The organism is Flavobacterium longum, from assembly GCF_965137575.1.
Lineage (GTDB): Bacteria > Bacteroidota > Bacteroidia > Flavobacteriales > Flavobacteriaceae > Flavobacterium > Flavobacterium longum.
In genome coordinates this window covers 115,343-172,373 of sequence record NZ_CBCRZJ010000003.1, presented here as the reverse complement: position 1 = coordinate 172,373, position 57,031 = coordinate 115,343, and the positions used below count along the sequence as shown (strand labels likewise).

Here is a 57,031-nt window from a genome sequence, read left to right as displayed (position 1 = left end):
TGGACAACATCGCCGCGATTTCCTTATGGCCATAGCCTTCAATGACGAACAAGTTGAAAATGGTGCGGCATCCTTCCGGAATGCGGTTAAGTAGGTTGAGCAGGTCTTCTTCGGCCAGCGCATCGATTGGCGCGACCGACGGGATCGATACAGACTTGACATCGTCCAGATACATGTTGAAGTTGACGCTCCTACGAATGGTCAGCAAACATTGGTTCACGACGATTCTTCTGGCCCAGGCCTCAAAAGCCTTGTCTTCTTTTAATTGGTTGATTTTGGTAAAAATGGTGAAGAACGCGTCGGCCAAGGCTTCTTCGATTTCTTCTTCTTTCTTGAGGTAGCGTTTGCACGTCCGATAAAGTCTGGGTGCCATCAACTCATACACCTGGCGCTGGGCAGTTCGGTGCATTTTCCGGCAGTCTGCTATGAGTTGTTCCTGGATCATGGTTTGTCTTTATCGGGAAGAGCAGCCGGTGGCAAAAAAGGTTGGGACAGCGCCTAAAAAATTATTTTTTCCGCAGGACAAGCTTGTACAATCCGGTTTGTTGCGCGCCGGAATCATTGTCTTCGCACAATAGGAATGTCAGTTCTTTGCGCGATTTCTCGATTAATGTCAGGCCTTCAAATTTGTGCGTCGGCGAAATCACCTTTGTGAAGACCAATTCCATTTTTTTAGGGTCGATGCAACCGATCAAACTGCCCATGATTTCACCGTCTTTATAGACCGAATTGCTGTTTTCGGCCGCTGCCGTAAAATAAATTTCATTGCCCACGAGTGTCGCGTCGGTAAACGTGGCAGGAATGCCGTTGCAGGCGGGTAGTGGCATGGCTTTGTAATGGACTGCACCGTCTGTTTCGGCGATGTTGCCCGAAATCGTGAAAATTCCATTGTGGCTGCCCGGGCCATTCCCGCGTTGGAACAGCAGCCATTTGTCGCGGTACCGCAACGCGCCTTCGATGTTGAAATCTTCCTTTGAAATGCCCGAAACTTTTCGCATTTTTTCATAAAGTACGGAAAGGTCGACCACGGATTTGTGCTGAAAGTCTGGAAAATCGCACACCGATAAGGCGTTCCTTTTTTTCTTCGAACCCGAACCAAACAAATAAAGCTTTCCTTCGGCGACGGCCATGGCTTCGTAATCGGGTTTGTCTTTCTTGGCGATGTTTTCGGAAATGCCCGAGGGTTGTAGTGCGATTTTTTCCAGTTTCTCATCGGCCAGGCTACATTGGTACAGGCCGTTGCTGTCGTCGGCAATCATCAGTACGTGACCGTCATGAAAAATCAGTCCGGATGCCGCTCCGATGCCGTGGATGTTGAACAATAAGGTAAGGACGAAATCTTGCATAAAAGGAGGGCTTTTGCTGTGAAAAAATCGCTTAAATATATACATTTATAAAAAATATCCCGATGCAAGATTTCAAATCAGAAGAATTCAAAGTGACGCGGCGCATCAAACTCGCCGACATCGATACCGAATACCGCAAGAACTATGACGACGACGTCAAGGAAGAAAAACTCGTCGACACCAGCCGGAAGCTCGCCAAGATTCAGGAGAAAATGTACGCCAACAATCGTTACGCTGCACTCATTTGCCTGCAGGGCATGGACACTTCGGGCAAAGACAGCCTCATCCGCGAGTTGTTTAAGCAATTTAATCCGCGGGGTGTCGTCATCCACAGTTTTAAGGTGCCGAGCTCAACAGAACTGGAGCACGATTACCTGTGGCGGCATTATGTGGTGTTGCCCGAAAAGGGAAAAGTGGCCGTGTTCAATCGGACACATTATGAAAACGTACTGGTGACGCGCGTCCATCCGGAATATTTACTCGGTGAAAACCTGCCGGGAATTGAGAAAGTGGAAGACGTTACGCCGGAATTTTGGGAAAACCGATTCCGGCAAATCAACAATTTCGAGCAGCACATCGCCCAAAACGGTACGATTGTATTGAAGTTCTATTTGCACATGAGCAAGGAAGAACAACGAAAAAGATTGCTCCGTCGGTTGGAAGAAGAAGACCACAACTGGAAATTTTCGCCGGGCGATTTGAAAGAGCGCGCCTGTTGGGAGCAATACATGGCATGTTATGAAGAAGCCATTAGCGAAACTTCAAAGCCGCATGCGCCGTGGTTTGTAGTGCCGGCCGACGACAAAGAACTCTGCCGTTGTATCATTGCCGACATCTTGCTTGAAGAACTTTCAAAATATGATTTTCCGCTGCCAGACCTTGAAGATAAAGTGGAAGACAACATCGAAATGTATCGAAAACAGCTCGAGAACGAATAAAAAAAACGCCCATTAAGGGCGTTTCTCATCAATATATAGGTCAGTTAGTTACAGCCTGAATCCGTAGGCAAGCCTGAGCGCCACTTGGCCCACGCCTTTGTCGCCATCGGCCGTCGGGAACGCATTGTAATGCTCATAGCGCAAGCTCACGTCTAAGATTTCGTTTGCCCAGCCAATACCAGGACTTACCAGGAAAGACGTGTCCACGGTATCTGAATAATCATTCGTGACCGGAATGGCAGCACCGGCTTCGGCCAGTACGTAAAACTGGTCTTCCCACCAGAATACCTTGAATCCGCCTTTCACCGGAATGAATCCTAGGTCTTTAACGTCATCGCCTATGAACAAGTTGGTGAAACCGGAAGTCAACGTCACCGACACGCGACGGTTGAAATCGTATTGCAACCGGACGTCGCCGCCCAGTGCCCAGTCATAAGCGTCGTCGGTCATGACACCGGCATTCAGTCCGAAACCGAGACGCCAGCCTTGGTCGTAGTTTGCAGCTGCCGGGTTGTCTGGTTTGTCCTGCGCATTGGCGTTAAACGTCAGCGCCGCGAACGCCGCTATCATCAATCCTTTAATCTTTACAGAAGTTTTCATAATACTTTACTTTGGTTACTTATTCGTTTTTGTTCACGAGGTAAAATTAGTTTTGGCATTCCGCAATCGTTTTACAGAATTTTAAGGTCGGGCCCAATGCAAAAGTTCCTATCGAGGTGGTTTTAAGCTGTAACGTACTGGCTCAGTGCGGATTTGGATGTTAGCTGAGGTAAGCTGACGGTGTGGCAAACGAAGTCGATTTGGGAAAATTTTATGATAAGACTTAACATAAAATTTGGGTTTTGGGCCGATTTCGTTCGGTAGCGTCAAACCTGAACGTTACCTTTGCGCAAAAATCGCATGAATTTTTCGCGTTACACCAAGGAGTTTTCATACAACCTGCAACTGGCCTATCCGGTAATCCTGGGCATGCTCGGCCATACCGCCATTGGTGTGGTGGACAATATCATGGTCGGGAAATTGGGCACGACGGAATTGGCGGCCGTGTCTTTGGGCAATACGATGGTGTTCATCGCGATGTCACTCGGAATCGGTTTTTCTACGGCCATTACCCCGATCGTGGGCGAAGCCGACGCCGAAAACGACCAGAAGAAAATACGGTCTGCATTCCATCACGGGCTGATTTTGTGCACGGTACTCGGCGTGGGGCTGTTCATGCTGGTCACGCTGGCCAAGCCAATCCTGGGTATGCTGCACCAACCGAAAGACGTCATTGACTTGGCGTTGCCGTATCTGGATTGGGTGGCGTTCTCGCTCGTGCCGCTCATTATTTATCAAGGCTACAAACAATTCGCAGACGGGTTGTCACACACCAAATATTCCATGTACGCGATTATCGGTTCCAACATCATCCACGTCGGGCTGAACTACGTCCTGATATACGGCATCTGGATTTTCCCTGAAATGGGTATTCAGGGCGCGGCGCTCGGAACGGTGATCTCGCGCATCGCAATGGTCGTGTTCATGCATTTTATTCTACGCCGAAATAACGACCTGCGTCCGCACTTCAACGACTTCAGCTTCAAGAAAATCAGCAAGCAGAAATTGCAGAAAATCATTGATTTGGGCACGCCGTCGGCCTTGCAAATGTTCTTCGAGGTCACGCTTTTCACCACGGCAGTCTGGCTTTGCGGCAACATCGGGAAATCCAGCCAGGCGGCCAACCAGATCGCGTTGTCGCTGGCTACGGTCACTTTTATGTTCGCCATGGGTTTGAGTGTCACGGCCATGATCCGGATCAGCAACCAGAAAGGCATGAATGACTACAAACAGCTCATTGTCGTAGCGCGTTCTATCTTTTTATTGGCCATTATCGTCGAGGTGATTTTTGCGTTTTTGTTTGTGGCGTTGCACCAAGTCTTGCCGGCGATGTTCCTCGATATGGACGATCCGGCAAAATTCCTTACCAATGCCGAAGCGGTTTCTATTGCCGCCGACTTGCTCATTATCGCCGCGATTTTCCAGATTTCGGACGGCATCCAAGTCGTGGTGCTCGGTGCGCTTCGCGGGTTGCAGGACGTGAAAATCCCGATGTACATTACATTCGTGGCGTATTGGGTGATTGGTTTTCCGATTTCCTACGTCCTCGGCGAATACACCTCGCTCAAAGCCGTTGGCGTCTGGATGGGGCTACTCGCCGGGCTAACGGCCGCCGCATTATTTTTGTATCTTCGCTTCGATAAAATCACCAAAAGGCTGGTGCGCGAAAACCCGCAGCCGGCCGAACAAACTTCAATACAATAGCATGGAACTTCCAAAATTCTTACTGGGCGATAACACTGATTTTCCTGACGATATTTTCGTCATCCATTTAGATTATCCGCGTTTTATCATCAACCTGAAAGACGATGAAGTGGAATTTATGGAAGAAGCCGAAGACCTTGATGAAGGCGAACTCAGCCAAATCATGGAAGGTTTGATTATGGAAGCCAATGACTTTTACGACCGTGAGATTGGACGTTACGAGGAGTAAGTCAATTAATAATTAATAATTAATAGGTAATAATTAATAATTACCACGCAGTAGTTACGACTTGAAATATTTTTCCAGCAGTGATTGCGCGGCGGCGAACGGTGACAGTTCGTTTCTACGGACCGCTTCTTTCATTTTTTCCAGTTCGGCGGCGATGATCGGGTTGTGGTAAAACCGGTCTTTGAGTTGTTCGTTGACTGTTTCCAGCATCCAAAATTGGTTTTGTTCCTGACGCTTTCCTTCGAAATAACCATTGGCTTTGGTAGCCGACAGGAATTCTTGAATCGTTTCCCAGATTTCCGCGATCCCGTCGTGGGTGAGTGCGCTGCAAGTCAGTACTTTTGGCATCCAGCCCGATTTTTTGGCCGGGAACAAATGCAGCGCGCGGTTGAATTCTGTCTTGGCGAGCGTTGCCCGTTTGACGTTGTCGCCGTCGGCTTTGTTGATGGCCACGACATCGGCCATTTCCATGATGCCGCGTTTGATGCCTTGGAGTTCGTCGCCCGCGCCCGCAATTTTCAGCAGCAGGAAAAAATCCACCATGGCGTGTACGGCGGTTTCGCTTTGCCCGACACCAACGGTTTCTATGATGATCGTATCAAAACCCGCGGCTTCACAAAGCATAATGGTTTCCCGCGTTTTCCGCGCCACGCCGCCCAAGGTTTCGCCCGAAGCGGATGGCCTGATGTACGCATTGGGATCTTTCACCAATTCTTCCATTCGGGTTTTATCGCCCAAAATACTGCCGTGTGAGAGCGAACTGCTGGGGTCAACGGCCAAAACGGCTACTTTTTTACCTGATGCCGTCAGGAATTTTCCAAAGGCTTCGATGAACGTGCTTTTCCCGACACCGGGCACGCCGGTAATCCCGATGCGTACCGATGGGCGCGCGTGGGCCAGACAGGCTTTGATGATTTGATTGGCTTTTTCAAGATGCGCTGGATTGGCGCTTTCCACAAGCGTAATAGCACGACTCAGAGCGGTAATGTCGCCAGCGAGAATGCCGCTGATGAGCTGTTCTATTGGAACGTCGCGGCTGCGCAAGGCTACGATATTTCCCGCAGATGCCGCGCTTACTGGTTCGGGCTGGTTTACACCCCGGACTTCCTGTAGTGCCGATGCCTTGTTTTTCTTCATCACCCAAAAATACAAAAACAATTGCGCGCGATGCCGTATTTTTCACCGGCAATAAATAGTATTTTTGAAGCATTGAATCCTGACCATGACAACAATGAATATCCCGCCGCACACTGTGGCGCAGCTTGAAGCCATCGTGGGCAACGCCTATGTTTTTGCTGACGATGAAACCCGCAGGAATTACGGCCACGACGAAACCGAAGACTATGTTTTTCCGCCGGCGATCGTGGTCAAACCCGCGACCGCGCAGGAAATTTCGGCCATTATGAAACTCGCCAACGCAGGGCAAATCCCTGTAACGCCCATCGGCGGCCGTACGGGTTTGAGCGGTGGCGCATTGGCCATACACGGCGGCATCGGATTGTCGATGGAACGATTCAACAAGATTGTCGAAATCGATGAAAGGAATCTTCAAGTGGTTGTTGAACCGGCCGTCATCACACAAGTGTTGCGCGAAGCCGTGGCCGAAAAAGGATTGTTCTATCCGCCGGATCCGAGCAGTCAAGGCAGTTGCTTCATCGGCGGCAACGTGGCCGAAAATGCAGGCGGTGCCCGCGCGGTGAAGTACGGCGTCACCAAAGATTACGTGCTCAATCTGGAAGTGGTTTTGCCCAACGGCGAAATCATTTGGACGGGTGCCAATACGCTGAAGAACTCAACCGGTTACAACCTGACGCAACTCATGGTAGGCAGCGAAGGTACGCTGGGCGTCATCACCAAAATCGTCATGAAATTACTTCCGAAGAATGCGCACAACATCCTGATGCTGGTGCCGTTTTTCGAGGCGAAACAAGCGTGCGAAGCCGTAGCCGAGATTTTCCGCGCCGGCATCGTACCGAGTGCACTGGAGTTCATGGAACGCGACGCCATCGATTGGGCGCTCGAGTATGTGGAAGGCATCAGTGTAGACATCAAACCCGACATCCAGGCGCATCTGCTCATCGAAGTCGATGGGAATTTTCCGGATGTATTGTTTTCTGAGGCCGAAAGAATAGCCGACGTGGTGGGCCAGTTCCGTATCGATGACATTTTGTTCGCCGATACCGAAGACCAGAAAAATGCCCTTTGGAAGATGCGCCGCAACGTGGCCGAAGCCGTCAAATCGAATTCCGTCTATAAAGAAGAAGATACAGTCGTGCCGCGGTATGAACTGCCGCGTTTGTTGGCAGGCATAAAGGCCATCGGGAAAAAATATGGTTTCCGTTCGGTTTGTTATGGGCACGCGGGCGATGGGAACCTGCATGTGAACATCGTCAAAGGCAATATGACCGACGACGCTTGGAAAACCGACGTCCCGAAAGGCATCCGCGAAATATTTGAACTGACTGTCGCCTTAAAAGGAACATTGTCTGGCGAGCACGGCATCGGTTACGTCCAGAAAAACTACATGGATATCGCGTTCAATCCGGTGCAATTGGCGTTGATGAAAGGCATCAAAAATACTTTTGACCCGAACGGCATCCTGAATCCGGGGAAAATATTTCCGGATCAATCCTGAGATTGCGCTTCCAGTTGTTGGAGCCGTTGTTCAAATGAATCGAGTCGGGCCTGAAGCAAGTCTTTTTGCCGCTTTTCGTCCGCGATGGTTTGACGCAGCTCGTCAATTTCTGCCTGTTGTTCCTGGATCGCCTTGAGCGCAATGACGACCATATTGGCGTAATCGACCGCATAAATATCACGAAGTTCAGATTTTGGATCGGCGATGTTTCGGTGGCTGACTACTTCGGGAAACAATGGTAACACTTCCTGCGCGATAAATCCCATGGAAGTTTTTTGTTCCGGGTTGTTTTTGATGAAACGATAGTGGCTCGGCCGAAGCTGCATCACTTTGTCGAGTACGCTTTCCATCGGCGCAATGTCGGTTTTCAGGCGTCGGTCAGATACATTATACGTACCGCCAACGCTCGAAATGTAAGCCGACAACAAACCGTTGTAACTAAACCACAAATCGTTGGTGTTGGCATGGGAAATTTCCCAAGTACGGCTCGTGTAGCGCAAGCCCAGGCCTACGCCATACACGCTGCCGTCGTTTTTTTCGTTTATTTCCAACCCGAAACCAGGCGTCGCGGTGTTGATGCCGACGTTGGTTCTGGTGGCTGCCGTACTACCGCCCAAAGACAGGCAGTTGCTGCAATTGACCAGTGCATTTGCCCCTAGGGCTGTGGCATAGGCCAGGTTGTTTGTTCCGGCATCTGCGAAAGCGCCCATAAAAACATTGTTACTGCCCGACTGGTTGGCTGTTCCCGAGGCATGGCCGCCGTAAAGGTTGTAACTGCCCGTGAACGTGCCGGCGCCATAGCCAGCCGATGCACCGATTCCAGTATTGTAATTTCCAGTGGTCTGGTTGGCCAAGGAAAAACTGCCCAAACCCACATTACTGTCGCCAGAAGTCACATTAAACAAGGCGTTTTCGCCCAATGCGGCATTTTTTCCGCCAGTAGTGATTTTGTTGAGCGCTTGGTAGCCAATACCCGTATTGTTTGAGCCGGTAGTCATCCCGAAACTTCCCAAGCCCGCCCAAAATCCCATGAAAGTGTTTTGCGCGCCGGTGCTGTGATAACCGGCATAGTTTCCGACGCCTACATTTCGGTCGGCGGAGGTATTGTTGAATAATGCCGACACCCCGAACGCTGTATTGTCACGGCCCGTGTTATTGCTATTCAGCGCATAGTTTCCAACGGCAACGTTCAGTATGCCGTTGTTGGTTGTGGTAGGTTGGTTGGCGAAGAGCGCATTGTAGCCGATGGCGATATTGGACGATACCCAAGCGGTATTGCCGTTGTTGAAGCTTTGGCTGCTGAGCGCATTGAGTCCGATGGCGATGTTGTGTCCGGCGGTCGTGTTGTTCTGGGCAGCGGTATAGCCAATGGCGATGTTGTTGTTCCCGAGCGTATTGTCCTGAAGGGCGATATTGCCTAACGCACAATTGTTGGTTCCTGTGGTATTGCTGAACAACGCCTGAAAACCGATGCCGGTATTTCTTGTGCCGATCGTGTTGTTGAACAAGGATTGCGCGCCCACGGCGATGTTCTGGATGCCGTTGGTGGTTGTCGTTGGATTGTTGTTGAACAAGGCTTGATAACCGACAGCCGTATTGTTGGCGTTGAACGACGCGCCGCCGTTGGTGAACGTCTGGTTGGCAAGCGCATAGTTCCCGAGCGCGACGTTGTTGGCTGCCGTCCCCGAGTTGATCATCGCACCCCGGCCAACGGCCACATTCCGGTTGGAGATTGTACCGTTTTCTAGCGCGCCTACACCCACCGCCGTGCTTTCCCCGCCGGTGAGATTGTTGCGCAGGGCGCGCCATCCCACGGCAATGTTATACGAACCAGTTACCCCGAACTGCAATGCCTCCAAACCGACGCCTACATTGTAATTGCCCGTGGCATTGTCTGTCATCGCGTAGCTTCCCAAAGCCGCGTTGCCCGCACCGGTGGCGTTGTTGAACAACGACATGAACCCAATGGCGCTGTTGCCCGAACCCGTGGTATTGCTGAACAACGACTGCGAACCGAGCGCCACATTCTGGTTCCCGTTATTCGCCGCCGTAGGGTTGTTGTTGAACATCGATTGGTAGCCGACTGCCGTGTTGTTACTGTAATAAGCTGCGCCGCCATTGGTGAATGACTGGTTGGCAAGCGCGTAATTGCCGATGGCCACATTTTGGCCTGCCGTACCGTAAGTGAACATCGCGCCGCGCCCAACGGCCACATTTCGGTTTGAAATGGTCCCGAATTCCAACGCGCCGACGCCCAGTGCCGTATTTTCAACGCCCGAAAGGTTGTTGCGCAGGGAACGCCATCCCACGGCGGTATTGTACGCGCCGGTCGTATTGAACTCCATGGCTTCCAATCCTAACGCAGTACTGTAGCTGGCCGAAGTGTTCGCGTTGAGTGCCAGCCTGCCTAGCGCGGTATTGCCCATTCCCGTACTGTTGGCGGTGAGCGCGCGGTTGCCTACCGCTGTGTTGAGGTTACCGGTAGTATTTTTGCCCGATTGATAGCCGAAGAACGTATTTTCCAACGCCAAGTCAATACGTCCGGCGGCATCGTTGTTTACTTTAAAATTCAGCGGTTTGTTGTCGGTTGTACCGATGAAATTGACGCCGTCTGTCGTGCCCGAGTTGCCCGCCGTGGACCAGCCGTTTTTACCAGAGACCGGCAGCCAGCCATTGGACGAGTTGTCCCAATAGTAAAACCCCGGCGCGTTGGACCCAGATGGCATGGTCAGATAAATCAGCATGCCGTCTTGTGCAGACGCCGGGTTCGTCGCCGGGAATGTATCGATCTTCGGGATGAGCAATCCGTCGGTTGGGGTAGGCGCGGCCTGATTGCTGGACCGGATGTCAAGCTGCGCGCCGGGCGTCGTGGTGTTGATCCCGACTTGGGCGGTCAACGCCATCGGAATAAGTATCGGCAAGATGCGTAATGTCTTCATGATCAATCGGATGTTGATTTCACAGACAAAATTATTTTCGACCCATATTGTACGATGTAAAAAAAATGTCAGTTTGTGCAAAAAATCCGATGGGCCCGAACGGATGCTGATTTTTTCGCTACTTTCATTCTCTCATTCCGCAACTCACAGACTTTCAGCACCATGAAAAAAGGCTTGATTCTTCTTGTTTTGTTTCCGACCTTATTTTATGCCCAAGAACAATCGCAGCGGTTTCGGGCTTTGGTTGACCAGGCATTCCATTTTACGGTAACCGATGACACGGACGAGCGCTATTTCTCTTTACTCCGCGAAGCCGAGACACTCGTGCAAACCTGCCATTGCGACAGCATCAAGTTTGAATTGTACGTGATGTTGGCCGAAGAAGTCGACTATCGTGGCGGCAATGCATCGACGTATCATAAGAAATTGCTGGACATCGCCAAGAAAAGTAAGAGTAATGGCCTGCAAGCCAGGGCATGGTCGATCCTCGGACATTCTGAAATGGTCAAGCGCAGCAGCAAGGCCTCATCCTACTATTTGAACGGGCTGACCTACGCCAAAGCGACAAAAGACCCGTTCCTGATCACGGTTTTATTGCTTGAGAATGGCATGTTTTACCAATGGTTCAAGCAAAATGAGCGCGCCCGGAATTATTATCTCCAAGCCGTAAAATACAGCCGCGATATCGCACAGTCTGACGCCGAGTTCAATGAATTTACCACGAAGAACGCCCGCGCGTATGCCTATACCTATTTGTCGCAAACGCTGACGGACGACCAGAAAGCGTACGGCTATGTGAAAGAAGCCTACCGGTTGCTGGGCAAGACCGACAATCCGCTTGATGACCAGGCTTTCAAGACGGTGTCGTTGGTGTTGTTCGGGCTGAATTTCAAGTTCAAAAAATACCAGGAAGCATTGGCCAATAACGATTTGCTTTACCAGATTGCCGTGCGCGATGACGATGATTATTATATCCGCGCGGCGCAAGTGAATTACGCATTGGTTTATACGCGGTTGAAAGATTTTCAGAAAGCGCGAACGTATGTGGACATCATCCATCCACAGGTGGATTTGGCCGATGTCAACATCAACGATCCATTGGGCGGGTACAATTTCAACCGGACGTTTGCGGAAGTCTATCAGGAAACCGGGGAAAAACAGAAAGCAATCAATTACCTCAAACGCGAACTCCGCATCATGGATACCTTGTTGGCGAGCAAGCAAGACCGCATCACCGAAGATTTTGCCGCGAAGTATGAAACCCAGCAACGCAAAGCCGAAATTGCCAACCAGAACCTCATAATCGAAAGGCAGAAAGCTACCCGGAATATCATTGTTATTTTATCGGTGTTGGCCATTTCAATTATTATCATCGCTTACCAACGTTACATCGGCAGGCACCGTCGGAAGGAACTGATGCTCGATCTCGGCCTGAAGAAAGAAAAGGAAATCAACCAATTCAGGAAGACCTTCTTCGAGAATGTAGCGCATGAAATCCGTACGCCGCTCACTTTGCTTCGCGGTTATCTCGATTTGGCGATGGAGCACACCACGTCGGCGACCGCAAAGGACTATCTCGGGAAAGCCATCGCCAACAGCACATCGTTGCTTGAGAATACCAATGACATGTTGCTGCTTTTGAAGTCTGACGATGCAGACCGAATCGGAACCGATCAGATTTACATAAATGCGTTCGTGGCCGGCATCATCGCGAACTTCCAGGGTAATTCGTTCTTCACTAGAATTGTTTTTACAACCGATATTTCCGACAATACCTTCGTTAAATCCGACCGGTCAAAACTTGAGAAAATCCTGAACAATCTTATCGGTAACGCATTGAAATACGCAAAGGAAAGCCCGAAAATAGACGTGTCGGTCAGGTACGATGAAGGCCAATTGCGTATTTCGGTAAAAGATGCAGGGCCGGGGATTCCCGAGCACGAAAAAGACAAGGTTTTTGAACGATTTTACCAAGCCGAAAGCAATCGGGACAGTGGCGGATACGGGATTGGCCTTTCCATGTCTAAGGCATTGGCCGTGAAATTGGGCGGAGACATCACACTCGAAACTGCCGAAGGCCAAGGATGTGTTTTCACGATTTCAATTCCGGTCGAGAGGTATCAGGTAAAGAAATCGATAAGTGAAGACCATGACACTTTCGAGGGAAAGGTGGCGCAATCTACAGAAAAGGCAATGCCGTCGCTATTAATTGTTGAGGACAATCCTGAGCTGAGTTTGTTCTACAAAGAAATCCTTTCTAGTCATTTTGAATGTTTTTTCGCTTCAGACGGTTTGCAAGGTTTGAAGTTGGCGAAATCTCGGCAATTTGATTTGGTGGTGTCCGACATCATGATGCCCGGTTTGGACGGTTTCGGTTTTAGGAAAAATTTGCGGGAAATCCCGAGTTATGCCGTAACACCTTTTATTTTAGTGTCGGCCAAATCGCTCACCCGCGACAAGATTGAAGGATTCGGTTTGGGCATAGATGATTTCATTTCAAAACCATTCAATAAAGATGAACTCATCGCGCGGCTAAAAACGCTACTCGAGAATGTGGAGAACCGTCGCCAATGGGCGCTTGAAAATAAAGACCAAGTATTGCCGCCAGATAAGCATTTCGAGGAAACGTTGCTGTCGGGTGTCGACCGTTTCGTGTTGGCGCGATTATCCGATGAAACGCTTTCTACTCAGGATGTGGCGGCGGCCCTGGGTTATCATCCCCGCAAACTCACCTCCGAAGTCAAGCGGCTTACAGGCATGGGATTGGTGCAGTACATTAGCGAAATCAGGTTGCGGGAAGCGTATTTATTGCTCGTGAATAAGTCATTCCCTACGGTAAGTGAAGTGTCGTACGCCGTTGGGATGGAAAGCACTTCCTATTTCAACAAACTTTTCAAGGCACGCTACGGCATCACGCCTGGTGAACTCATGCATTCGTAAATACGACGAATATCGTATTGTGGCGGCTCCGCATAACTTTTAGCTTTGACCAATATCAATCCAGATCTCACTGGGCCGGAACGTTAGGGGTTCCGGAATTGATATTTGTTTTAGTTTTTTTTGGGAAAGAAAAACCCGCCTTTAGCAGCGGGTTTTTTGTTTAATCCCTTTTCGGATTATTCTTCTTCTCGCGTTTCTCCGCCTTTTTTTCCTTGGCGGTTTTTTGCGGTTCTTTCTTCGCGGCCTTGCGGGTATCGAGTCCTTTTGCCATGATTTCTTGGATTAGGTGATTGACAGTTTAAAAGTAACAGAATTTTTGATTCCTTATTGCAGCCCGAACGCTTTTTTGACATTTTCAGTAAGGCAGCCTGCCGAGACCGGAGGCAAGGTCTTGTCCAGGAACGCGAATTTCCAGCCGCTTTCTTGTATGGCCAGCATCTTGGCCGGATACGCCAAAAGAAATGCATTCCTGTCTTTGTTATAAGTAATCTCCGTAGCGCCGAACAACGCTTTCAATTCGGCTTGTTTGGCCGCAACATCAATGGGTTTAAAATACGTCACGCGCACCATATTGCGGAAGTTGATCAAATAATACGTCTTGCCGTCTATGGTTTGCGGCGCGCTGTAATTGTATTTTACATTGGTGAAAACGTAACGGAATTTGTCATTTTCGTTCAGGAAATAGCTGTCCAGTGTGCCGTATATGTCGGCTTCGGTCGTGCAGAGCATTTCGGTGAGTGCGGTGATGTCAATGTCGTGGCAGGCCGTGTAAAGTTTTTTTACTTCACTTTGCAACGCAGCCGGTGCCTGTGCTGAAACGCTGGCGGTGAGCAGCAGCAGCAACAAGAATAGTTTCGTTTTCATGTGTAAGGTTTGGTCAAATATAAAAAAATCCCCAGCTTGAACTGAGGATTTATTTTTATTGCGGATTGAATCAGTCTTGAACAACGACCCATTCGCCGGAGCTAATCATGCTTTCGGCTTTCTTATACTTCATGGTTTCGGTCTTGCCGCTCAACACGTGTTTGATCGTGACGTTGTCATTGCGGTTGATTTTCGGCATTTCGCGCACGATGGTCTCCGTCACCTGACGTTGTTGTGGTTGCGGTGCAGCCTGTTGCTGTTGCGGTTCGTCGATGTCTTCTTTTGAGGTCTGGTATTCTTCCTTCTGACGGACTTCGCGCGCCTGCTGGATGTTGTTCGGGTTCTGTTGCAATTCGCCCTTGAATAGGAACGAAATCACTTCTTTGTTCACCTCGTCGAGCATTTTGCGGAATAGGTTGAACGCTTCGAACTTATAAATCAACAACGGGTCTTTTTGTTCGTGTACGGCCAATTGCACCGACTGTTTGAGTTCGTCCATCTTGCGCAGGTGTTTTTTCCACGCTTCATCGACAATGGCCAAGGTGATGTTCTTCTCGAAATCGCTCACCAATTGGCGGCCTTCGGTTTCGTAGGCTTTCTTCAGGTCCGAAATCACATCGAGCATTTTGATGCCGTCGGTGAAACGGGCAATCATGCGCTCGTATTGGTTGTTCGGATCTTCGTATACTTCCTTGACACGCGGATAGAGTTCACGCGCAGCGCGCTCTGTCTTTTCGGTGTAATAAGCCATGGCGGCTTTATAGACCTTACCGGCCAGTTCCATGTCGCCCAATTTGTCGAAATCACTTTGCGATACCGGAGAAGTGATTGAGAAATAACGGATCAATTCAAACTCGAAATTCTTGAAATCGCCGGTCGCTTTGTTGGTCGTAACGATCAATTCGCAGGTGTCGTACAACATGTTGGCGATGTCCACTTTGAGGCGTTCCCCGTGCAAGGCATGGCGGCGGCGTTTGTACACCACTTCACGTTGGGCGTTCATCACATCGTCATATTCGAGCAAGCGCTTGCGGATGCCGAAGTTGTTCTCTTCCACTTTCTTCTGCGCACGTTCTATGGATTTGGTCATCATTGAATGCTGGATGACTTCGCCTTCCTTCAAGCCCATGCGGTCCATGATTTTGGCCACGCGTTCCGAGCCGAACAAGCGCATCAGGCTGTCTTCGAGCGATACGTAAAACTGTGAACTTCCTGGATCGCCCTGACGACCTGAACGGCCGCGCAACTGGCGGTCTACACGGCGTGAATCGTGGCGCTCGGTACCTACGATGGCCAAACCGCCTGCGGCTTTTACTTCAGGCGTCAGCTTGATATCGGTACCACGGCCGGCCATGTTGGTGGCGATGGTCACCACGCCTGGCTTTCCGGCTTCGGCGACGATGTCTGCTTCTTTTTTATGGAGTTTCGCGTTGAGTACGTTGTGCGGGATGTTGCGAATCTTGAGCATGCGGCTGAGCAATTCCGAGATTTCAACCGACGTCGTGCCGATCAGCACCGGCCTTCCGGCTTTGGACAATTCGGTAACGTCTTCGATGACGGCGTTGTATTTTTCACGCGCGGTCTTGTAGATGAGGTCGTCCTTGTCTTTACGGGCAATCGGCCTGTTGGTCGGGATTTCCACCACGTCGAGTTTGTAGATTTGCCACAGTTCGCCCGCTTCTGTCACCGCAGTACCGGTCATACCGGCCAGTTTGCTGTACATCCTGAAATAATTCTGGAGTGTAATAGTAGCGAACGTCTGCGTCGCGGCTTCGATCTTGACATTTTCCTTGGCCTCGATGGCTTGGTGCAAACCGTCAGAGTAACGGCGTCCGTCCATGATACGGCCGGTTTGTTCGTCAACAATCAGGATTTTATTGTCCATGATGACATATTCCACGTCTTTTTCGAACAACGTATAGGCTTTAAGCAACTGTGTGAGTGTGTGGATGCGCTCGCTTTTCACCGAAAAATCCTGGAAGAGTTTTTCCTTGGCGTCGGCTTCGGCATCTTTATCGAGTTTTTGCTTTTCGATGTTGGCGATTTCGGTCCCGATGTCCGGCAAGACAAAGAAATTATCATCGGTATCCGACGAAAGGAACTTGATGCCGCTGTCGGTCAATTCCACTTGGTTATTTTTTTCTTCGATCACGAAATACAAGGCTTCGTCAACCTTCGGCATTTCGCGGTTGTTGTCTGCCATGTATTGGTTTTCGGTCTTCTGCAGGATTTGACGCACGCCTTCTTCACTGAGGAATTTGATGAGCGCTTTGTTCTTCGGCAAGGCACGGTAGGCGCGGAGCAAATTGAAGCCGCCGTCTTTGGTATTGCCTTCGCGAATGAGTCGTTTGGCTTCAGTCAGAAAACCATTGGCCACTTGACGCTGCAAGGTCACAAGGTTTTCAATCTTCGGTTTCAACGCATCGAACTCATGCTCTTCGCCGCGCGGAACCGGTCCGGAAATGATGAGTGGCGTACGGGCGTCGTCAATCAAGACCGAGTCAACCTCATCCACAATCGCATAGTTGTGTTTGCGCTGCACCAGATCGCCTGGCGTGTGTGCCATGTTGTCACGCAAATAGTCAAAACCGAATTCGTTATTCGTGCCGTACGTAATGTCGGCTTCATAGGCTTTCTTACGGGCTTCGGAATTTGGCTGGTAGTTGTCGATGCAATCCACGGTAATGCCAAGGAATTCAAAGATTGGCGCTTTCCAAGAGCTGTCACGCTTGGCCAAATAGTCGTTCACTGTAACCAAGTGTACGCCGTTTCCGGTGAGTGCGTTGAGATAGAGCGGGAGCGTGGCCACGAGTGTCTTACCTTCACCGGTTTGCATCTCGGAAATCTTGCCTTGGTGCAACACGATACCACCGATGAGCTGTACGTCGTAATGGATCATGTCCCAGGTGATTTCCTTTCCGGCTGCGTTCCAGGAGTTGGCCCAGACGGACGAATCACCTTCGAGGGTAATGTATGGTTTGGTAGCCGATAGCGTACGGTCCAGCGGCGTCGCGGTAACTTTGATTTGTGTATTTTCCTTGAAACGACGCGCGGTTTCCTTCATGACTGCGAAGGCTTCCGGCAAAATATCGTTCAATACTTTTTCGGAGATTTCGTAAGCGTCTTTTTCGAGTGAATCGATTTCGGCATAGATGTCTTCTTTCTTGTCGATGTCGAGTATTTGTTCGGCTTCGGCTTTCAGGGCAGCGATCTGGGCATCTTTCTCGGCGCGCGCCTCCTTGATTTTACTTCTGAAATAGTCGGTCTTCGCGCGGAGCTCGTCGTGAGACAAGCCAGCCAAAGTTGGCTCAAGGGCTTTAATTTTGGCGACTAGCGGCTGAATGGCCTTGATGTCCTTTTCGGATTTGTTGCCAACAAAGACTTTGAGAATGCTGTTAATGAAGCTCATATTCGTGTGTAATTCTATTTTTAAAAGTGTGCAAATTTACGCAAAAAAAAAGCCTCCGAAGAGACTTTACGTAAGGTTTTTATTTTTTAATATTCGTCCTCGTTCCAGAGGTAATCCTCGTCTGTAGGATAGTCGGGCCAGATTTCTTCCATCGATTCGTAGATTTCGCCTTCGTCTTCTATAGACTGCAGGTTTTCAACTACTTCCAGCGGTGCGCCGGCGCGAATCGCATAATCAATCAGTTCATCCTTCGTAGCTGGCCACGGAGCATCGCTTAAGTACGACGCCAATTCTAATGTCCAATACATCTTCTGTCGATTTTTAAAGTTTCTGCAAAAATAAATTTATTACTGAGAAAGTCAAGTAAAATTTGATTTTTTATTGAAAAAGGCAAGAACGTGTTTTTAAACAACAGAAAATCAATTGCTTAAAGTGTTTTTAGGCCGTAAAAATGTTCGCTTAATCCTTCTGTGGAATCCACTTCACCTCGTCGGCTGAAAGGTCCGAAGTCAACTTGCGTGCCAGTACGAAAAGGTAGTCAGAAAGTCGGTTCAGATAGGTCAAAACCAACACGTCGACTGGCTCAATGTCATTCAAATGTACGGCCAAACGCTCGGCACGGCGGCACACGCAACGCGCAATATGACAATATGACACGGTTGTATGCCCGCCCGGCAACACGAAATGTGTCATCGGCGGCAGGCTTTCCTCCATCGTGTCGATTTCTTTTTCCAACAATTGAATATCGGCGCCTGAAATCCGGGGAATATTCAACCGCAATTTGCCGTTTTTCAACACCTCTTTTTCAGGCGGTGTGGCCAAAATCGCGCCTACGGTAAAAAGCCGGTCTTGCACCCGGATCAACACGTCTTTGTAATGCGCGTTCATGTCCTGGTCCCGGATCAGCCCGATGTGCGAATTGAGTTCGTCCACCGTGCCGTAACTCTCAATCCTGATGTGGTGTTTCGGGACGCGATCGCCGCCGAATAATGCTGTTGTTCCTTTATCGCCGGTTTTGGTGTATACTTTCATTTTGGTGAGTTAATAGTTAATAATTAATAATGAATAATGAAGTAACTCGACTAGTATAAACGACCCGCCTTCTCNNATTATTAATTATTAATTATCCATTATTAATTCTTCTTCGTGTCGCTCTCGATCATCCCGTCTTTCAACCGGATGACTCGGTGCGCATAGGCGGCAATGTCTTCTTCGTGCGTCACCAATATCACAGTATTGCCTTGTTTGTGGATGTCGCCGAAGAGGTTCATGATTTCCACCGACGTCTTACTGTCCAAGTTTCCGGTGGGCTCGTCGGCGAGAATGATCGACGGTTTGTTGACCAGCGCACGGGCAATCGCGACACGTTGGCGTTGTCCGCCGGAGAGTTGATTCGGTTGGTGGTCCATGCGGTCGGCGAGGTTCACTTGCGTGAGCACTTCGCGGGCGCGGGCATGCCGTTCAGATTTGGAATGTCCGGCATAAACCATCGGCAGCGCCACATTGTCTAGCGCGGTGGTGCGCGGCATCAGGTTGAACGTCTGGAACACGAACCCGATTTCCTTATTGCGGATGTCGGCCAGTTCGTCGTCGTGCATCGCGCTCACTTGCTTGCCGTTGAGCACGTATTCACCCGATGTAGGCGTGTCCAGACAACCCAGGATGTTCATCAATGTTGATTTTCCGGAACCCGATGGCCCCATCAAGGCTACGTATTCGCCTTTTTCAATGTCGAGATCGATTCCTTTCAGGACATAGACGGTTTCGTTCCCAAGAATGAAGTCGCGTTTGATTTTCCGGATTTTAATGAGCGGGTTGGCCATAGCTAAAATTTGCCCTAAAATTAATGAAACTTAAAACATAATCCCGAACCAAATAAACTTGTTATACAATTCGGGATAAATATTATATAATTTTTATATTTAGCTACAAATATTAAATAATTCATAAATAATTAAGTTAAAATCGAATTATATTTAAACAATATGTAATTTCGTTCCTGTAACAATCTAATCAAATACCTAACGAAAACATCATGAAAACTAAAAACGTATTATTAGGATTATCGCTCGTGGCCATCAGTTTCACCGGTTGCAAAAGCGAGGAAGAAAAACAGGCCGAGAAGACCGTAGACACCTATTCAAAGTATGTGGATTCGGTGAGCAACGTAGCCGCTGAAGACGCGAAAAAGAACTGGGAAGCCATCGATGCCGAATACACCCAGAAAACCAACGATGCCGAAGCTGCACTCGCCAACCTGAAAGATCGTGAAAAAGCAGAAGAGCGTATCAACGCCAGCAAAGCCAAGTACGAGGAAATGAAAGCCAAGTATTCGGCAGAAATGGAGCAGGAAATGGCCGCTGCCGATCCGAAAGCGAAATTGCGCGGTTCGTTCTTCCCAGGCCAGGAAATCGGTGAAGACCTCGATTTCAGCTGGGTAAACAAAGACAACATCCTGAAAGCCTACAATGATTTCAACAATGCCTACGACGCCAACAAAGCCAACTACAGCCGTGAGGATTTCGACGAAGTGAAAAAAATCTGGGAAGCGCTTGACGCCCGTAAGAATACGGTAGAAAAAGAAGGCTTGTCATCGGCAGACAACTTGAAAATCGCCGAATTGAAAGTAAAATGGTCTACTGCATTCAAGGTTGACCGTTTGAAAGCCAAAGGCGACGAAAACCAAGCCGCCAAAGACAAGGCAAACTAACCACAGCCATACTTTAATTTTTTCATCTACTTTTATGGAATGACGGCCTTCGGGCCGTTATTTTTTTTGCAAAGATGTAAACAAGATTAACCCTCGTTTAACGCATTTACTTTTTCGGTCAGGGTACTTGTAGATAAATTAAAATCTAGAAATCATGCCAGGAAAAAGCCCAGGTCCGCAAATCAAAGACAAGGACCAATACGAAGCCTTGCGCGACAAAGGTTACAGCAGGAAAAATCAGCAAGAATTTCCAACAGTAAAGGAGCCGAGCAGCGCGGTGGAAAAGCCGGGAAGTACGAAGACCGTTCCAAGGCCGACTTGTACAATGAAGCACAGAAAGTCGGTATCGAAGGACGGTCGAAAATGACCAAGGCGGAATTGACGCACGCCTTGAGAAGCAACTAGGCGCGGAGCACGAAATGTTCTTTCTGCTGTTCTTTACGGAAGAATACCAAACCCCATTGGAACGTGTCTATCGTGACCGTGACTTTGGGGTTTTGCTTGATGGTCTCCCAAGCTTGCTCCATGTCTGCAGACCAATGGATGTCATCAAAAATCCAGACTGTGTCATTCGTAATTGTCGGGAGCAACAAATCAAAGTACTTTAAGGTGGCTTCTTTTTGGTGGTTGCCGTCGAAGTAGATTAGTTGATAGTGGCTAGCGGCAAGTGGTTGGATGTTTAGCACAGCCGCAAATTCACCGACTTTTACATCGACATTGTTCAAACCAAAGGATTCCAATTGTCTTTTCGCGACCGATGCGGTTTCCGGGCAGCCTTCAAGTGTCGTGATTTTTGCCGACGGATGGCCGAGTGACAGCGCCGATGTCGCCAAACCCAAAGAAGTTCCAATTTCCAATATGTTTTCCGGTTTGAAATACCTCGTCAGCCGGAAAAGCAATTTCGCACGTTTCCTTGAAATCCCGGCATTCTTGGCGATGGCCGATATTTTCCGCCGGTTGGATTTGAAAACCCTGGAGCCGGCGCCAAAATCTGTCACGTCGATTTCCGAATCGTTCGCCAGCAGGCTTTCCCTGAAATCATCCAGCGTTTCGTATGCCGCATCATCCGTTTTGTCGTACACGCATTTCGTCAGCAAATCAAACACGAACGGCGAATGCACGGCGTATTCGTTTTTGGATTGCCACAAAAACTCTAGATATGCTTTAACGATGTGCCACATAATTGTTTGCCACGAATTCGCGAATAAAACCCATTCGTGAATTCGTGGCTAATTTGTCTTAGTCCATTTTCTCCATCAGTTCCAGCAAGCGGAGTTCTTTCGTTTCAATCTTTTCGATGACTTGTTGCAGTTCATTCGCCTTGGCCGAAATTTCCGCGTCGGCCACTTTCCCGTCTGAGAACAACTGCTCGATGCGCTTTTTCTCGAATTCCAAATCCTTGATCTCGCGCTCCAGTTTCGCGTATTCCTTTTGCTCGTTGAAAGACAATCCGGCCGATGCATTTTGCTGCTGTTTCCAGTTGTTCTTTTCCTTCGGCGCGTCGTCCTTTACCGGTTCGGCGCTGTCTTCATACGTCCGGAAATCGGAGTAGTTCCCCGGGAAATCCTCAATCACGCCTTCACCCCGGAACACGAACAAATGGTCCACGATCTTGTCCATGAAATAGCGGTCGTGCGACACCACGATCAAACAGCCCGGATAATCCACCAGGAAGTTTTCCAGCACGTTCAGCGTCACGATGTCCAAGTCGTTCGTGGGTTCGTCCAAAATCAAGAAGTTCGGGTTCTGGATCAAGACCGTACACAAATACAAACGTTTCAATTCGCCACCTGAGAGCTTTTCCACATAATCGTGCTGCTTTTTGCGGTCGAATAAAAACCGTTCGAGCAATTGCCCGGCAGAAATCGTCCGGCCTTTCATCAGCGGGATGTATTCCCCGAATTCCTTGATGACGTCAATTACTTTCTGGCCATATTTCGGTTGGATGCCGCTTTGCGTGTAATACCCGATCTTCATCGTCTCGCCAATGACCACTTTCCCGGAATCCGGCGGAATCGTGCCGGTCAATATGTTGAGGAACGTGGTTTTTCCGGTGCCATTTTTCCCGATGATGCCGATGCGTTCGCCGCGCTGGAAGTCGTAGGAAAAACCGTCGAGAATGGTCTTGTCTTTAAATTTCTTCACCAATTTGTGCAACTCGATGATCTTGCTGCCCATGCGCTCCATGTTGATTTCCAGTTCCACCTGTTGCTCACGGCGGCGGCTTTCGGCTTTTTCCTTGATTACGTAAAAGTCATCCTGGCGCGATTTTGATTTCGTCGTACGCGCTTTCGGCTGGCGTCGCATCCATTCCAGTTCCTTGACGAACAGGTTTTGCGCCTTGTCTATGCTCGCGTTTTCAGATGCAATCCGGAGTTCTTTCTTTTCTAAATAATACGAGTAATTGCCCTTGTATTGGTATATTTTCCCGTTTTCCAGTTCGATGATTTCATTGCACACACGCTCCAAAAAGAACCGGTCGTGCGTCACCATGAAAAGCGTCATGTTTTCCTTCGCGAAGTAATTTTCCAGCCACTCGATCATTTCCAGATCCAAATGGTTCGTCGGTTCATCGAGTATCAACAAATCCGGTCGGTTGATCAGGATAATCGCCAAAGACAAACGTTTCTTTTGGCCGCCGGAAAGGTTTTTCACCTTCAGCTTCAAATCGTCCAGTTTCAGCTTGAACAAAATCTGCTTGAATTGCGTCTCAAAATCCCACGCGTTCAATTGGTCCATTTGGTCAAACGCCTTCTGATAGCTTTCCGCATCGTCGGGATTTTCCAGCGCTTTTTCGTACGCTTCAATGACTTTCAACGTGTCATTGTCCGACGCGAAGATCGATTCCTCAATCGTCAATTCGTCTTGCAGGTCGGGCACTTGCGAAAGAAACGCCATCTTGATGTCCTTGCGCATCACCACTTGGCCCGAATCGGGTTCGTCCTTGCCCGTAATGATGTTCATGATCGTCGTCTTGCCCGTACCGTTCTTGGCGATAAACGCTATTTTCTGGTCTTTGTTGATGCCGAACGACACGTTCTCGAACAACGTCCGCTCGCCGTATGACTTAGAGATATTTTCTACAGAAAGGTAATTCATGGGCGCAAAGATAGGTTTTAGCGGCTAGTGGTTAGTTGTTAGTGGCTAGAAAAAATAAGTCGCCGGAAAAATTTGGGCGTTGCGCAAGCGCCGGGCTTTCCGCGGTGCACGGCACCTTGCTTCAATCCCTAACGCAGGCATCCGTTTCCAAAATAGTGTTAATCAAAAATCAAAAAACACGCAATTCCCAACAGAAGTTCTTAACTTAAAATAAGACAATTTATCTAGCAACTAACAACTAGCAACTAGCAACTAGCAACTAACCACCAAAATGCCACTCAAACTCCGCGACTATTACCCAAACACGTTGTTCCAGATTTCCTGGCCGGCTTTCATCGGTTTGCTCTTGTTGCTGCTGGCCGAAACCGGTTTTTACGTCTGGTATCTGCATGACGCACCGCCAATGGCACGCATCGTTTCGGCATCCGACGGAAACATCACGGCAGGCATGATCCGCAACCTTTACGTCATCCCTGTGTTCTATTTTCTATTCAGCCGCTACCGCACGTCTCGGGTCAAATGGCCGTGGTTCCGGAACAATCTAGAAAGCGCGATCATTATTTTAATATTATCGGTTTTTGCGTTTTTCGTGGTGTCGCCGTTCTACGAAAAGACAGATTTACTGCTCGTTCCCGGCGGCCCGGATTATATAGACTTGTTCCTGTCGGCCGTTTATGAAGAGGTGCTTTTTCGGTATTTCATCCTCGGGATGTTTTTCATCCTGCTCCGCGGCCATTCCGTTTTGTGGCGGTTGTGGTTGTCTGTCTTCGGTACGACGCTGGTTTTTGTCGCTGCGCATTTCTTTTCGACGTACCAGAACGGCGCAATCAACTTGTTTAATTATGTCGGTCTGGCGCTGTTCAGCATCGGTACGTGCTGGATTTACATCAAATACAGCAACCTGCTTTTGGTGGTTTACGTCCATTTCATCGGGAATTTCATTCTTAATTTCCTGCCGCTCAAAACGCCCGGATACAGCGCAGGTTTTCTTTTCCTGATTTTCACGCTGGTTTTGTTGGCCGGGCAAGGCAATCGCATCAAAAGGCATTTGCGTAGCTTCCTGAAAAAAAGTCAGCAAACCGTTGCCAATCAGCGGGTAAGAATGTCAAATTGGCAACGTAAAATGCCAGTTTGACGGCGTTTTTTTGGTCGGAATAAAACTTGTCTTGGGCGGTGCGTTCAAAAAATCAAAGTCTAACTTAAAATAAAAAAGAGATGAACTTAGTAAAACGCACCCCAAACAACAGGAATTTTTTCCCGTCATTAATGGAAGAATTCTTCCGCCCAGATTGGGTGGGCGGCATGCAACAAATGAATGTGTCGGTTCCGCCGGTAAACATCCGCGAGACAGACAACGCCTTTGAGGTCGAGCTTTCCGCTCCGGGCAAGGCCAAAGAAGATTTCAACATCGAACTCGACAATGACTTGCTCACCATTTCGTCCGAGCACAAAGAAGAAAACACCACACAGGAAGGCAAATTCACCCGCCGCGAATTCTCGCATTCGGCTTTCAAGCGCGCCTTTACGTTGCCGGAAACCGTCAACGCCGAAGACATCAAGGCCGCATACGAAAACGGCATCCTGAAAATCACCTTGCCGAAACGCGAGGAAGCGTTGCCGAAACCCAAAAGAACGATTTCAATTGACAATTGATCATTGGCAATGGATAATTAGAACAAGCGCTCGATTTTTTCGGGCGCTTTTTTTTGGCTTAAATCGAATGTTATTTTGGCCGCGCTCCATTATTCATTATCAATTATTAATTATTCATTGATAAGCCTATCTTTGCGCATGCAACTTTCCGTCGTCATCCTCAACTATAACGTGCGTTACTTTTTGGCGCAATGCGTGTTGAGCGTGCAGAAAGCCATCCAAAACCTCGACGCCGAAATCATTGTCGTCGACAACAATTCCCCTGATGACAGCGTCGCCATGATGCGGTCGCGGTTTCCGGACGTGACACTCATCGCGAACACTGAAAACCTCGGGTTTCCCAAAGGCAACAACATTGGCGTGGCGCAGGCCAGAGGCGAATACATTTGCATTTTGAACCCCGATACGGTCGTGGCCGAAGATACGTTTGAAAAAGTCCTGGCATTCGCCCAAACCAAGCCTGATTTGGGTATTGTAGGGGTAAAACTCATCGACGGCATCGGCAAATTCCTACCCGAATCCAAGCGCGGCATCCCAACGCCTTGGACCGCTTTGGGTAAAATAACAGGTTTCAGTAAAGGCAAGTATTACGCGGCACATCTCGGCGAAAATGAAACCGGAAAAGTGGAAATTCTCGTCGGGGCGTTTATGGTGATGAAACGTGAATTGTACCATCAGGTCGGCGGGTTCGACGAAAATTGCTTCATGTATTCCGACGACATCGATTTGTCTTACACGGTGTTGAAATCCGGGAAATCCAACTATTATTTCGGCGACACTTCGGTCATCCATTACAAAGGCGAAAGCACCGTGAAGGACGCGCTATACATGAAGCGTTTTCAGGAAGCGATGGATTTCTTTTATAAAAAACACTTTCGCAAATCTTTCGTTTTCGACCTGTTCATGAAAATCGGAGCCTATTTTTTTGCGCTGAAAAAAGCAAAAAATCCCGAAAAGTCCAGACGCGAGTACGCCCATGCCTTAATTTCCGAAGATGATGATTTGCCGTTTGATTTGCGGCCCAGCCTTCCCGGGCATTATCAGTTTTTTACGTTGGAAAGCGTCAAACAGGCGCGTGGTTTTAAGGTTTTGTTCGATGCCGAAATGCTGTCGTTCAAGCAGATAATTGACATGATGGAGCGTTTAGCTGATTTGCGGATGGTCTTTAGGATTGTCCATAAAAACGATGGCTATCTCATTGGCAGCGATTCCAGTAATGACAGGGGCGAAGTGGTCACATTTGCCACTCGTCGAGAATGATTTGCCGATTATCTAAAATCAAGGCGACATCGATTGAAAGCGAATAATTTTTCCTATTTTCGCAGTCAAATTTCACAACACTCATGGCAAGATTTGAACTGAAACTCCCTAAAATGGGAGAGAGCGTAGCCGAAGCAACCATCACCAACTGGCTCAAGCAGGTTGGCGACCACATTGACGCCGACGAGGCGGTTTTGGAAATCGCCACCGATAAGGTAGACAGCGAAGTGCCTTCGGAAGTTTCGGGAACGTTGGTGGAGCAGTTGTTCCATAAAGACGATGTTGTGAAAGTAGGCCAAACCATCGGTATCATTGAAACCGAAGGCGGTGTTGCCGTCGATGCGCCAAGTGAAGCCACAACGGCCGTTGCCGCGCCTGAAGCCGTTGCCGCTCCAGTAGCCGAGATTGAGAAAACCGTAGAAGCTGCCCGTGACTTCGTGGCCGCTCCGGTTGCTTCGGGCCAAGCCCCAACCCGTGAGGAATACCACAATTCAGATAAATTCTATTCGCCGCTGGTGAAGAACATCGCGGCCCAGGAAAATGTATCGATGGCCGAACTCGAAAGCATTAACGGCACCGGTGCAGAAGGCCGCGTCACCAAGAATGATATTTTGGAGTATGTCGCCAACCGTGGCAAACAGCCAGTAGCAACATCGCGACCTGCACCTGCTGCAACGCAAGCCATTCCAGAGCCGCCAGTTCAGCAAACAGCGCAGGCAGCACAACCTGCCCCAGCCGCAACCAACGAACAACGCCCCGCGACTAGTGACCAACCTGCTCCAGCCGCCAAAGCCATGCCGGTATCGGTCAACGGCCAGGACGAAATCGTGGAAATGGACCGCATGCGCAAATTGATTTCCCAATATATGGTGCAGTCCGTACAAACGTCGGCGCACGTACAATCGTTCATCGAAGTAGATGTGACGGCGATTTGGGATTGGCGCGAAAAAAATAAAACCGCATTCGAGAAAAGGGAAGGCGAGAAGCTGACCTTTACCCCGATATTCATGGAAATCATCGCCCGCGCGTTGAAAGATTTCCCGCTCATGAACATTTCCGTGGAAGGCGATTACATCATCAAGAAGAAAAACATCAACTTGGGTATGGCCGCAGCACTGCCTAACGGAAACCTCATTGTGCCGGTCATCAAAAACGCCGACCAATTGAACTTAATCGGTATGGCAAAAGCCGTCAACGATTTGGGCAACCGTGCGAAAGCAGGCAAGCTCAAGCCAGACGATACGCAAGGTGGAACATACACGGTGACGAACGTTGGAACTTTCGGTTCTGTCTTCGGAACACCGATCATCAACCAGCCGCAAGTGGGCATTCTCGCGCTCGGCGCCATCCGGAAAGTGCCGGCGGTCATTGAAACCGAAGAAGGCGACTTCATCGGCATCCGCAAGAAAATGTTCCTCTCGCACAGCTACGACCACAGGGTTGTGGACGGCGCGCTCGGCGGCAGTTTCGTGAAACGCGTAGCCGAATTGATGGAAGCGTTTGATGAGAACCGGACATTTTAATGGATAATGAAAAATTAATAATGAAAAGCTTCCTTTCTCGGAAGCTTTTTCTTTTTGCGAGAGCGCCTAGATATTAATTATTAATTATTAATTGCGTCGCCGTATCTTTGCCGAAATTATCACCATGGAACTCAAACTCTCCCGGCCGATGTGTTTCTTCGACCTCGAAACCACCGGAACCGACATCAGCAAAGACCGTATCGTCGAAATTTCAATATTAAAAGTCTATCCCAACGGCAACAAAGAAAGCCGTACGTGGCTGGTGAATCCGGAGCGCCCGATTCCGGCGGCATGTACCGCAGTGCACGGCATTACCGACGAAAAAGTTGCCAACGAACCTACGTTTAAGGAATTGTCTGCCCAGGTCTATGCCATGATCAAGGATTCCGATTTGGCGGGTTTCAATTCAGACCGTTTCGACATTCCGCTTTTGGTGGAAGAACTGCTCCGCGCCGACATTGATTTCGATATGAAAAGCCGTGTGTCGGTTGATATCCAGACCATTTTCCACAAAAAAGAAGAACGCACGCTTTCCGCCGCCTATAAATTTTATTGTGGACAAACGCTTGAAAATGCCCACAGCGCTGAAGCCGACACACTCGCAACCTATGAAATCTTAAAAGCGCAACTGGACCGTTACCCGGATTTGCAAAATGATATGAAAGCGCTGTCTGAATACACGACGCGCAAAAAATCCGTTGACTTTGCGGGTTTCATTGTCCTGGATGACGAGGGACACGAATGTTTCTCTTTCGGCAAACACAAAGGCGTGAAAGTGGAAAAGGTCTTTGAAATTGAACCGGGTTATTTCGGGTGGATCCAGAACGCCGAGTTTCCGTTATATACAAAGAAAGTTTTGACTGCAATCAAGTTGCGGAAGTTGAATAGTAAATTTTAGGGATTTGCTAGTGGTTAGAAGCTGCAAGGAAGTTGCTAGTTTTTAGTTGTTAGGAGCTGCAAGAGTTGTCTGGAAATGGGCTATTCACTTAACTACGAGGAAATCAAATTTGACATAGCGGTTTTATGTATTAGAAAAATGGCCTGTACGAATTGAAGTATAAACATGATTATCGACAAAACATCTAGCAACTAACAACTAGCCACTAACAACTAGAAATGAAAATCCTCTGCATCGGCCGCAACTACGCCAAACACATCGAAGAACTGAACAACGAGCGCCCAGACGAACCGGTCATTTTCTTAAAGCCGGATACCGCATGGTTGCCGAGTGATCAGGCTTTTTACATTCCGGAATTTTCCAACGACGTACACCACGAAATCGAAATCGTTGTGAAGATCAACAAGGCTGGGAAATACATCGATGCGAAGTTTGCCCACAAATACTATGATGAATTGACGGTAGGAATTGATTTTACCGCGCGCGATTTGCAACAAACCCTAAAAGAAAAGGGGTTGCCGTGGGAAAAAGCGAAGGCTTTTGACAATTCGGCGGTGATTGGTGACTTCTTGTCGAAAAAAGTTTTTAGTTCTGAGGAAAGCCTTACATTTGAACTGCTAAAAAACAAACAAACCGCCCAAAGAGGTGATTCGGCCATGATGCTTTGGCAAATTGACGAAATCATTTCTTACGTTTCCCGTTTTTTCACCCTGAAGACTGGAGATTTAATTTTTACCGGAACGCCAGAAGGAGTCGCGCAAGTGAGGCCGGGCGACGTGCTGGAAGGGTACTTGAACCAAAAAAAACTATTGACCGTAGAAATTAAGTAATGGCCTTAAATTACAACCTTGCGAAAGTCTATGCACTTTCAGACAACGACCCCGAATTCGTGATGCAGATCATCACGCTTTTTGTCACCGAGGTACCGCAAGACATGGTACAAATCAAACTCGGCATCAAAACCAAAGACCACAAATTGGCATACGCCTATGCCCACAAAATCAAACCTACCTTGGATTTGCTTGGCATGAACCTCGCCTATGAAGAAATCTTGCAGGTGGAAGCCTGGACCAAACGCGAAGGCAAACGCAAGGAAATCAACGACACTTTTGACAGCATCGAATCCCAGGTAGAAAAGGCGGTAAAGGAAATCAAGAAAGACTTTAACCTTTAATTATTCTAAATTCTAAATTTTAAATTCTAAATTAGGGCAGAAGCTCTTCTATTTATCATTTAGAATTTATAATTCATAATAACCAAATGACGGCAGTCATACTCACCATCGGCGATGAAATCCTCATCGGGCAAATCACCGATACCAATTCCGGGTATATCGCCAAAGCGCTCGACAAGATTGGCATCCGGACGGTCGAGATGCTGTCTATTGGCGACGATCGCGACCAAATCCTGGATACGTTCGGTTACCTTCAGGACAAAGTCGATCTGGTCATCATCACCGGCGGCCTCGGTCCAACAAAAGACGACATCACCAAGAAAACCATCTGCGAGTATTTCAACGACCATCTGGTCGTCAACCCAGACGTGTTGGCCCACATCGAAGATATGTGGCGCAACCTCTTCAAGCGAGAAATTTCGCAAGTCAATAGAGACCAAGCGCTCGTTCCGTCGTCGTCCACTGTGTTGTTCAACCGCTACGGCACCGCGCCGGGCATGTGGCTGCAGAAAGGCCAGACGGTTTTTATCTCTTTGCCGGGCGTTCCTTATGAGATGAAAGGCATCGTCGAGCACGAGATCATTCCTAAACTCGTCCGCGAATATGACCGGCCGTACATTGTTCACAAAACCATTCTGACCTATGGCGTGGGCGAAAGCGTCATCGCCGAACGCATCGAAGACTGGGAAAACAACCTTCCGGAGTTCATCAAACTCGCCTACCTTCCGGCGCCGGGCCGTGTCCGGTTGAGACTGACCGCCCGCGGAAAAGACAAAACCATCATCGAAAATGCCATCGCGGAAAAAGTAACCTCGTTGTCCGGAATCATCGGCGATATTATCGTAGGTTACGACGACGAAGAAGTACTCGAAGCCGTCGTCGGGAAACTGCTCACCGAACGAAAGCAATCCGTTTCCACCGCCGAAAGCTGCACCGGAGGAAAAATTGCACAAACACTGACTTCCATCCCAGGTTCATCTCAATATTACAAAGGCAGCATCGTCAGCTACGCAGAAGAAGTCAAGACCGAAGTGCTGGGCGTATCGAAACAAACCATTGAAAAACACACCGTTGTTTCCGCCGAAGTCGCCAAGGAAATGGCCCAGTCCGCGCAACGGATTTTAAAGACTGACTATGCCATCGGCATCACCGGAAACGCCGGCCCAACCACCGATGATACAGACAAAGGTGTCGGCATCGTGTTCATCGCCGTGGCCACGCCAGATGGTGTCGTCGTGGAAGAATTCAACTTCGGCCAACCGCGCGACAAAGTCATTGACCGGAGTGTCAACAAATCGCTCGAGATGTTGCGACAGGAAATTTTGAAAAGGTAGGCGCAAAGCCACGCGGTCCGTTCAGAAAAAAATCCAAAAAATCCACAATATTTATTTTGTGCAAACCAATTATTTTTCTTTTCTTTGCACCCTGATTTTGAATAACGACTTAAAAATAGCATAATGTCAAGAGTTTGCGACCTTACAGGCAAAAGAGCGATGGTAGGAAACAACGTTTCCCACGCGATGAACAAAACCAAGAGGAAATTTTCCGTGAACTTGGTGAAGAAGCGTTTTTACCTCGCTGAAGAAGACAGGTGGATTACCTTGAGGGTAGCCGCTTCAACAATCAAGACAATTAACAAAAACGGACTGACTGCAGTTTTGAAAAAAGCACAGGCAGAAGGTTTCATCAAAATGTAATCCTTCACAGGACAAACAACGATAAGAAATGGCAAAGAAAGGCAACAGGATCCAGGTAATCTTAGAATGCACCGAGCATAAAACAAGCGGCATGCCTGGCACGTCACGGTACATCACTACCAAGAACAAAAAGAACACTCCAGACCGTTTGGAGATCAAGAAATTCAACCCTGTCTTGAAAAGGGTAACCGTTCACAAAGAAATCAAGTAATCTTATAAGTCATGGCAAAGAAAACCGTAGCAACCCTCCAGACCTCTTCAAAAAGGTTGTCAAAAGTCATCAAGATGGTGAAGTCGCCAAAGACTGGCGCTTACACTTTCGTTGAAGGGATCATGGCTCCTGAAGCTGCAGATGAGTTCTTGAAAAAGAAATAATCTGGCTATAAACCCATACAGAAAGCCGCTTCTTTTTGAAGTGGCTTTTTTGTTTTATAATGTTTCCCGAATCGAAGTTTTTTGGTAGGTTTGCAGCTGGTCCGGCTGTTCACTGCAAGTCCTCGCTGTTCAAGCCGTTTTTGTAAAATTCACCTCGGCTTCCGTTGGTCGCCGGTTTCATTTTCAAAAACTTGGCTTTCACCGCTGCGGGCTTTCCGTTGCCATCCGGGCTGTGAGCGTTCAAAGTTTAAGGTTTAAAGTTCAAAGTTCGAACGCACTAACCTTGAACGTTGAACGTTGAACCTTAACATTTCAAACCATGTCATTCTTCAAACGCATATTTTCCTCAGAAAAAAAGGAAACCCTCGACAAAGGCCTCGAACAAACCAAAACCAGTTTCTTCTCCAAGCTGACCAAAGCCATCGCCGGCAAATCAAAAGTCGATGATGAAGTTTTGGACAATCTCGAAGAAGTGCTTGTCACTTCAGACGTTGGGGTAGAAACCACACTCAAAATCATCGAGCGCATCGAAAACCGCGTGGCGGAAGACAAATACCTCGGCACCGACGAACTCAATCAAATCCTCCGCGAGGAAATCGCCGGGTTGCTGTCTGAAACCAACCACGGCGAAGCCACAGACTTCACCATTCCGGCCAACAAGAAACCGTATGTCATTATGGTAGTCGGCGTCAATGGCGTGGGCAAAACCACCACCATCGGCAAGTTGGCCCACCAGTTCAAGAAAGCCGGTTACAAAGTCGTGCTGGGCGCTGCCGACACCTTCCGTGCCGCGGCCATCGATCAATTGCAGATTTGGGCAGACCGCGTGGGCGTGCCTATCGTCAAGCAACAAATGGGTTCAGATCCTGCTTCGGTCGCCTTTGATACCTTGCAGAGTGCTGTTTCGCAAAACGCCGATATTGTCATTATCGATACTGCAGGGCGTTTGCACAATAAGGCCAATCTCATGGCCGAACTTACCAAAGTAAAGCGTGTCATGCAAAAAGTCGTGGCAGATGCGCCGCACGATGTCATGCTCGTCCTTGACGGTTCCACAGGCCAGAATGCTTTCGAGCAAGCCAAACAATTCACCGCGGCCACCGAAGTATCGGCCTTAGCGGTCACGAAACTCGACGGCACGGCCAAAGGCGGCGTGGTCATCGGGATTTCAGACCAGTTCCAGATTCCGGTAAAATATATCGGCGTGGGCGAAGGCATCGAAGACTTGCAGGTGTTCAATAAGTACGAATTCGTGGATTCATTCTTTAAGTGATGGCGGCATTGAAAAACCTGAAACCCGTTCATCTGTACCTGATTGCCGTGGCCTGTTTCTTCTTGTCGCGCGTGGTTTATGACCGCACAACACCTGTTTTTCATTATAGTTTCTCCCTAATCGGGTTTGTGTTTTTGGTATTGGCCATCAGGAAATACCTCAAAACGAAGAAATAAAATAATGCGCTAATTAGTCAGCGCATTTATTTTTTCCCAGAGCGTTTCATCAAAATCGGATAGGGCAACGGAAACATCGTCGGCGGCGTCGCCCATCCGGATCACGACCATCCGTTTGCTTGGAACTACGTATATTTTCTGGTCGTTCTTACCCAGCGCCATATACATGTCGTTCGGCCCGCTGGGGATGATGCTGCCATTGAATTGGAATTGCGTCTGCGGCAAATGGTAGCTGGATTTGCCGTTGAGCCACCAAAGATAGCCGTAAGCAAGGTTTATGTTTTGTGAGGTATTTTTGGCCTCATTCCAGAAATTTTCGTTGACGATTACGGTATCTTCCCATTTTCCTTTGTTGAGCATCAACAGTCCGAAACGCGCCATGCTACGGGCATTGCTGGCGTACACAATGTTGTTGCCCGAGACAAACCAGCCGCCGTTCATGCCAATCAGGTCGCGCAACTTCGCATTGAAGTAATCGCTGTAGGTCTGGCCGGTGGCTTCCGAAATCACATCCTGCAATTTCACATACACATTGTGGTATGCCCAGCGCGTGCCGGCGTCGGCTTTATATTGCAGTTCGGCAGGCGTCACGCCATCGCCAAGCGCATCGTCCAGGCCAGAAGTCATCTCCAGGAGATTGCGGCAGGTGATGAGGTTTTCCTTGGCCAAAGGTGCGGTTGTCCAGCCGGTTCCCAAATGATCAGATACTTTATCGTCAATGTCCAGAAATCCTTCCTGCTCGGCAATTCCGGTCATGGTGGCGGTCAACGTTTTCCCGGCGCTGGCCCAATACCAAAGCGAAGACGCGGCGTGGCCATTGAAATAGTTTTCCATCACCATTTTGCCGTCCACGAGAATGATGAAAGCTTTTGTGTGTTTTTCTTCGAGATAATCCAGAAGCGGTTGTGCGGCGGTTTCGTTCCAGCCCAATGCTGCGGGTGTCTTGGTTTCCCAAACGTCAGAACCGATAGGCGGAAAATACAATTCGGTGTTGTCGGGTGGTTGGTTTGTTGCGTCGTCGTTGGAACAGCCCAAAATCAGCAACGCAAAGCAGAGTATGGAAAGCGCTTTCATAAAAAAAATTTAGCCTCAGATGATAAAGGTAGCGAATAGTTTAACGGCGAATTCGTATTTTTAGTCACCCAATTTAATCCTTTCCTAAAATGATCTCCAGATTGACTTTTTTATTACTGATGTTGCTGCTCGTGGCCTGTAATGGCGCGGTGCAACCCGAAGATATTTCCAAAATCAATGGCTATTGGGAAATCGAGAAAGTCATCCTGCCAGACGGCAATACCAAAGATTACAAGATCAACACGACCATAGACTATTTCAAGATTGAAGGCGAGAAAGGCTTCCGCAAGAAAGTCATGCCGCAAGTCGATGGAAAATACCTCGATGCCGGCACGTCCGAAAAAGTATCGGTTTCATTCCAAGACGGCGATGCTTTTCTCTACTACGACTCGGGTTACGCCAAATGGAAGGAGAAAATCATCTCAATCTCTGACCAGGAATTGGTCTTTAAGAATGACAACAATCTCGAGTACCATTACAAGAAACCCGTTCCTTTCACTATAAAATAATGGCCAAAAGACTCAGCAATGACAACCATGTGGGCGATATCCTGAAAGAAATCATCCAAAGCAACAAGCTCCAGCCCGGTATGGACCAAGTCGCCGTGCTTGATGCCTGGAAAAACCTTATGGGCAATGGTGTGAACAGTTACACCCGGAACATGATACTGAAAGGTTCAACGTTGTATGTGGAATTGACTTCGGCCGTATTGCGGGAAGAGTTAAGCTTCGGGAAGAACAAAATCATCCACATGCTCAACGAAGAATTGGGCAAGGAAGTCGTGAAGGAAGTGGTATTGCGCTAATACATCAAATAAAAATCCCGCCTTCAATGAAGCGGGATTTTCTTTTCGGACAATCGAAATATCTTACATCGAATCGATTAAAACATCTCACGGCCTGCAAAATGGAACGCGCCTTCAATGGCAGCATTCTCGTCGCTGTCCGATCCGTGAACGGCATTTTCGCCAATAGACTTGGCGTACTTCTTACGGATAGTGCCTTCGGCAGCTTGCTCAGGGTTTGTGGCACCGATAAGCGTACGGAAATCTTCTACCGCATTTTCCTTTTCCAGGATTGCCGCAACGATCGGGCCGCGCGACATGAATTCAACCAATTCGCCAAAGAACGGACGCTCTTTGTGGATGGCATAAAAATTCTGTGCATCGGCAACGGTCATTTGCGTGAGTTTCATCGCCACGATCCTAAAGCCGCCGTCAGCAATCATATTTAAAATTCCCCCGATGTGTCCGGCCTCAACCGCATCAGGCTTAATCATTGTAAATGTTCTGTTTGTAGCCATTTTATTATTTTTTAAAATCGGTGCAAAAGTAGCGCTTCCAAATTGAATATAAAAATGGGCACACGTCTTTTTTCGGGCGAAAACAAAAATCCCCCGGCGCTACTTCCGAGGGATTCAAGCATAACTTCAAAACTATTTTTTTAACCAAAAAATACTCGGGGAGATATTTTTATAAGCGTTTGATTTTAAAATCGTTGCAAATGTAGTGTGCCCATTTCGTGTTCGTTGTATTCATTTTTCCGCAAACGTTTTAGTGTTGAAAACTTGCTTGTTTCCGATAGGAAAATGACAGAATGGACTTATTAATTATTCACGGATCAATTTCATGGTAGCTACCGTTTGTCCCGATAGTACTTTCGCGACATACATGCCCGATGCCAACCGCTGCGCATCCAAATCCATTTCCAAACCGTTGCCTTTTTGGGTCAGCACCAGTTTGCCGGTAAGGTCAAAGAGCGCCACTTCCTGAATGGGGTTACTGCATTGGATGCGCCATGCCAAAACCGCAGGATTGGGTGTAACACCAACCGTCGTGAGCGATAGTTGCGGTAGCGCCAGCGTGGTCGAAATCGTGTAAGACAATGTATTTCGATTGAATTCAATGCCGTGAAGTGCTGTAGACGCCGTGGTGATTACGATGTCGGCACCATTGGGTACGGCCGTTCCGCTCATGCCGTTGCCACCCCAATTGGTTGTCCAGCTGTCGTCCAGCCTGAACTTCAATGCGCCGTTGCTGAGCATGATGTTGCCGTAGTAATACTCGCCGTTGGATGTCATGAGGTCCACATCGGTGTTCCAACCATTAACCGCTGTTCCGAGCACGCCAACGCTTGGGAAATGAAAGTCGTAAGCGCCGGTTGTGCGGTTAAAGTCTACGGTATATTGGCCGCCTGGAATGAAAAGAGCCGGTCCTTGCGAGACAGCAGTTCCGGTCGGGAATGCCGTGCTGGACCAAACCAGATTCGGGTTGTCATCCTGCCGAAAAACGGCCGTTCCGCTGGTAAAATAAAACGCAGACAAACGGTAATTTACGCCGTCGACAGTGGCCATATTCACGTCCGGACCCATAAATCCGTTGATGCCGTCTACGGCCGGACCCCAAATCCCGACAAACGAGAATGCCGTGGTTCCAATGAATGTGTAGGTGCCATTGCTGCGGTTGAACGTAATGTCATAGGTGCCGGCAACCGTTGGAATATTTGGCCCGCCCTGAACACCGTTGCCTGACGGGAAAGTAGATCCGCCCCAATTGATCGTCCAGTCATAATCCTGGCGAAATTTAACCTCGCCGGTGCTTACCGAAACATTCGGCAAAGTATAGGTAACAAAATCGGCGGTCGTCATGGCGAGTTCGGCGCCTGTCATGTTGCCTGGCCAGCCATTGACGCCAGTGCCTACTATTGATACGATTTGAGCTTGGCCCGCAAACGCCAATAGCAAAGCGGCAGTTAACCATAAATTTTTCATGATAAGTCCTTTGTTTGATGCGAATGTAGCTGAAAACCAGCTAAAAGCAAGAGTGTCCTGCTGGAATCCACTATCGAAAACGTTTGCGTGTTGACAACTTAAAGTACGATGATGTCGAACCTATTTTCAAGCGGTTGAACGACCGACGCGATTTTTGGGATCAATGCTTCGCCGTGGTCGAGCCAGAATTCAGAGAAATTTGCGAATCGTTCCTGCAGCGTGCCGTTCGGGAACAATTCCTGTTGCAAATGAGTCATGCGCGAGAGCAGTTCGGTATGTTTGCGTTTCTCGGCCTTCAACAACCGTTTTTCGAGGTTGTCCAATCCTTTGATTTGTTTGGCTTCCTGTGCTTTGACGGCACCAGAAAAAGATTTATCTGTCTGTTGGGCGATGTCGAAAAGTGCCGCGAATTGCCGTCTCAAGAAATCCTTCTGGGCCGAAAAATCCAGTTCGAAGGGCGAAAGGGCTTTCGTTTTTTCGGTCACTAAATCTTGCGGCTTGCGGAATAAGTCTTTCCAGGTCAGTTGCAATTTGTCTGCTTTTGCGGCTTGCTTTTCCGTGACCAGCAGTACCGAGTTCCGGACGAGCAACATCGGGAATGTCACGTCCATCGCTTTAAAGAAACTCTTGAGTTCCAGCCAATAGGCAATTTCGCCGCCGCCGCCTATGTAACACAAGTTGGGCAAAATCACTTCCTGATACAATGGCCGCATGATTACGTTAGGGCTAAAGCGCTCCGGATGCCGCTGCACGATATCCAACATTTCCGTTTCAGAAAAACGCATCGGCGTATTGTTCACCACAAAAGTTTCTCCTTCGCGGATGATGCGTTCGCGCAGGCCGTCTTCCATGTAAAAAAGGTTGATTTCCCGAGGGTTGACCTGAATCGTATAGCCGTGCATCGTGTCGATGGTGTCCGTGACTTCCTGATGTGACACCTGCCCGAGAAGCTCTTTTTCGATGTAAGGCGAAAATTGGCGTTTCAGTTCAGTGTCATCGCCGTCGAGAATAACCAATCCGTACGCACCGAAGAGCGCATTGGCCAAATGGCGCGTGGCATCGGTTAAGTTGCTTTTTTCGAGATAAGATGTCGCAAAGAGTTTTCGAAGCGTATCAGCGTGATTTCCTGCGCCCAATCCAGCGGAAAACAGTTCAAAGGCCGCGGCCAATCCTTCGGTGTCCAATCTGCCGACTGGGCCAGAAACCTCTCGGTGCCATCGGAATTTCTTGCCTTTGAAATTGAAGTAGTTGATTTCCTCGAAATCGTGGTCTTCAGTCGCCATCCAATACACCGGAACAAATTCGCAGTCCGGATACCTTTCCTTGAGCTGCGCTGCGAGTTTGATGGTCGAAATGATTTTGTACAAGAAATACAACGGCCCGGTAAAGAGGTTCAATTGATGGCCGGTGGTCACCGTAAATGTGCGGCTGCTTTTGAGCGATTCGATGTTTTTTCTGGTGATGTCTGACACGTCGAGTCCACGGTATTGCCGTTCGATAGTCTCCGAAAGAAGCGCCCGGTTTCCTGAGAAATTGGCCGATTTTTCATCGATCTGCGCCCCGAAATTGTCCAAGGTCGGAAACCGGTTGTACAGCTTTTCCAATTCGGTTTTCCGGTTGAGATAGTCTGAAATGAGGTCTGAAAAATAACCGGATTCCTGATAGCTGATACAGTCGTTTGGCATGGCGGATGGTGAAAATTTCGGTAAAATTAGGGAAAAAAAGCGAATAGCCGATGGCAGTAAAACGTTGAAAACAAAGGCGTTTTCAATTTTTTGAAAGTTTTATTAGGAAATTCCGAAAAGAATTATAAAAATTTGCGCCGTTATCATTTAACCTAAAAACGAAGAAATATGTTTGCAAGTTTCAACATTCAAAATGCACTGCAGCCGTCGGTAGATGGCCGTGTACTTCTTCGTGGCTTATCTCCCAGTTAATTCATACTTAATCATATGAGAAAGCCCGAAGTTATTTAGTTCGGGCTTTTTTTGTACTTCAAAATTTCCCGATTCATCAATCCGCCATTTGCCATTAGGCAAATCATGTGCGCATAGTCGCATCACAAATTATTTAGAAATCATGGGAAATAAATTATCAGGGAAAGACCTCGTAAAGCTGGGTTTTCCCAAAAACAATTCAATCAATGTTGCGTTGGGACAGATCAACCGTTACCGACGCGATGTCCGCAAGGAAGTAATCCTTAATGAAGCAAAAGAGGTTTTACGCCAACCGGAGAAATTCGTGTCAAACCAAACCTGGGCTAAAGTGGCCGAAGGGTTGATGAAACCAGAGGAGATCCGCATAAGGCAACTGATGCATTCGCCGGCACCGTTTGCGATTTTCGGAGGGAATGAAATCGATGCGCAAGCAAAAAACCAGTTGTACGACGCACTGAAATTGCCAATTGCCGTAGCCGGTGCGTTGATGCCCGATGCACACACCGGTTATGGGTTGCCGATTGGCGGTGTATTGGCTACGGAGAATGCCGTGATTCCATATGGTGTTGGCGTTGATATCGGTTGCCGCATGAGTCTGTCCGTATTTGATTTGCCTGCTTCCTACCTGAAAGGGAAGGATCACCAACTCCAGAATATCCTGAAAGAGCATACGAAATTCGGGATGAAGGAAACGCATGCGGTCAAGGTCGACCACGAGATTTTCACGCGCAGTGTATTCGGTGAAATTCCTTTGCTGCGAAGTCTCTTGGGCAAAGCATACCAGCAATTGGGTACATCCGGAGGCGGAAATCATTTCGTGGAATTTGGCATCGTCACGCTCAATGCCGCGCGTCCGGAATGGGAACTGTCTGCCGGTGATTATCTGGCTGTATTGTCGCACTCCGGTTCCCGCGGGCTGGGCGCGAACATCGCCAAATACTATACTGATCTTGCCGCAAAGGAATGCCGGTTGCCGAAAGCCGTCCAGCATCTGGCGTGGCTTGACCTTGACAGCCAGCCGGGTCAGGAATACTGGTTGGCGATGAACTTGGCCGGAGATTATGCGCAAGCCTGTCACGACGATATCCACCGACGTATTTCCAAGGCGCTCGGTCACCGAATTGCCTTCAACATCGGAAACCACCACAATTTTGCTTGGAAGGAAATGGTTGACGGACACGAGCGCATTGTACACCGGAAAGGCGCCACGCCGGCTGCGAAAGACGAATTAGGGATTATCCCCGGTTCAATGACTGCGCCCGGCTATATTGTCTCGGGCAAAGGAAATGCGTTAAGCCTGAATTCCGCTTCACACGGAGCCGGACGATTGTTGTCCCGCGCCAAGTGCAAAGCGACTTTTACACCCAGCGAAGTGAAGAAAACACTTTCGGAACATGGCGTGACGTTGATTGGAGGAAATGTAGACGAGGCGCCGATGGCTTACAAAAACATCAAAACAGTAATGGCTTTGCAGGCAGAGCTCGTCGATGTACTCGGGGTTTTTATCCCGAAGATTGTCCGAATGGACAAATGATCACCATTTAAATATTCAAAAATGAGATGAAAACTATAGATAAATACTTGTCACAAGCCTTAGACAGCTATCCATTTTCTTTGGAATCTACCATTGAATCCCTGGACTATGCACTGTCTTACGACGACAAGAACGCAACGGCGTTGTTGCTTTATGCCCGCGTACATTCCGAACAGCTTATGCAGTACGAGGAAGCCAAGCATTATTATGAACGTGCTTTGGCGGCAGACATTCTTGCCGTGGAAGTATATCCTTATTACATCAGGACATTGGTGCTGAACCAGGACTACGAAGAGGCAGAAAAGCTCATAGCATTTGCGTTGACCATCAAAGGCATTCCCAAGGCAGAAATCTTGTATGGCCGGGTGTTCTTATTGGAACACCTACAACGGTACAAGAAAGCACTTAAGGCTTTGGCTGAAGTCCGCTTGGTGGCGATGAATTCATGGAGCGATGCGTTCTATGACGCCGCGGAAAAACGGCTTAAAACCAAGCAGAAGTTCATTTCCGGGAAACGGAAGAGAAAGGCGGACTGATTTGTTCCGCCTTTTTGTTTCAATATCCTTAATTTTGCCAACTATGACCGCCAAATGTTACCTGATCACACCGCCGTTCACGCAGCTCAATACGCCTTATCCGGCTACGGCTTACCTAAAAGGTTTTCTGAAAACCAAAGGCATTGACGCCGCGCAGGATGATTTGGGCATCGAGGTCATTCTAGAACTTTTCTCACGACAAGGCTTGTCGTCGCTTTTTTCAAAGGTCGATACCTCTGCGGAAATTTTATCGGACAACGCCACCCGTATTTACGCCCTGCGTGAAGATTATGTCAACACGATTGACTCCGTCATTGCGTTCCTGCAAGGGAAAAATCCAACGCTCGCACTGTCGATTTGCCAAGATGATTTCCTCCCCGAAGCTTCTCGGTTCGCCCAATTGGATGACCTGGACTGGGCATTCGGGGCGATGGGCACGCAAGACAAAGCGAAACACCTGGCTACGTTGTATCTCGAGGATTTGTCGGACTTTATCGTGGAATGTGTCGATCCGCATTTTGGGTTCAGCCGTTACGCTGAACGATTGGGGCGTTCGGCCAACAGCTTCGACGAGTTGTACGATGCCTTGCAGCAGCCGCAAACCTATATCGATGACATCCTGCTGGAGGTATTTGGTAGGAGATTGGCAGCCATCAAGCCTGATTTATTATTGGTCTCGGTGCCATTTCCGGGAAATCTTTATGCCGCATTTCGGTGTGCGCAATTCGTGAAAAGGCACTATCCGAATACCAAAGTGGCCATGGGCGGCGGTTTCCCCAATACGGAATTGCGGTCTTTGTCTGACCCGCGTGTCTTTGAATTTCTTGACTTTATTACACTCGACGACGGCGAACGACCGGTGGAATTGCTGGTCGAATACCTCGAAGGCCGTCGCACGATTGAGGCGCTGAAACGCACTTTTGTGCTGGCTGACCGAAAGGTTCAGTACATGGATGGCTCTGGATTACCCGATTACAAACAAAGCGAAGTTGGGGCGCCGGACTATACCGGATTGCCGCTGGACAAGTACATTTCGGTGATTGAAATCGCCAACCCGATGCACCGTCTTTGGAGCGACGGCCGCTGGAATAAACTCACGATGGCTCACGGCTGCTACTGGGGAAAATGCACTTTCTGCGACATTTCGCTCGATTACATCAAAGTATATGAACCCGTTGCGGCCAGTTTACTCTGCGACCGCATGGAAACACTCATGGCCCAAACCGGTCAGAACGGCTTCCATTTCGTCGACGAAGCCGCGCCGCCGGCCTTGATGCGCGCACTCGCGTTGGAAATTCTGCGCCGCAAAATGGCCGTGACCTGGTGGACGAACATCAGGTTCGAGAAAAGTTTCAGCCGTGATTTATGCATACTCTTGAAAGCCTCGGGTTGTATTGCGGTTTCCGGCGGTCTGGAAGTCGCGTCGGACCGGTTGCTGGCGCTGATCGACAAAGGTGTCACGGTAAGTCAAGTGGCGAAAGTCACCCGAAATTTCACCGAGTCGGGCATTATGGTGCATGCGTATCTGATGTACGGTTACCCAACGCAGACCGTTCAAGAAACGATTGACAGTCTGGAAATGGTACGGCAAATGTTTGAAGCGGGTATTTTGCAGTCTGGGTTTTGGCACCAATTCGCCCTGACGGCGCACAGTCCTGTTGGGATGCGCCCCGAGGATTTCGGCATCGTCAAAACCACTGATGCGATAGGCGCGTTCGCCAATAACGATTTGGATTACGTCGATCAAACAGGCATCGATCATGGCCAATTCAGCTTTGGGCTCAAGAAATCCCTGTACAATTACATGCACGGCATCTGTTTCGACAATGATTTGCAGGATTGGTTCGATTTCAGGATTCCGCGGACGACGATTGCACCCGATTTCATTGTAAAGGCCACTGGTGACGATGCCCAAATCGCGTTGAAGTTCCCGTCAAAAGTGGTTTGGATTGGGTCAAATCCGAAAGTACGTCATTTCACGAAATCCAAGAAAGGCAATACTTGGCGCATGGCCGCATTGACTTTTCACGACAAGCGACACGCATTCACCATAGAATTAAACGAATTGGAAGGCAATTGGCTCGCTGGAAAACTTGCGGAATTATCCGTTTCTAATACCAAAACCCTGACCTTGCAACAGCTAAAGCAAGACTTTGAAAATGAAGGAATGGAAAATTTCGAGTTGTTCTGGACTTCGAAATCGTTAAGCGTACTCAAGGCATCGGGACTGCTTGCGCTATAATTTACTTTTTCTTTTTCTTGCTCATTTTTTCGAACTTTTCCACTTGCTCCGGCTGTAAAACGCCCTTAATTTTTGCGTTCATTTTTTCCCGCAACGCAATAATCTGTTCTATCTTCGATTCTTTTGGAATGTCTTGTACCACAATTTTTTCTTCCGCTTTTTGATTTTCGCTCAGTAACTGTTCAATGACCGCGGCCTGGAAACCATCCAGAGACAGTTCTTCCGTCAGGAGTCTAACCGACATATCAACGAGTTCTTCTTTGTCTGGCGATTTTTTTTTGGATTGCTGCATAGTAGCCCCGGTTAGTCGGCGTGTTTCACCATTGTGATACTGCGCGGCGACAGTGCCGGTCATCAAAAGCAGGGCGACGGTAATCCAAGATTTCATATCGAAAATTTATTGCAAAAATATACAATTACAGGTCTGTCGAAAAACGAAATCCGATGCCGTGCAGGTTTTCAATGGCAATGCCTGTCTCATTGGCGAGGATTTTCCGTAGGCGTGAAATGAATACATCCAGGCTTCGGCCCATGAAGTAATCGTCGTCGCCCCAAAGAGATTTCAGAATCTCTTCCCGTTTGAGCACACGGTTTTTGTTGTCTATGAAAAGTTTCAACAAGTCAGATTCACGCTGGGTAAGCGCAATTTTTTCTTTTTCGTTGAAGATGAACATGTTGCGGCTGTCGAACTGGTAACTTCCTATCTCATACAACGTGTTTTTATTTATTTTCTTCATGGATCGTTTAAGGAACACTTCAATCTTAAGGACCAATTCTTCAATGCTGAAGGGTTTCACCAAATAGTCGTCGGCGCCCAAACGCAGGCCCTTTAATCGGTCTTCTTTCAGTGTTTTGGCCGAAAGAAAAAGCAACGGGATTTCGGTATCGGCTTCCCGGATGGCCGCCGCCAGGTCAAAACCATCCATTTTGGGCAGCATGATGTCCAGGATGCACAAGTCAAACTGGTGTTGCTTGAATTGCTCGAGGCAACGCTTTCCGTCGGCGCAGTGCAGTACGTCGTAGCCTTGCTGTTCGAGGTTGTCAACGGTCAAAAAAGCGAGCGTTTCGTCGTCTTCGGCATATAGAATCTTCGGTTTCATCGCATCGGGATTGTTAGGGTTATGGCAATGCCTTTTGACGGATTGTTCTCGGCCGAAATTTTCCAGCCGTGCAAGGTGCATATTTTCTTGACGTAGTACAACCCAAGCCCAAACCCGTTGACTTCGTTGCTTTTTACGCTCGGGATGCGGTAGAACTTGTCGAAGATAAACGGCAACTGTTTCGCGGGCACGCCAATGCCGTTGTCTTTGAAGGTAAGTTTTAACGTCGCGTTTTCCACCGTGGCGTTGATGACGATTTCCGGTGTTCCGTCGCAATACTTGATGGAATTGTCGATGAGGTTATAGACGATGTTCGTGAAATGGAATGCGTCGGCAACAATCGAAATCGGTCCGTCGGCGCTGAATGAAATCGCGATCGTCTCGTGCTTCAGTTTGATGTTTTCGATGACGTCGAGAATAACCGCCGAGACATCAATCGTGGTTTTCTCCAGTTCCAGCGGCGCGCCGTCAGACTTGGCCACGTTAAGGATTTTCCCGATATGGCTGTTAAGTTTATTGCTCTGGTCGATGATGATGCCGGTGTATTTCTGTAGCTTTTCGTCGGATTGGATGGCCTGCTGCTTCATCAGGTAATTCGACGCCAAAAGGATTGAAGAGAGCGGCGTCTTGAATTCATGCGTCATGTTGTTGATGAAGTCGCGCTGCAATTCCGAATACTTCCGCTGTTGCAGAATCGTAAAAATCGAATATACATAAACCAGTAAAATCACGACCAACGCAAAAGACAACACGAACCAGAACTTCAACGAGCTGAACAAATAGCTGGTTTCATTCGGGAACCGGATCGCGAAATAGTACACCAAATTTTTATGCTTCGGGAAATGGACTGATTTCTTTGCAGCCTCGTCGGAGGTCATCGACACATAATTGCCGTACACCATCGCATCTGAACTGCAATTGTAGATGGCGTATTCAAAATCTGTGGCGATGCCCATTTTCTTGAATTCGGACTTGAGGTAAAATTCCAAAATGTCAGGCTCGAAGTCGTTGGCCACGTTGACTATGTAGTAGTCGTTGGCCATTTTCTCGATCGGGCTTTCCGTAGGCAAATCGTGGTTTGTGCCTTCGTAAAGGCTTTTCACGACTTCCAACAAGGACACGTGCACTTTCTGGCTGAATTTTTTTTCCTCCAGGCCGAATGCCTCTTTCGTCCAGAGCAATTGCGCCACGATGATGCCCACTATGGCCACAAGGCCGAGGACAATGATGCTATTGAGTTTGTTGAATTTCATCGGATTTTCGGGACTGTAATATTAAGGAAAAATGCCGACCGATTTTACCGTTAACAACTCGTTAACAAAGGTTTGAAACTGGTTAACAAACGGTCAGGGAAGAAGCCCATACTTTTGGTTTATCGAAAATGACCGATTAACCAAAATTAAAAACGTATCCAAATGAAAACACTGAAAATTTCCCTGTTGGCCTTGACTTTCGGCCTGATGTCGTTCAATAGCGGCAACACTATTACTGATCCATTCGTGAAAACTGCCGCAATTTCGGCCGTGAGCTGGAAGTCCGACATGATTGAAGTCGGTGAAATCCAGCAGAACCAACCCAAGAATATTGAGTTTGAGTTCACCAACACCGGAAAGACCGACATCGTCATCACCAACGTAAGGCCAACTTGCGGCTGTACCGTCGCCGATTATACCAAAACGCCAATCAAACCGGGTGAGAAAGGAAAAGTAAACGCCACGTTCAACGCCGCTGTGAAAGGCGCGTTCACCAAAACCATCACGGTCACGACCAACGCCGAAGAAACGCCAAAATCATTGACTTTTAAAGGAACGGTGATTTAATCCGCAACGGAAAATTGATAATGGAAAGCCTCTCGACACGAGAGGCTTTTTTAGTGGTAGTTAGCGTAATTGTCAATTGCTCAAGCCGGTTCGCCATAGAGGTCAAATTCAGTGGCATCGGTAATCTTGATGTTGACAAATTCACCGGTTTTCAAATAATATTTTGCAGCGTCGATAAGCACCTCGTTGTCTACATCCGGGCTGTCGAATTCGGTTCGGCCCACGAAATGGTTGCCTTCTTTCCGGTCAATCACGCATTTAAAAACCTGACCGATTTTCTCCTGGTTCAGTTCCCATGAAATCTGCGACTGCATTTCCATGATTTCGTTGGCGCGTTGTTGCTTGACCTCGGCCGGCACGTCATCTTCCAATAAGTACGCGTGTGTGTTTTCCTCGTGTGAATAGGCGAAACAGCCCAGTCGCTCGAAACGCATGTCCTGCACCCAATCTTTCAGGATTTGGAAATCTTCCTCGGTTTCGCCCGGATAACCCACAATCAAGGTCGTTCTGATGGCCATGCCGGGAACGGCCGCGCGGAAATCCTTCAGTAATTGTATGGTCTTGGCGTAAGTAGTGCCGCGGCGCATCGATTTCAGGATTTTATCGGAAATATGTTGCAGCGGAATATCAAGGTAGTTACAGATTTTGGGCTCGCGTCTCATCAGTTCGAGTACGTCCATCGGGAAACCGGTAGGGAAGGCGTAATGGAGCCTGATCCATTCGATACCGTCGATTTTTGCCAGCGCTTCGAGCAGTTCAGCCAGGTTTCGTTTTTTGTACAGATCCAGCCCGTAGTAAGTCAAATCCTGTGCAATCAAGATCAGTTCCTTTACGCCGTCCCGCGCCAAACCTTCGGCTTCCTTCACCAATTTCTCGATGGGCTGAGACACATGTTTACCCCGCATAATCGGGATGGCGCAAAAACTGCACGGCCGGTCGCAACCTTCGGCGATTTTGAGATACGCATAATTTTTAGGTGTCGTCGTCAAGCGTTCGCCCAGCAATTCATGTTTGTAGTCTGCGCCCAACGCTTTGAGCAACAGCGGCAATTCTGTCGTGCCGAAATATTGGTCTATGTTCGGGATTTCCTTTTCCAGGTCTGGTCGGTAACGTTCGGAAAGGCATCCGGTCACGAAAACCTTGTCCACCAATCCGCGGTCTTTCTTGTCGGCGTAACGCAAAATCGTGTTCACCGATTCTTCCTTGGCGTTGTCGATGAATCCGCACGTATTGATAACGATGATGTTGCCTTCTTCTTTCTCCGGCGCTTCGTGCGTCACTTCTTTCCCATTGGCGCGCAATTGGCCCATCAGGACTTCGCTGTCATAGACGTTTTTGGAACATCCTAGCGTGATGACATTGATTTTATTTTGCTTTAACGACTTGGTTCTCATGGTAAAAAATAAGGCCGCAAAATTACGATTTTTATCGTCGTCGTCGACTATTTCGAAAACTTTAAGCATAAAAAATCCGCCTCGAACGGGAAGCGGATCTTAAAAATGATGAATCGTTTTTTATAATTCTACCAAGAAAGTCAGCGAGATGTTGTTGCTCACCGAACTGATGGTCGGGTAATCATTGAATACCGGCGCGAAAAGCCCTTGTTTGGTGACACGGCGGGAATGGGTGTAAGAAAGGTCGATTTTGTATTCGCCGAAACTGTAACCGAGACCGCCGGAGAAACCGGTCAAATCACCGATGGTTTCATTGTTTTTGTACGGGCTTTCTTCCCAGTGGTAGCCGCCGCGGATGCTGAATTGCTTGATGCGGTGTTCGGCTCCGATACGCAAGTCGAAGGCATTGCTGTCTAGCTGGTTGGCCATCGCGCGGTTGACGCCTTGGAATTGGTTGTTGGGAGAGAACTCGGTGTTGCTGTAATCCTTCAATGAACAATCGATGGAAATCAGGCCGTATTTGTCAAACACGTAGGCCATGCTACCGGTCCATTTTCCTGGGATGTACAACTTGTAGGTATCGTACACCATGATGACGTTCGGGTCAACGATGGTGGTCATTTGCTGGTTCGTGTCCGGGTTGATGCTAACGCTGGATAGCGCTTGCGAAATTTCGTCGTTCAAACGCATCCATGTGGGTGACTGGTACGTCAACCCGACACGCAGTTCTTTACTGAGTTTGGCGATGGCGCCCAATTGGAACGAGAAACCATTGCCATACGTGTAGAGGTCGTTGTCAAAACGCATACGCTGTAGACCATTGGCAGGATCGTTCGATTGCTCTTCATAAAACGCCGTAGACTGGCGGTAATCTACGAAATGCGAATTCAGGTTCAACCCGATGTAAAGTTTGTCTTTGTATTGCGCCGCCACGTTGAACGAAGCTTTCCCGTTGTAGCCTGTGGACACGAAAGCATTTTCCTGAAAGTAGTTTCCGCCCGCCGGAACATTCGACACGTATTGGGTGTTATTACCAGCTTCCGTTACCGGATTGATGATGTAACCCTGGTAGCCGAGAAAAGCTTGCGCATTGGCATAAGAAAGTTCTTCGTAGAAAGAATTCTGCAACAACCCGAGCGGGACTGCGCCGCCGTTCGCATAATTCAAAAAGTAACTCGCAATGGAATTGTTGGTATTCACTCCGGATGCATACCAGGAATTGTCAAAGTTGTTGACGTTTTCGTAGTCGATGGCCAGTGAAAGTTTTTTCCAATCGCTTTTCTGGTTTTCGTTTTTCAGAACATACACACCGCCGGCTTGGCTCAGGTCAAAAGAGTTATCGGTTTCCTTGTTGTTGGTTCCGAAATAACCCGCTTTGTTTCTGAGGTTATAGCTGCTCAGGGTAGCGCCCACCTGCGGATTGTTGAACACCGCTGAACTTGCGGGATTTATGGAGATCGCCGACAGATCGCCGCCGAGTGCACCAAATGCGCCGCTCATGGCATTGAACCGCGCCGTACCGTTGATGTTGTCCTGCGCAAAACGCAACGCGTCTGAAATTTCTTGGGATTGCGCCGTAAAAGTGCAGCCCGCAACAAGGAAAGGTAAAATCTTCTTCATGAATTTTTGGTTATAGGTTCAAAAAAATACCTATGTCTTTTGCATGTTGGAACATAGGTATTTGATTTTTTTTTATCTGCGCCCGCCGCCACGTGAGCCGCCACCGCTACTTCCGCCATAACTTCCGCCGCCACCGCTGCTACGGGTGCCGCCGGAATAACTTGGCGTGTATGAACGGGTAGGCGTGCTTGTTCTTGGTGTATAAGTGTTGTTGCTATTGTTGTTGTATTGGCGTGGTGCAGTGGTTTCTGAACGGGTGCCAGTACTCTGTCTAGGCGTATACGTCCTTGGTGAAGTAGAGTAGGAGTTGTTCCGTGTGCCCTGAGTGGTGTACGTGCGGCCATTCGTGTAGCGTCCGCGGGTGCCGTTGTACACATTGGAACGCCGGCCATTGTTGTAGGTGTAGGAATGATTGGAGTAATAGCTCCTGTGGCGTGGAGAATAATAGTAGTTGTTCCATCCCCAGCCGTAGTATGGATAATCCCAACCCCAGCCCCAGTAAGGGTAGCCGCCCCAACCCCAGCCAATGTTCCAACCCGGGCCGTACCATGAATTCCAACCCCAACCCCAATAGGAGCCGTACCAGTAGTTGTTCCAGCCCCAGTAAGGCCAGTTGCCGCCATAGACATTCACAGTTACGCCTTCAGTGTTGTCGCCCCATCCGCCGTAATTTGTAGCGGTTTGTTCTTGGACGACAGCCGAAGGCGTATCCTCATAAGAGGTATTGTAACTTTCAACGTCGGTAAAGATTTCAGAATTTTCGTTTTTGTAACTCGCGAAGTAATCTTTGCGGGTTGTGGTTTCCGGTTGCGCGGCAGCAGTGGTTTTTTCGGGATTGCTGTAGATGCCGTCGCTATCGTAATATGATGTGCTTTGATAACTGCCGCAGGACGCAGCCAGTAACGCGATGATTCCGACCAGCGAATACCGGCCGATTTTTCGATTTAACAAGTAATTGGTTTTCATGGCTATAGCGATTTTATTGTTGGAGATGACACAATACAACACAAAAATAGTTAGTTTTGCCGAACTATTTTAGTTAAAAAATCGAGCACAAGTTTTGTGCCAAAAGAACTCATTATGAGCAAGAATTTAACCCAGCGGTCTGAAGATTATTCCAAATGGTATAACGAACTGGTAGTGAAGGCAGATTTGGCCGAAAATTCCGGTGTTCGCGGTTGTATGGTCATCAAACCATACGGCTACGCCATCTGGGAAAAGATGCAACGGGAACTCGACCGGATGTTCAAGGAAACGGGCCATCAGAATGCTTATTTTCCGTTGTTCGTCCCAAAGAGTATGTTTGAGGCCGAAGAAACCAACGCAGAAGGTTTCGCGAAAGAATGCGCCATCGTTACCCATTATCGCCTGAAGGCCGATGAAACTAAGCCGGGAAAACTGATGGTAGATCCAAACGCGAAGCTCGAAGAAGAGCTGATTGTCCGCCCGACGAGCGAAGCCATCATCTGGAGCACTTACAAAAGCTGGGTGCAGTCCTACCGTGACTTGCCTTTGCTGATTAACCAATGGGCGAACGTCGTGCGCTGGGAAATGCGTACCCGTTTGTTTCTGCGCACTGCGGAATTTCTTTGGCAGGAAGGCCACACGGCGCATGCCACACGACAAGAAGCCATTGAGGAAACCGAAAAAATGATGAACGTATATGCGGATTTCGTTGAAAATTTCATGGCCATTCCGGTCATCAAAGGCATCAAGACTGCCAACGAGCGTTTTGCAGGTGCCGATGAGACCTATTGCATCGAAGCCTTGATGCAGGACGGAAAGGCGCTGCAGGCGGGCACGTCACATTTCCTCGGACAGAATTTCGCCAAGGCATTCGACGTAAAATTCGCCAATGCCGAAGGAAAACAAGAATATGTCTGGGGCACGTCTTGGGGTGTATCAACCCGTTTGATGGGTGCGCTCGTGATGACGCATTCAGACGATAAAGGACTGGTTTTGCCTCCGAATCTTGCTCCAATTCAAGTGGTCATCGTCCCGATTCATAAAACCGACGAGCAATTGTCGGCTATTGGAAACGTTGCAGATGAACTGATGGCAGGCCTGAAGGCGCGCGGCATTTCCGTTAAATACGACGACCGTACCACGCAAAAGCCCGGTTTCAAATTCAATGAATATGAATTGAAAGGCGTACCGTTGCGTATCGCCATCGGGCCAAATGACCTCGAGAACGGTACGTTTGAAATCGCCCGTCGCGACACGTTGACCAAGGAAACGGTAGCCATGGACAACGCCGTGGAATATCTTGCGACCAAACTCGATGAAATCCAGCAAAGCTTGTTCAATCGCGCCATGGAATACAGAAATACGCACATCACTGAAGTTGATGGTTTCGACGAGTTCAAGGATTTACTCGAAAGCAAAGGCGGATTCTTGTCGGCGCACTGGGACGGCACGCCGGAAACCGAGGAGAAAATCAAGGAATTGACCAAGGCTACCATCCGATGCATCCCGTTGGATCGCGTCGCGGAAGCAGGAAAATGCGTCTTTACCGGCAAGCCATCTGCGGGTAGGGTGCTGTTTGCCAAGGCTTACTGAGAAAAAATAAAAAAAAAGCAACGCCACTATTGCGCGAACAAAAAATAGTTGTATTTTTGCATCCGCATTACGGCAATGGCCCGTTCGTCTATCGGTTAGGACGCCAGGTTTTCATCCTGGTAAGAAGGGTTCGATTCCCTTACGGGCTACAAAGTTCAAAGTTTTTTGACACACGCTAGAAGAACAAAGGTCCGTTCGTCTAGGGGTTAGGACGCCAGGTTTTCATCCTGGTAACAGGGGTTCGATTCCCCTACGGACTACTTATTTTACAAAAAATTATTTTAAGAAATGGCAAATCATAAGTCAGCTTTAAAAAGAATCAGAAGTAACGAGAAAAGAAGAGTACTGAACAGGTACCAGCACAAAACTACGCGTAATGCCATCAAGGCTTTGCGTATGGCTACCGACAAGTCTGAAGCTGCAGGTAAATTGTCTGCCGTGATTTCCATGATCGACAAATTGGCCAAGAAAAACGTAATCCACAACAATAAAGCTTCTAACTTGAAGTCTAAGTTGACCAGGCACGTTGCGAAAATGTAATCGTGACTTTATATAAAGAACGAAGCCCTCAACCGAGGGCTTTTTTTATTCCTTGTAGTAACCGGCTTTTAATTCTTCCAGCATTTCCATGGTAATCGGTTTAGACATGAAATCGAGTACCATCGGGTAAGTCTTCGCGTTCTGTACGTCTTGCGGATCAATGGTTGACGACAAGACGATTACTTTCGTATTCGGGAAAAAATGGGCGTATGTCTTAGAAAAATTGTCCAGGAATTCCCAACCGCCCATAACCGGCATGTTCAAGTCCAGGAAAATCAATTCCGGGAATTCTTCTTCGTTTTCCTGTAGGATCAAATTGTCAAAATAGTGCAAGGCATCTTCGCCGTTCTGCGCCGAATCCGTATGGCGCGAGAAGTTGGCACGCGTGATGACTTTCCTGCACAGCATCAGTGTAATCGGGTCGTCATCAACGCATAAAATTTTGTTCAGCATGAGTTATTGGGGTTGTTTATTTTTAAAAGTCAGGGTAAACGTGGTGCCTTTGTTGACCTCGCTCTGCACCGTAATCGATCCGCCCATGGTTTCCACCTGTGATTTCACCAGATAAAGCCCGAGGCCTTTGCTGTCCGGATAATTGTGGAAGCGCTGGTACAGCCCGAAAATCTTGTCGGCGTTGCGTTCCAAATCGATGCCGATACCGTTGTCCTTAAAGGTCAGGATGATATTGTCGCCGACTTCCTTCGAGGCGATGTTGATGCGCAACTGCCGTCCGGTAGCGCGGTATTTGATCGCATTGGTCAAGAGATTGAGCAAGATGCTTTCCAGGTAGGATTTGTTCATGCTCGGAATCGAGACTTTTTTCAACTCAATCTTGATGATGGGTTTGTGCAGGCTGATCAGGAAACTCAATTGGTTGAAGACATTTTCGAAGACATCTTGAATCAATACGTCTTCGGTTTCAATGGACGGATTGTCCTTGATGATGATGACTTTCACCAAATCGTTGATGGTTTCGTTGAGCAGGTGCGTGGATTTCGAAAATCCGTCGAGGACTTCCTTGAGTTCCGGATTGTCTACCGGAATATCCTCAATGAGGTTCAACAATCCGGTCAAATTCGACAATGGCGCGCGCAAGTTGTGCGACGTGATATATGAGAATTGTTTCAAATCCTTGTTATTCTGCGTCAATTCCCGAATGAGTTGCTCTTTTTCTTTTTCCTGGCGTTTCTCCTCGGTGATGTCGCGCTGAATCGAAATCCAGTGGGAATGTTCGCCTTCTTTGTTGGTGATTGGGATCATCGAGAAATTCACCCAATATTCCTCGCCACTTTTCTTTTTGTTCAGCGTTTCGAATTTGAAATCCTTCTTGTCGCGTAAGGCTTCGGACAATTTTGCAAATTCGTTGGCGATGGATTTCCGTCCCATGAAAATAGCCGGTGATTTCCCGACGACTTCCTTGGATTTGTAACCGGTCATCTGGCTGAACGCCGGATTTACGAACACGATTTTTGGGATGCTGTTGCTGGCTTTTTCCGATTCACTGATGATGACCGCGTCCTTGGTTTGCGTGACCACGGTTTCCAGCAATTTCAGTCGTTGTTCTTCCTCTTTTTGCTTGGTGATGTCCTGCAGCGCACCAATCATCCTGATGGGTTTGCCGTTTTCGTCTTTTACCAAAAATGCCCGGTCGTTCACGTACCTGTAAGTGCCGTCTGCGCAGGCGAAACGGTATTCGTCCTGCCATTTTTCCACTTTTTCCTCAAGGAAATTGTAGAGTTTTACCGAAATCCGGATGCTGTCTTCGGGGTGAATCCTTTCAAACCACCAGTTGGACGTCTTGCCGACATTTTCTCTCTTATAACCGAAAACACCTTGAATGCCTTTGTTCCATTCAAAAGTATTTTCTTGGATTTTCCAATCCCAAATGGTATCGCTTGTTGCTTTCGCCACGATGTCGTAGCGTTCTTTCGCGGTCTCGGTTTCCTCGAAGGCGCTGCGGTTTTCAATCAATACCCCGATGAGGTTGGCCACGCGCTCCAGCAAATTGACTTCTTCTTTCTGGGGTTCGCGAACCGATTTGAAATAGACGGCGAACGAAGCCATGACTTTGCCCGTTCGCTTCTTGACGGGCACAGACCAGCACGCCTTGAAACCATACGGTTCCACAATAGGAAGAAACGGTTTCCAGAGTTCGCTGTTCGGGATGTCCGACACAAAAACGCTCTTGCCCGTGTACATTGCCGTGCCGCATGATCCGGCGATTGCACCGATTTCCATACTTTCCACTGCGGTGATGTAGTTGTGGTCAAGCCCGTGTCCGGAGAGGTGACGTACTTTGTTTTCGTCAGTCAGTTGCAGGATAGAGCAAATGCTGTTGGGAATGAGCACTTCCATATTACTGATGACTTTCCCGACCACCGTATCAAAACTGATTTTTGGGTTGGCATTCAACTCGTAAATCTCCTTTTCGAATGCAAGAATCGTCTCTTGGAACTTCCGCGTGGAAATGTCCTGCATCGCGCCGATTTTCTTCTGTGGTGCGCCATTGCGCCAAATCACGTTGAAACGGTCCAGTATGTCGGCATACGAGCCGTTGCTGCGCAGGAAGCGATATTCTACTTCAAAGTGCGTTTTCTTTGGATTTTCGATGGATTTCATGAAAAAATCCCACAACCTGTCCACATCGTCCGGATGCACTTTCGATTTGAAGAAGTCCAGGTTTGTCGTATCTTTTTCGAATGAATATCCGAAAAGCGTATGGTAATTCACGCCCGAAATGTATATCTGGTCGGTCGCGAAATCATAGTCATAAATGGCATTGCTCGTCGCCTTGACAATTGCTTCAAAACGTTCGTTGGTTTCCCTCACACGGCGTTCGTTTTCCACACGTGTGGTAACGTCGCGCGAATTGACGACGAAGCCGTTGATGGATTCATCGCGCAGGGTGTTTGATGCGATGGATTCCACCCAAACCCAATGGCCTTTTTTGTGTTTAAACCTAAACTGCGACGTAAAAATTCGCTTTCTGGTCAGCAGTGCGCTGTACAATTTGATGGTGCGATAATAATCGTCCGGATGGATGAAATCCGCAATGTTTTTATGGGCCAGCTCGATGGGTTTGTAGCCCAATACTGCGTCATGGTTCGGGCTGGCGTAAGTAATCGTGCCATCTGGTTGCAGGATGGTGATGAGGTCGCCGCCTTCCTGTATCAAGGATTTGAATCGTTTCTCGCTGGCCAGCAGCGCCCGTTCAGATTTAATCCGGTCGGTCATATCCACGGCAAGTACCAGTCGGGCTTTTCGGCCTTCAAATTCAATATGGTTGCTCTCGATTTGGACATCCATGATGTCGCCGTTTTTCTTGCGATGCCGGAAGCTGCCTTTTGCAAAGTTCTCTTCCTTCCGGAGTTTGCTTACCCGTTTCTTGACCATTTCCACGTCTTCCTTTGGGCGGATGTCCAGGATGCTCATCTGCAAGAATTCTTCCTTGGTGAAACCATACGCGCGAACGGCTGCATCGTTTACGTTCAGGAATTGCAGCGTTTTCACATCGTAGATCCATTTTGGCAACGGGCTGTTTTGGAACAGGCTTTCGTAACGCTGTTCCCAGTCGGCAAGTTTGGAAAGGATGGCTTTTTTTTCCAGATGGAGGCCAATGGTTCTGGCCATCAGTCGTGGGGTGAGTTCGCTGAGGAGTATATAGTCTGACGCTGCCACCAAGAGTTTTTGCGCCTTCGCTTCATCTTTGTCTGTTGCAATGAGGATTGTAGGGCATAACCGGATGCTGTCACGCAGAAAGGCGTCAAGCTTTCGAACCGAAGAAACGTCCGCCAATACCACGTCAACCTTGCCCGGCACAAGTAGTTTTTTTGCCTTGGCTGTGGTATCGGCGCGCACAATGGCTGGTTTGTTACCGCCGGCCGTCAGGCAGTTTTCAATCTGCAAGGCATGAGGCTGGGAATCGGTCAGGACCAGAACGTTAATGTCTGTCGCAACGGCAATCATGTAATTGTCATTAATAGGCTCACGGTTTTTTAGGCCAGTTTCAGGGATTTGGGCAAGGACAAATATAGCCAAAAACGGCGCAATCCGGCCACGAAACCCCTAATTTGCATCCACGCTAAAAATAGGACAATTATTGCTGTCTAACGGGTGCGGTTTTCCAAACTTGTCAACAATAAAAGGGGTTAGTTGTCAACAAAAAACGGCCGCTAAAACGCCTAAAAATAGTTGCCGGATTATCAAAAAATAAACGCTACCTTTGCCGCTCAAAATTTTGATATGGAAGCCATCAGGAATATTGCCATCATTGCCCACGTTGACCACGGAAAAACGACCTTGGTTGACAAAATCATGTACCATTGCCAGTTGTTTCGCGACAATGAAAACACCGGCGATCTAATCTTGGACAACAACGATTTGGAACGTGAACGCGGCATTACCATTACTTCGAAGAACGTTTCGGTGACCTACAAAGGCACGAAAATAAACATCATCGATACC

The 57,031-nt window shown here is 48.3% G+C and carries 53 protein-coding genes and 2 tRNA genes (2 of these 55 cut by a window edge); 31 read left to right on the top strand and 24 right to left on the bottom strand.

The genetic code is table 11. The features are described 5' to 3' along the window. Together ACM9J1_RS06380 and ACM9J1_RS06375 are read right to left on the bottom strand one after the other, a co-directional pair. Positions 1-409, bottom strand: partial view of an RNA polymerase sigma factor gene (locus ACM9J1_RS06380; protein WP_415581567.1) — the 5' portion only. 95 nt of this gene lie to the left of the window's left edge; 409 of the gene's 504 nt are visible here — the first part of the coding sequence; its start codon is at positions 407-409; its stop codon lies beyond the left edge, outside the window. A 97-nt stretch (positions 410-506) separates the two neighbouring features. After that, complete coding sequence (locus tag ACM9J1_RS06375) at positions 507-1,346, bottom strand: DUF6929 family protein (RefSeq protein ID WP_415581197.1); 840 nt, start codon at positions 1,344-1,346, stop codon at positions 507-509. 62 nt (positions 1,347-1,408) lie between these two features. On the opposite strand from ACM9J1_RS06375, the gene ACM9J1_RS06370 reads away from it, so the two are divergent. After that, positions 1,409-2,284 (top strand): PPK2 family polyphosphate kinase, encoded by an 876-nt coding sequence (locus ACM9J1_RS06370; RefSeq protein ID WP_415581196.1) that lies wholly within the window; start codon positions 1,409-1,411, stop codon positions 2,282-2,284. A 48-nt stretch (positions 2,285-2,332) separates the two neighbouring features. Here ACM9J1_RS06370 and ACM9J1_RS06365 read toward each other — a convergent pair whose 3' ends face one another. Next, the gene (locus tag ACM9J1_RS06365; RefSeq protein WP_415581195.1) at positions 2,333-2,884 is read right to left on the bottom strand and encodes a hypothetical protein; all 552 of its coding nucleotides are present in this window, start codon (positions 2,882-2,884) and stop codon (positions 2,333-2,335) included. Between the two features lie 300 nt (positions 2,885-3,184). On the opposite strand from ACM9J1_RS06365, the gene ACM9J1_RS06360 reads away from it, so the two are divergent. After that, positions 3,185-4,588 carry an MATE family efflux transporter gene (locus ACM9J1_RS06360; RefSeq protein WP_415581194.1) on the top strand — a complete coding sequence of 468 codons (1,404 nt, stop codon included), beginning with the start codon at positions 3,185-3,187 and terminating at the stop codon, positions 4,586-4,588. Position 4,589: 1 nt separating this feature from the next. Continuing rightward, positions 4,590-4,817, top strand: a complete 228-nt coding sequence (locus ACM9J1_RS06355; RefSeq protein ID WP_415581193.1) for a hypothetical protein — start codon at positions 4,590-4,592, stop codon at positions 4,815-4,817. A 54-nt stretch (positions 4,818-4,871) separates the two neighbouring features. Here the strand turns inward: ACM9J1_RS06355 and meaB are convergent, their stop codons facing one another. Next, positions 4,872-5,954 (bottom strand): methylmalonyl Co-A mutase-associated GTPase MeaB, encoded by a 1,083-nt coding sequence (gene meaB / locus ACM9J1_RS06350; RefSeq protein ID WP_415581192.1) that lies wholly within the window; start codon positions 5,952-5,954, stop codon positions 4,872-4,874. An 85-nt stretch (positions 5,955-6,039) separates the two neighbouring features. Between meaB and ACM9J1_RS06345 the strand changes: the two genes are divergently transcribed. Beyond that, positions 6,040-7,452 (top strand): FAD-binding oxidoreductase, encoded by a 1,413-nt coding sequence (locus tag ACM9J1_RS06345; RefSeq protein WP_415581191.1) that lies wholly within the window; start codon positions 6,040-6,042, stop codon positions 7,450-7,452. Here the strand turns inward: ACM9J1_RS06345 and ACM9J1_RS06340 are convergent. Then, positions 7,443-10,391: a tail fiber domain-containing protein gene (locus ACM9J1_RS06340; protein WP_415581190.1), complete on the bottom strand. Its 2,949-nt coding sequence runs from the start codon at positions 10,389-10,391 to the stop codon at positions 7,443-7,445. The genes ACM9J1_RS06345 and ACM9J1_RS06340 overlap by 10 nt on opposite strands. 75 nt (positions 10,392-10,466) lie before the next feature. Between ACM9J1_RS06340 and ACM9J1_RS06335 the strand changes: the two genes are divergently transcribed. Next, positions 10,467-13,331, top strand: a complete 2,865-nt coding sequence (locus ACM9J1_RS06335; protein WP_415581189.1) for an ATP-binding protein — start codon at positions 10,467-10,469, stop codon at positions 13,329-13,331. Positions 13,332-13,655: 324 nt separating this feature from the next. On the opposite strand, the gene ACM9J1_RS06330 is transcribed toward ACM9J1_RS06335, so the two are convergent. The 5 genes from ACM9J1_RS06330 to ACM9J1_RS06310 all read right to left on the bottom strand — a co-directional run bounded on the left by ACM9J1_RS06330 (position 13,656) and on the right by ACM9J1_RS06310 (position 19,427). Beyond that, entirely contained in the window at positions 13,656-14,195 is a 540-nt protein-coding gene (locus tag ACM9J1_RS06330; RefSeq protein WP_415581188.1) for a hypothetical protein, read from the bottom strand. 70 nt (positions 14,196-14,265) lie between these two features. Then, complete coding sequence (secA, locus tag ACM9J1_RS06325; protein ID WP_415581187.1) at positions 14,266-17,604, bottom strand: preprotein translocase subunit SecA; 3,339 nt, start codon at positions 17,602-17,604, stop codon at positions 14,266-14,268. A gap of 86 nt (positions 17,605-17,690) precedes the next feature. Beyond that, entirely contained in the window at positions 17,691-17,912 is a 222-nt protein-coding gene (locus tag ACM9J1_RS06320) for a DUF2795 domain-containing protein (protein ID WP_022828503.1), read from the bottom strand. Between the two features lie 151 nt (positions 17,913-18,063). Beyond that, positions 18,064-18,636, bottom strand: coding sequence for a cob(I)yrinic acid a,c-diamide adenosyltransferase (locus ACM9J1_RS06315; protein ID WP_415581186.1), 573 nt, complete (start codon positions 18,634-18,636; stop codon positions 18,064-18,066). Positions 18,637-18,737: 101 nt separating this feature from the next. Then, a complete protein-coding gene (locus ACM9J1_RS06310) occupies positions 18,738-19,427 on the bottom strand; it encodes an ABC transporter ATP-binding protein (protein ID WP_415581185.1) in 690 nt (229 codons plus the stop codon). Between the two features lie 212 nt (positions 19,428-19,639). On the opposite strand from ACM9J1_RS06310, the gene ACM9J1_RS06305 reads away from it, so the two are divergent. Then, positions 19,640-20,314 carry a hypothetical protein gene (locus tag ACM9J1_RS06305; RefSeq protein WP_415581184.1) on the top strand — a complete coding sequence of 225 codons (675 nt, stop codon included), beginning with the start codon at positions 19,640-19,642 and terminating at the stop codon, positions 20,312-20,314. A 154-nt stretch (positions 20,315-20,468) separates the two neighbouring features. After that, on the top strand, positions 20,469-20,681 hold the full coding sequence (locus tag ACM9J1_RS06300) for a DUF7218 family protein (RefSeq protein WP_415581183.1): 213 nt from the start codon (positions 20,469-20,471) through the stop codon (positions 20,679-20,681). A gap of 34 nt (positions 20,682-20,715) precedes the next feature. On the opposite strand, the gene ACM9J1_RS06295 is transcribed toward ACM9J1_RS06300, so the two are convergent. Together ACM9J1_RS06295 and ACM9J1_RS06290 are read right to left on the bottom strand one after the other, a co-directional pair. Continuing rightward, a complete protein-coding gene (locus ACM9J1_RS06295) occupies positions 20,716-21,495 on the bottom strand; it encodes an O-methyltransferase (protein WP_415581182.1) in 780 nt (259 codons plus the stop codon). A gap of 58 nt (positions 21,496-21,553) precedes the next feature. Beyond that, complete coding sequence (locus ACM9J1_RS06290) at positions 21,554-23,413, bottom strand: ABC-F family ATP-binding cassette domain-containing protein (protein ID WP_415581181.1); 1,860 nt, start codon at positions 23,411-23,413, stop codon at positions 21,554-21,556. 271 nt (positions 23,414-23,684) lie between these two features. On the opposite strand from ACM9J1_RS06290, the gene ACM9J1_RS06285 reads away from it, so the two are divergent. From ACM9J1_RS06285 to ACM9J1_RS06225, 13 genes are all read left to right on the top strand, one after another. Further along, positions 23,685-24,548, top strand: a complete 864-nt coding sequence (locus ACM9J1_RS06285; protein WP_415581180.1) for a CPBP family intramembrane glutamic endopeptidase — start codon at positions 23,685-23,687, stop codon at positions 24,546-24,548. An 80-nt stretch (positions 24,549-24,628) separates the two neighbouring features. Further along, a complete protein-coding gene (locus ACM9J1_RS06280; protein ID WP_415581179.1) occupies positions 24,629-25,066 on the top strand; it encodes an Hsp20/alpha crystallin family protein in 438 nt (145 codons plus the stop codon). Between the two features lie 138 nt (positions 25,067-25,204). Next, the gene (locus ACM9J1_RS06275; RefSeq protein WP_415581178.1) at positions 25,205-26,326 is read left to right on the top strand and encodes a glycosyltransferase family 2 protein; all 1,122 of its coding nucleotides are present in this window, start codon (positions 25,205-25,207) and stop codon (positions 26,324-26,326) included. Positions 26,327-26,409: 83 nt separating this feature from the next. Beyond that, a complete protein-coding gene (locus ACM9J1_RS06270; RefSeq protein WP_415581177.1) occupies positions 26,410-27,849 on the top strand; it encodes a dihydrolipoamide acetyltransferase family protein in 1,440 nt (479 codons plus the stop codon). Between the two features lie 124 nt (positions 27,850-27,973). Then, positions 27,974-28,747: an exonuclease domain-containing protein gene (locus ACM9J1_RS06265; RefSeq protein ID WP_415581176.1), complete on the top strand. Its 774-nt coding sequence runs from the start codon at positions 27,974-27,976 to the stop codon at positions 28,745-28,747. Between the two features lie 218 nt (positions 28,748-28,965). After that, positions 28,966-29,577 carry a fumarylacetoacetate hydrolase family protein gene (locus ACM9J1_RS06260; protein ID WP_415581175.1) on the top strand — a complete coding sequence of 204 codons (612 nt, stop codon included), beginning with the start codon at positions 28,966-28,968 and terminating at the stop codon, positions 29,575-29,577. After that, positions 29,577-29,921 (top strand): Hpt domain-containing protein, encoded by a 345-nt coding sequence (locus ACM9J1_RS06255; protein WP_415581174.1) that lies wholly within the window; start codon positions 29,577-29,579, stop codon positions 29,919-29,921. The genes ACM9J1_RS06260 and ACM9J1_RS06255 overlap by 1 nt, the downstream gene beginning before the upstream one ends. A gap of 86 nt (positions 29,922-30,007) precedes the next feature. Beyond that, a complete protein-coding gene (locus tag ACM9J1_RS06250) occupies positions 30,008-31,255 on the top strand; it encodes a competence/damage-inducible protein A (RefSeq protein WP_415581173.1) in 1,248 nt (415 codons plus the stop codon). Positions 31,256-31,378: 123 nt separating this feature from the next. After that, positions 31,379-31,618, top strand: a complete 240-nt coding sequence (gene rpmB, locus ACM9J1_RS06245; protein ID WP_415581172.1) for a 50S ribosomal protein L28 — start codon at positions 31,379-31,381, stop codon at positions 31,616-31,618. A 28-nt stretch (positions 31,619-31,646) separates the two neighbouring features. Next, complete coding sequence (gene rpmG, locus ACM9J1_RS06240) at positions 31,647-31,829, top strand: 50S ribosomal protein L33 (protein ID WP_415581171.1); 183 nt, start codon at positions 31,647-31,649, stop codon at positions 31,827-31,829. A gap of 11 nt (positions 31,830-31,840) precedes the next feature. After that, entirely contained in the window at positions 31,841-31,993 is a 153-nt protein-coding gene (locus ACM9J1_RS06235) for a DUF4295 domain-containing protein (RefSeq protein ID WP_415581170.1), read from the top strand. Between the two features lie 319 nt (positions 31,994-32,312). Then, a complete protein-coding gene (ftsY, locus tag ACM9J1_RS06230; protein ID WP_415581169.1) occupies positions 32,313-33,266 on the top strand; it encodes a signal recognition particle-docking protein FtsY in 954 nt (317 codons plus the stop codon). Next, complete coding sequence (locus ACM9J1_RS06225; protein ID WP_415581168.1) at positions 33,266-33,442, top strand: hypothetical protein; 177 nt, start codon at positions 33,266-33,268, stop codon at positions 33,440-33,442. The genes ftsY and ACM9J1_RS06225 overlap by 1 nt, the downstream gene beginning before the upstream one ends. Positions 33,443-33,451: 9 nt before the next feature. Here ACM9J1_RS06225 and ACM9J1_RS06220 read toward each other — a convergent pair whose 3' ends face one another. Then, complete coding sequence (locus ACM9J1_RS06220; RefSeq protein ID WP_415581167.1) at positions 33,452-34,516, bottom strand: serine hydrolase domain-containing protein; 1,065 nt, start codon at positions 34,514-34,516, stop codon at positions 33,452-33,454. A gap of 101 nt (positions 34,517-34,617) precedes the next feature. Here ACM9J1_RS06220 and ACM9J1_RS06215 point away from each other — a divergent pair, with 101 nt between their 5' ends. Together ACM9J1_RS06215 and ACM9J1_RS06210 are read left to right on the top strand one after the other, a co-directional pair. Then, complete coding sequence (locus ACM9J1_RS06215; protein WP_415581166.1) at positions 34,618-35,025, top strand: lipocalin-like domain-containing protein; 408 nt, start codon at positions 34,618-34,620, stop codon at positions 35,023-35,025. Beyond that, a complete protein-coding gene (locus ACM9J1_RS06210; RefSeq protein ID WP_415581165.1) occupies positions 35,025-35,321 on the top strand; it encodes a DciA family protein in 297 nt (98 codons plus the stop codon). Before ACM9J1_RS06215 ends, ACM9J1_RS06210 begins: the two co-directional genes overlap by 1 nt. Positions 35,322-35,398: 77 nt before the next feature. Here ACM9J1_RS06210 and ACM9J1_RS06205 read toward each other — a convergent pair whose 3' ends face one another. From ACM9J1_RS06205 to bshC, 3 genes are all read right to left on the bottom strand, one after another. Then, a complete protein-coding gene (locus ACM9J1_RS06205; protein WP_415581164.1) occupies positions 35,399-35,818 on the bottom strand; it encodes a nucleoside-diphosphate kinase in 420 nt (139 codons plus the stop codon). A 306-nt stretch (positions 35,819-36,124) separates the two neighbouring features. Then, positions 36,125-37,285: a T9SS type A sorting domain-containing protein gene (locus ACM9J1_RS06200; protein ID WP_415581163.1), complete on the bottom strand. Its 1,161-nt coding sequence runs from the start codon at positions 37,283-37,285 to the stop codon at positions 36,125-36,127. Between the two features lie 98 nt (positions 37,286-37,383). After that, complete coding sequence (bshC, locus tag ACM9J1_RS06195; RefSeq protein ID WP_415581162.1) at positions 37,384-38,970, bottom strand: bacillithiol biosynthesis cysteine-adding enzyme BshC; 1,587 nt, start codon at positions 38,968-38,970, stop codon at positions 37,384-37,386. A gap of 394 nt (positions 38,971-39,364) precedes the next feature. On the opposite strand from bshC, the gene ACM9J1_RS06190 reads away from it, so the two are divergent. The 3 genes from ACM9J1_RS06190 to ACM9J1_RS06180 are packed head-to-tail and all read left to right on the top strand — an operon-like array spanning position 39,365 to position 43,534. Continuing rightward, positions 39,365-40,756 (top strand): RtcB family protein, encoded by a 1,392-nt coding sequence (locus ACM9J1_RS06190; protein WP_415581161.1) that lies wholly within the window; start codon positions 39,365-39,367, stop codon positions 40,754-40,756. A 26-nt stretch (positions 40,757-40,782) separates the two neighbouring features. Beyond that, complete coding sequence (locus tag ACM9J1_RS06185; protein ID WP_415581160.1) at positions 40,783-41,292, top strand: hypothetical protein; 510 nt, start codon at positions 40,783-40,785, stop codon at positions 41,290-41,292. Between the two features lie 43 nt (positions 41,293-41,335). Next, positions 41,336-43,534, top strand: coding sequence for a B12-binding domain-containing radical SAM protein (locus ACM9J1_RS06180; RefSeq protein WP_415581158.1), 2,199 nt, complete (start codon positions 41,336-41,338; stop codon positions 43,532-43,534). A 1-nt stretch (position 43,535) separates the two neighbouring features. On the opposite strand, the gene ACM9J1_RS06175 is transcribed toward ACM9J1_RS06180, so the two are convergent. From ACM9J1_RS06175 to ACM9J1_RS06165, 3 genes are read right to left on the bottom strand one after another with little or no spacing between them, the layout of a single operon-like run. After that, on the bottom strand, positions 43,536-43,922 hold the full coding sequence (locus tag ACM9J1_RS06175; protein ID WP_415581156.1) for a hypothetical protein: 387 nt from the start codon (positions 43,920-43,922) through the stop codon (positions 43,536-43,538). A 28-nt stretch (positions 43,923-43,950) separates the two neighbouring features. Next, positions 43,951-44,634, bottom strand: a complete 684-nt coding sequence (locus tag ACM9J1_RS06170; RefSeq protein WP_415581154.1) for a response regulator transcription factor — start codon at positions 44,632-44,634, stop codon at positions 43,951-43,953. Beyond that, on the bottom strand, positions 44,631-45,887 hold the full coding sequence (locus tag ACM9J1_RS06165; protein ID WP_415581152.1) for a sensor histidine kinase: 1,257 nt from the start codon (positions 45,885-45,887) through the stop codon (positions 44,631-44,633). Before ACM9J1_RS06165 ends, ACM9J1_RS06170 begins: the two co-directional genes overlap by 4 nt. Positions 45,888-46,049: 162 nt before the next feature. On the opposite strand from ACM9J1_RS06165, the gene ACM9J1_RS06160 reads away from it, so the two are divergent. Next, on the top strand, positions 46,050-46,454 hold the full coding sequence (locus ACM9J1_RS06160) for a DUF1573 domain-containing protein (protein WP_415581150.1): 405 nt from the start codon (positions 46,050-46,052) through the stop codon (positions 46,452-46,454). A gap of 80 nt (positions 46,455-46,534) precedes the next feature. Here the strand turns inward: ACM9J1_RS06160 and rimO are convergent, their stop codons facing one another. The 3 genes from rimO to ACM9J1_RS06145 form a co-directional block, all read right to left on the bottom strand. After that, entirely contained in the window at positions 46,535-47,848 is a 1,314-nt protein-coding gene (gene rimO, locus ACM9J1_RS06155; protein ID WP_415581149.1) for a 30S ribosomal protein S12 methylthiotransferase RimO, read from the bottom strand. Between the two features lie 120 nt (positions 47,849-47,968). Next, the gene (locus tag ACM9J1_RS06150; RefSeq protein WP_415581147.1) at positions 47,969-49,468 is read right to left on the bottom strand and encodes an OmpP1/FadL family transporter; all 1,500 of its coding nucleotides are present in this window, start codon (positions 49,466-49,468) and stop codon (positions 47,969-47,971) included. Between the two features lie 72 nt (positions 49,469-49,540). Further along, positions 49,541-50,434, bottom strand: a complete 894-nt coding sequence (locus tag ACM9J1_RS06145; protein WP_415581145.1) for a hypothetical protein — start codon at positions 50,432-50,434, stop codon at positions 49,541-49,543. Positions 50,435-50,548: 114 nt separating this feature from the next. On the opposite strand from ACM9J1_RS06145, the gene proS reads away from it, so the two are divergent. From proS to rpsT, 4 genes are all read left to right on the top strand, one after another. Continuing rightward, positions 50,549-52,027 (top strand): proline--tRNA ligase, encoded by a 1,479-nt coding sequence (gene proS / locus ACM9J1_RS06140; RefSeq protein ID WP_415581143.1) that lies wholly within the window; start codon positions 50,549-50,551, stop codon positions 52,025-52,027. A gap of 77 nt (positions 52,028-52,104) precedes the next feature. Further along, positions 52,105-52,176, top strand: a tRNA-Glu gene (locus ACM9J1_RS06135). A gap of 39 nt (positions 52,177-52,215) precedes the next feature. Next, positions 52,216-52,287, top strand: a tRNA-Glu gene (locus ACM9J1_RS06130). A 28-nt stretch (positions 52,288-52,315) separates the two neighbouring features. Then, positions 52,316-52,567: a 30S ribosomal protein S20 gene (gene rpsT, locus ACM9J1_RS06125; protein ID WP_415581141.1), complete on the top strand. Its 252-nt coding sequence runs from the start codon at positions 52,316-52,318 to the stop codon at positions 52,565-52,567. 45 nt (positions 52,568-52,612) lie between these two features. On the opposite strand, the gene ACM9J1_RS06120 is transcribed toward rpsT, so the two are convergent. Both ACM9J1_RS06120 and ACM9J1_RS06115 read right to left on the bottom strand, forming a co-directional pair. After that, the gene (locus ACM9J1_RS06120) at positions 52,613-53,020 is read right to left on the bottom strand and encodes a response regulator (RefSeq protein ID WP_415581139.1); all 408 of its coding nucleotides are present in this window, start codon (positions 53,018-53,020) and stop codon (positions 52,613-52,615) included. A 3-nt stretch (positions 53,021-53,023) separates the two neighbouring features. Continuing rightward, positions 53,024-56,533: a PAS domain S-box protein gene (locus tag ACM9J1_RS06115; RefSeq protein WP_415581137.1), complete on the bottom strand. Its 3,510-nt coding sequence runs from the start codon at positions 56,531-56,533 to the stop codon at positions 53,024-53,026. A gap of 276 nt (positions 56,534-56,809) precedes the next feature. On the opposite strand from ACM9J1_RS06115, the gene typA reads away from it, so the two are divergent. Then, a protein-coding gene (gene typA, locus ACM9J1_RS06110) for a translational GTPase TypA (RefSeq protein WP_415581135.1) crosses the window boundary here: on the top strand, positions 56,810-57,031 show its start. Its footprint extends 1,578 nt past the window's final position; only the first 222 of its 1,800 coding nucleotides appear in the window; the start codon lies at positions 56,810-56,812; the stop codon falls past the right edge of the window.

What these genes read in the sequence shown, in the direction of transcription:
- ACM9J1_RS06375 (WP_415581197.1), bottom strand. Translation starts at nt 1,346, where the DNA reads ATGCAAGATTTCGTCCTTACCTTATTGTTCAACATCCACGGCATCGGA.
- ACM9J1_RS06370 (WP_415581196.1), top strand. Translation starts at nt 1,409, where the DNA reads ATGCAAGATTTCAAATCAGAAGAATTCAAAGTGACGCGGCGCATCAAA.
- ACM9J1_RS06365 (WP_415581195.1), bottom strand. Translation starts at nt 2,884, where the DNA reads ATGAAAACTTCTGTAAAGATTAAAGGATTGATGATAGCGGCGTTCGCG.
- ACM9J1_RS06360 (WP_415581194.1), top strand. Translation starts at nt 3,185, where the DNA reads ATGAATTTTTCGCGTTACACCAAGGAGTTTTCATACAACCTGCAACTG.
- ACM9J1_RS06355 (WP_415581193.1), top strand. Translation starts at nt 4,590, where the DNA reads ATGGAACTTCCAAAATTCTTACTGGGCGATAACACTGATTTTCCTGAC.
- meaB (WP_415581192.1), bottom strand. Translation starts at nt 5,954, where the DNA reads ATGAAGAAAAACAAGGCATCGGCACTACAGGAAGTCCGGGGTGTAAAC.
- ACM9J1_RS06345 (WP_415581191.1), top strand. Translation starts at nt 6,040, where the DNA reads ATGACAACAATGAATATCCCGCCGCACACTGTGGCGCAGCTTGAAGCC.
- ACM9J1_RS06340 (WP_415581190.1), bottom strand. Translation starts at nt 10,391, where the DNA reads ATGAAGACATTACGCATCTTGCCGATACTTATTCCGATGGCGTTGACC.
- ACM9J1_RS06330 (WP_415581188.1), bottom strand. Translation starts at nt 14,195, where the DNA reads ATGAAAACGAAACTATTCTTGTTGCTGCTGCTGCTCACCGCCAGCGTT.
- secA (WP_415581187.1), bottom strand. Translation starts at nt 17,604, where the DNA reads ATGAGCTTCATTAACAGCATTCTCAAAGTCTTTGTTGGCAACAAATCC.
- ACM9J1_RS06320 (WP_022828503.1), bottom strand. Translation starts at nt 17,912, where the DNA reads ATGTATTGGACATTAGAATTGGCGTCGTACTTAAGCGATGCTCCGTGG.
- ACM9J1_RS06315 (WP_415581186.1), bottom strand. Translation starts at nt 18,636, where the DNA reads ATGAAAGTATACACCAAAACCGGCGATAAAGGAACAACAGCATTATTC.
- ACM9J1_RS06310 (WP_415581185.1), bottom strand. Translation starts at nt 19,427, where the DNA reads ATGGCCAACCCGCTCATTAAAATCCGGAAAATCAAACGCGACTTCATT.
- ACM9J1_RS06305 (WP_415581184.1), top strand. Translation starts at nt 19,640, where the DNA reads ATGAAAACTAAAAACGTATTATTAGGATTATCGCTCGTGGCCATCAGT.
- ACM9J1_RS06300 (WP_415581183.1), top strand. Translation starts at nt 20,469, where the DNA reads ATGCCAGGAAAAAGCCCAGGTCCGCAAATCAAAGACAAGGACCAATAC.
- ACM9J1_RS06295 (WP_415581182.1), bottom strand. Translation starts at nt 21,495, where the DNA reads ATGTGGCACATCGTTAAAGCATATCTAGAGTTTTTGTGGCAATCCAAA.
- ACM9J1_RS06290 (WP_415581181.1), bottom strand. Translation starts at nt 23,413, where the DNA reads ATGAATTACCTTTCTGTAGAAAATATCTCTAAGTCATACGGCGAGCGG.
- ACM9J1_RS06285 (WP_415581180.1), top strand. Translation starts at nt 23,685, where the DNA reads ATGCCACTCAAACTCCGCGACTATTACCCAAACACGTTGTTCCAGATT.
- ACM9J1_RS06280 (WP_415581179.1), top strand. Translation starts at nt 24,629, where the DNA reads ATGAACTTAGTAAAACGCACCCCAAACAACAGGAATTTTTTCCCGTCA.
- ACM9J1_RS06275 (WP_415581178.1), top strand. Translation starts at nt 25,205, where the DNA reads ATGCAACTTTCCGTCGTCATCCTCAACTATAACGTGCGTTACTTTTTG.
- ACM9J1_RS06270 (WP_415581177.1), top strand. Translation starts at nt 26,410, where the DNA reads ATGGCAAGATTTGAACTGAAACTCCCTAAAATGGGAGAGAGCGTAGCC.
- ACM9J1_RS06265 (WP_415581176.1), top strand. Translation starts at nt 27,974, where the DNA reads ATGGAACTCAAACTCTCCCGGCCGATGTGTTTCTTCGACCTCGAAACC.
- ACM9J1_RS06260 (WP_415581175.1), top strand. Translation starts at nt 28,966, where the DNA reads ATGAAAATCCTCTGCATCGGCCGCAACTACGCCAAACACATCGAAGAA.
- ACM9J1_RS06255 (WP_415581174.1), top strand. Translation starts at nt 29,577, where the DNA reads ATGGCCTTAAATTACAACCTTGCGAAAGTCTATGCACTTTCAGACAAC.
- ACM9J1_RS06250 (WP_415581173.1), top strand. Translation starts at nt 30,008, where the DNA reads ATGACGGCAGTCATACTCACCATCGGCGATGAAATCCTCATCGGGCAA.
- rpmB (WP_415581172.1), top strand. Translation starts at nt 31,379, where the DNA reads ATGTCAAGAGTTTGCGACCTTACAGGCAAAAGAGCGATGGTAGGAAAC.
- rpmG (WP_415581171.1), top strand. Translation starts at nt 31,647, where the DNA reads ATGGCAAAGAAAGGCAACAGGATCCAGGTAATCTTAGAATGCACCGAG.
- ACM9J1_RS06235 (WP_415581170.1), top strand. Translation starts at nt 31,841, where the DNA reads ATGGCAAAGAAAACCGTAGCAACCCTCCAGACCTCTTCAAAAAGGTTG.
- ftsY (WP_415581169.1), top strand. Translation starts at nt 32,313, where the DNA reads ATGTCATTCTTCAAACGCATATTTTCCTCAGAAAAAAAGGAAACCCTC.
- ACM9J1_RS06225 (WP_415581168.1), top strand. Translation starts at nt 33,266, where the DNA reads ATGGCGGCATTGAAAAACCTGAAACCCGTTCATCTGTACCTGATTGCC.
- ACM9J1_RS06220 (WP_415581167.1), bottom strand. Translation starts at nt 34,516, where the DNA reads ATGAAAGCGCTTTCCATACTCTGCTTTGCGTTGCTGATTTTGGGCTGT.
- ACM9J1_RS06210 (WP_415581165.1), top strand. Translation starts at nt 35,025, where the DNA reads ATGGCCAAAAGACTCAGCAATGACAACCATGTGGGCGATATCCTGAAA.
- ACM9J1_RS06205 (WP_415581164.1), bottom strand. Translation starts at nt 35,818, where the DNA reads ATGGCTACAAACAGAACATTTACAATGATTAAGCCTGATGCGGTTGAG.
- ACM9J1_RS06200 (WP_415581163.1), bottom strand. Translation starts at nt 37,285, where the DNA reads ATGAAAAATTTATGGTTAACTGCCGCTTTGCTATTGGCGTTTGCGGGC.
- bshC (WP_415581162.1), bottom strand. Translation starts at nt 38,970, where the DNA reads ATGCCAAACGACTGTATCAGCTATCAGGAATCCGGTTATTTTTCAGAC.
- ACM9J1_RS06190 (WP_415581161.1), top strand. Translation starts at nt 39,365, where the DNA reads ATGGGAAATAAATTATCAGGGAAAGACCTCGTAAAGCTGGGTTTTCCC.
- ACM9J1_RS06185 (WP_415581160.1), top strand. Translation starts at nt 40,783, where the DNA reads ATGAAAACTATAGATAAATACTTGTCACAAGCCTTAGACAGCTATCCA.
- ACM9J1_RS06180 (WP_415581158.1), top strand. Translation starts at nt 41,336, where the DNA reads ATGACCGCCAAATGTTACCTGATCACACCGCCGTTCACGCAGCTCAAT.
- ACM9J1_RS06175 (WP_415581156.1), bottom strand. Translation starts at nt 43,922, where the DNA reads ATGAAATCTTGGATTACCGTCGCCCTGCTTTTGATGACCGGCACTGTC.
- ACM9J1_RS06170 (WP_415581154.1), bottom strand. Translation starts at nt 44,634, where the DNA reads ATGAAACCGAAGATTCTATATGCCGAAGACGACGAAACGCTCGCTTTT.
- ACM9J1_RS06165 (WP_415581152.1), bottom strand. Translation starts at nt 45,887, where the DNA reads ATGAAATTCAACAAACTCAATAGCATCATTGTCCTCGGCCTTGTGGCC.
- ACM9J1_RS06160 (WP_415581150.1), top strand. Translation starts at nt 46,050, where the DNA reads ATGAAAACACTGAAAATTTCCCTGTTGGCCTTGACTTTCGGCCTGATG.
- rimO (WP_415581149.1), bottom strand. Translation starts at nt 47,848, where the DNA reads ATGAGAACCAAGTCGTTAAAGCAAAATAAAATCAATGTCATCACGCTA.
- ACM9J1_RS06150 (WP_415581147.1), bottom strand. Translation starts at nt 49,468, where the DNA reads ATGAAGAAGATTTTACCTTTCCTTGTTGCGGGCTGCACTTTTACGGCG.
- ACM9J1_RS06145 (WP_415581145.1), bottom strand. Translation starts at nt 50,434, where the DNA reads ATGAAAACCAATTACTTGTTAAATCGAAAAATCGGCCGGTATTCGCTG.
- proS (WP_415581143.1), top strand. Translation starts at nt 50,549, where the DNA reads ATGAGCAAGAATTTAACCCAGCGGTCTGAAGATTATTCCAAATGGTAT.
- rpsT (WP_415581141.1), top strand. Translation starts at nt 52,316, where the DNA reads ATGGCAAATCATAAGTCAGCTTTAAAAAGAATCAGAAGTAACGAGAAA.
- ACM9J1_RS06120 (WP_415581139.1), bottom strand. Translation starts at nt 53,020, where the DNA reads ATGCTGAACAAAATTTTATGCGTTGATGACGACCCGATTACACTGATG.
- ACM9J1_RS06115 (WP_415581137.1), bottom strand. Translation starts at nt 56,533, where the DNA reads ATGATTGCCGTTGCGACAGACATTAACGTTCTGGTCCTGACCGATTCC.